General features: G+C 64.7%; 50 protein-coding genes, 1 pseudogene and 1 riboswitch (1 of these 52 only partly in view). Of the genes and pseudogenes, 28 read left to right on the top strand and 23 right to left on the bottom strand.

Annotated features, from left to right (window positions below; all coding sequences use genetic code 11):
• Window positions 1–1264 carry the 5' portion of a peptide MFS transporter gene (locus GCN74_RS20990; RefSeq protein WP_152258471.1) on the bottom strand. The gene continues 242 nt to the left of window position 1, outside the view, so 1264 of the gene's 1506 nt are visible here — the first part of the coding sequence; the start codon lies at window positions 1262–1264; its stop codon lies beyond the left edge, outside the window.
• Window positions 1265–1575: 311 nt separating this feature from the next.
• Between GCN74_RS20990 and ppnN the strand changes: the two genes are divergently transcribed.
• The gene (ppnN, locus tag GCN74_RS20985; protein WP_034782951.1) at window positions 1576–2946 is read left to right on the top strand and encodes a nucleotide 5'-monophosphate nucleosidase PpnN; all 1371 of its coding nucleotides are present in this window, start codon (window positions 1576–1578) and stop codon (window positions 2944–2946) included.
• A gap of 152 nt (window positions 2947–3098) precedes the next feature.
• On the opposite strand, the gene lysS is transcribed toward ppnN, so the two are convergent.
• The 4 genes from lysS to GCN74_RS28875 form a co-directional block, all read right to left on the bottom strand.
• Window positions 3099–4628, bottom strand: coding sequence for a lysine--tRNA ligase (lysS, locus tag GCN74_RS20980; protein ID WP_152258470.1), 1530 nt, complete (start codon window positions 4626–4628; stop codon window positions 3099–3101).
• 18 nt (window positions 4629–4646) lie between these two features.
• Window positions 4647–5348, bottom strand: coding sequence for an HAD family hydrolase (locus GCN74_RS20975; protein ID WP_152258469.1), 702 nt, complete (start codon window positions 5346–5348; stop codon window positions 4647–4649).
• A protein-coding gene (gene prfB / locus GCN74_RS20970; RefSeq protein ID WP_152258468.1) for a peptide chain release factor 2 occupies window positions 5348–6452 on the bottom strand; the annotation gives its coding sequence in 2 pieces (ribosomal slippage) (window positions 5348–6370 and window positions 6372–6452; 1104 coding nt in all). Before prfB ends, GCN74_RS20975 begins: the two co-directional genes overlap by 1 nt.
• Window positions 6369–6677, bottom strand: a complete 309-nt coding sequence (locus tag GCN74_RS28875; RefSeq protein ID WP_193317190.1) for a hypothetical protein — start codon at window positions 6675–6677, stop codon at window positions 6369–6371. Before GCN74_RS28875 ends, prfB begins: the two co-directional genes overlap by 84 nt.
• On the opposite strand from GCN74_RS28875, the gene GCN74_RS20965 reads away from it, so the two are divergent.
• The 3 genes from GCN74_RS20965 (at window position 6676) to GCN74_RS20955 (ending at window position 12575) form a co-directional block, all read left to right on the top strand.
• The gene (locus tag GCN74_RS20965) at window positions 6676–8721 is read left to right on the top strand and encodes a bifunctional 2',3'-cyclic-nucleotide 2'-phosphodiesterase/3'-nucleotidase (protein ID WP_226939144.1); all 2046 of its coding nucleotides are present in this window, start codon (window positions 6676–6678) and stop codon (window positions 8719–8721) included. The two genes, GCN74_RS28875 and GCN74_RS20965, sit on opposite strands and share 2 nt — an antisense overlap.
• Entirely contained in the window at window positions 8721–9215 is a 495-nt protein-coding gene (locus GCN74_RS20960) for a tetratricopeptide repeat protein (RefSeq protein ID WP_152258467.1), read from the top strand. The genes GCN74_RS20965 and GCN74_RS20960 overlap by 1 nt, the downstream gene beginning before the upstream one ends.
• Window positions 9216–9533: 318 nt before the next feature.
• Complete coding sequence (locus GCN74_RS20955; protein WP_193317189.1) at window positions 9534–12575, top strand: heparinase II/III family protein; 3042 nt, start codon at window positions 9534–9536, stop codon at window positions 12573–12575.
• A gap of 20 nt (window positions 12576–12595) precedes the next feature.
• On the opposite strand, the gene GCN74_RS20950 is transcribed toward GCN74_RS20955, so the two are convergent.
• Complete coding sequence (locus GCN74_RS20950; RefSeq protein ID WP_152258465.1) at window positions 12596–13021, bottom strand: hypothetical protein; 426 nt, start codon at window positions 13019–13021, stop codon at window positions 12596–12598.
• A gap of 24 nt (window positions 13022–13045) precedes the next feature.
• Window positions 13046–13966, bottom strand: a complete 921-nt coding sequence (locus GCN74_RS20945; RefSeq protein WP_152258464.1) for a hypothetical protein — start codon at window positions 13964–13966, stop codon at window positions 13046–13048.
• A 365-nt stretch (window positions 13967–14331) separates the two neighbouring features.
• Between GCN74_RS20945 and GCN74_RS20940 the strand changes: the two genes are divergently transcribed.
• From GCN74_RS20940 to GCN74_RS20925, 4 genes are all read left to right on the top strand, one after another.
• Window positions 14332–15489, top strand: coding sequence for an ABC transporter substrate-binding protein (locus GCN74_RS20940; RefSeq protein WP_152258463.1), 1158 nt, complete (start codon window positions 14332–14334; stop codon window positions 15487–15489).
• Window positions 15490–15574: 85 nt separating this feature from the next.
• On the top strand, window positions 15575–16465 hold the full coding sequence (locus GCN74_RS20935; protein ID WP_152258462.1) for a branched-chain amino acid ABC transporter permease: 891 nt from the start codon (window positions 15575–15577) through the stop codon (window positions 16463–16465).
• Window positions 16466–16472: 7 nt separating this feature from the next.
• Window positions 16473–18416 (top strand): ABC transporter permease subunit, encoded by a 1944-nt coding sequence (locus GCN74_RS20930; protein ID WP_152258461.1) that lies wholly within the window; start codon window positions 16473–16475, stop codon window positions 18414–18416.
• Between the two features lie 10 nt (window positions 18417–18426).
• Entirely contained in the window at window positions 18427–19149 is a 723-nt protein-coding gene (locus GCN74_RS20925) for an ABC transporter ATP-binding protein (RefSeq protein ID WP_152258460.1), read from the top strand.
• Between the two features lie 63 nt (window positions 19150–19212).
• Here GCN74_RS20925 and GCN74_RS20920 read toward each other — a convergent pair whose 3' ends face one another.
• From GCN74_RS20920 to GCN74_RS20890, 7 genes are all read right to left on the bottom strand, one after another.
• Window positions 19213–19533, bottom strand: coding sequence for a DUF2288 domain-containing protein (locus GCN74_RS20920; RefSeq protein WP_152258459.1), 321 nt, complete (start codon window positions 19531–19533; stop codon window positions 19213–19215).
• 53 nt (window positions 19534–19586) lie between these two features.
• Window positions 19587–20285 (bottom strand): RES family NAD+ phosphorylase, encoded by a 699-nt coding sequence (locus GCN74_RS20915; protein WP_226939143.1) that lies wholly within the window; start codon window positions 20283–20285, stop codon window positions 19587–19589.
• A 2-nt stretch (window positions 20286–20287) separates the two neighbouring features.
• Window positions 20288–20725, bottom strand: coding sequence for an MbcA/ParS/Xre antitoxin family protein (locus tag GCN74_RS20910; RefSeq protein WP_046682984.1), 438 nt, complete (start codon window positions 20723–20725; stop codon window positions 20288–20290).
• Between the two features lie 142 nt (window positions 20726–20867).
• A complete protein-coding gene (locus GCN74_RS20905; protein WP_152258458.1) occupies window positions 20868–23492 on the bottom strand; it encodes a putative Ig domain-containing protein in 2625 nt (874 codons plus the stop codon).
• 81 nt (window positions 23493–23573) lie between these two features.
• Window positions 23574–23660: riboswitch (cyclic di-GMP riboswitch) on the bottom strand.
• A gap of 274 nt (window positions 23661–23934) precedes the next feature.
• Window positions 23935–24345, bottom strand: coding sequence for a fosfomycin resistance glutathione transferase (gene fos, locus GCN74_RS20900; protein WP_152258457.1), 411 nt, complete (start codon window positions 24343–24345; stop codon window positions 23935–23937).
• A 231-nt stretch (window positions 24346–24576) separates the two neighbouring features.
• Window positions 24577–26277, bottom strand: coding sequence for a single-stranded-DNA-specific exonuclease RecJ (gene recJ / locus GCN74_RS20895; protein ID WP_152258456.1), 1701 nt, complete (start codon window positions 26275–26277; stop codon window positions 24577–24579).
• Window positions 26274–27326 carry a hypothetical protein gene (locus tag GCN74_RS20890; RefSeq protein WP_152258455.1) on the bottom strand — a complete coding sequence of 351 codons (1053 nt, stop codon included), beginning with the start codon at window positions 27324–27326 and terminating at the stop codon, window positions 26274–26276. Before GCN74_RS20890 ends, recJ begins: the two co-directional genes overlap by 4 nt.
• A 182-nt stretch (window positions 27327–27508) precedes the next feature.
• On the opposite strand from GCN74_RS20890, the gene GCN74_RS20885 reads away from it, so the two are divergent.
• From GCN74_RS20885 to GCN74_RS20855, 7 genes are all read left to right on the top strand, one after another.
• Window positions 27509–28786: a lipoprotein-releasing ABC transporter permease subunit gene (locus tag GCN74_RS20885; protein ID WP_152258454.1), complete on the top strand. Its 1278-nt coding sequence runs from the start codon at window positions 27509–27511 to the stop codon at window positions 28784–28786.
• A 130-nt stretch (window positions 28787–28916) separates the two neighbouring features.
• Window positions 28917–30182: a lipoprotein-releasing ABC transporter permease subunit gene (locus GCN74_RS20880; protein WP_152258453.1), complete on the top strand. Its 1266-nt coding sequence runs from the start codon at window positions 28917–28919 to the stop codon at window positions 30180–30182.
• A 16-nt stretch (window positions 30183–30198) separates the two neighbouring features.
• Window positions 30199–30924 carry a lipoprotein-releasing ABC transporter ATP-binding protein LolD gene (gene lolD, locus GCN74_RS20875; RefSeq protein ID WP_152258452.1) on the top strand — a complete coding sequence of 242 codons (726 nt, stop codon included), beginning with the start codon at window positions 30199–30201 and terminating at the stop codon, window positions 30922–30924.
• A 9-nt stretch (window positions 30925–30933) separates the two neighbouring features.
• Window positions 30934–31743 (top strand): TatD family hydrolase, encoded by an 810-nt coding sequence (locus tag GCN74_RS20870; RefSeq protein WP_152258451.1) that lies wholly within the window; start codon window positions 30934–30936, stop codon window positions 31741–31743.
• On the top strand, window positions 31740–32978 hold the full coding sequence (locus tag GCN74_RS20865) for a PQQ-dependent sugar dehydrogenase (RefSeq protein ID WP_152258450.1): 1239 nt from the start codon (window positions 31740–31742) through the stop codon (window positions 32976–32978). The genes GCN74_RS20870 and GCN74_RS20865 overlap by 4 nt, the downstream gene beginning before the upstream one ends.
• An 85-nt stretch (window positions 32979–33063) precedes the next feature.
• Entirely contained in the window at window positions 33064–33453 is a 390-nt protein-coding gene (locus GCN74_RS20860) for a Rap1a/Tai family immunity protein (RefSeq protein ID WP_152258449.1), read from the top strand.
• 1 nt (window position 33454) lies between these two features.
• Complete coding sequence (locus GCN74_RS20855; RefSeq protein WP_226939142.1) at window positions 33455–33928, top strand: T6SS effector amidase Tae4 family protein; 474 nt, start codon at window positions 33455–33457, stop codon at window positions 33926–33928.
• A gap of 19 nt (window positions 33929–33947) precedes the next feature.
• On the opposite strand, the gene GCN74_RS20850 is transcribed toward GCN74_RS20855, so the two are convergent.
• Together GCN74_RS20850 and GCN74_RS20845 are read right to left on the bottom strand one after the other, a co-directional pair.
• Complete coding sequence (locus GCN74_RS20850; protein WP_152258448.1) at window positions 33948–35933, bottom strand: helicase-related protein; 1986 nt, start codon at window positions 35931–35933, stop codon at window positions 33948–33950.
• Window positions 35934–37199: 1266 nt separating this feature from the next.
• Window positions 37200–38033 (bottom strand): class I SAM-dependent methyltransferase, encoded by an 834-nt coding sequence (locus tag GCN74_RS20845; protein ID WP_152258447.1) that lies wholly within the window; start codon window positions 38031–38033, stop codon window positions 37200–37202.
• Between the two features lie 195 nt (window positions 38034–38228).
• Between GCN74_RS20845 and GCN74_RS20840 the strand changes: the two genes are divergently transcribed.
• Window positions 38229–40676: a DNA internalization-related competence protein ComEC/Rec2 gene (locus GCN74_RS20840; protein ID WP_152258446.1), complete on the top strand. Its 2448-nt coding sequence runs from the start codon at window positions 38229–38231 to the stop codon at window positions 40674–40676.
• Between the two features lie 45 nt (window positions 40677–40721).
• On the top strand, window positions 40722–41243 hold the full coding sequence (locus GCN74_RS20835; protein ID WP_152258445.1) for a GNAT family N-acetyltransferase: 522 nt from the start codon (window positions 40722–40724) through the stop codon (window positions 41241–41243).
• 3 nt (window positions 41244–41246) lie between these two features.
• On the opposite strand, the gene GCN74_RS20830 is transcribed toward GCN74_RS20835, so the two are convergent.
• Window positions 41247–42170, bottom strand: a complete 924-nt coding sequence (locus GCN74_RS20830) for a LysR family transcriptional regulator (RefSeq protein ID WP_152258444.1) — start codon at window positions 42168–42170, stop codon at window positions 41247–41249.
• Between the two features lie 150 nt (window positions 42171–42320).
• Here GCN74_RS20830 and GCN74_RS20825 point away from each other — a divergent pair, with 150 nt between their 5' ends.
• The 4 genes from GCN74_RS20825 to dcd all read left to right on the top strand — a co-directional run bounded on the left by GCN74_RS20825 (window position 42321) and on the right by dcd (window position 45361).
• Complete coding sequence (locus GCN74_RS20825; RefSeq protein WP_152258443.1) at window positions 42321–43082, top strand: sulfite exporter TauE/SafE family protein; 762 nt, start codon at window positions 42321–42323, stop codon at window positions 43080–43082.
• 21 nt (window positions 43083–43103) lie between these two features.
• Complete coding sequence (locus tag GCN74_RS20820; protein ID WP_152258442.1) at window positions 43104–43799, top strand: HAD family hydrolase; 696 nt, start codon at window positions 43104–43106, stop codon at window positions 43797–43799.
• Between the two features lie 58 nt (window positions 43800–43857).
• Complete coding sequence (locus GCN74_RS20815; protein ID WP_152258441.1) at window positions 43858–44658, top strand: alpha/beta fold hydrolase; 801 nt, start codon at window positions 43858–43860, stop codon at window positions 44656–44658.
• Between the two features lie 133 nt (window positions 44659–44791).
• On the top strand, window positions 44792–45361 hold the full coding sequence (dcd, locus tag GCN74_RS20810; RefSeq protein WP_152258440.1) for a dCTP deaminase: 570 nt from the start codon (window positions 44792–44794) through the stop codon (window positions 45359–45361).
• 37 nt (window positions 45362–45398) lie between these two features.
• Here dcd and GCN74_RS20805 read toward each other — a convergent pair whose 3' ends face one another.
• The gene (locus GCN74_RS20805) at window positions 45399–46622 is read right to left on the bottom strand and encodes a PrpF domain-containing protein (RefSeq protein ID WP_152258439.1); all 1224 of its coding nucleotides are present in this window, start codon (window positions 46620–46622) and stop codon (window positions 45399–45401) included.
• 167 nt (window positions 46623–46789) lie between these two features.
• Between GCN74_RS20805 and GCN74_RS28870 the strand changes: the two genes are divergently transcribed.
• Entirely contained in the window at window positions 46790–47140 is a 351-nt protein-coding gene (locus GCN74_RS28870) for a FlxA-like family protein (RefSeq protein ID WP_193317188.1), read from the top strand.
• A 40-nt stretch (window positions 47141–47180) separates the two neighbouring features.
• On the opposite strand, the gene GCN74_RS20795 is transcribed toward GCN74_RS28870, so the two are convergent.
• On the bottom strand, window positions 47181–48668 hold the full coding sequence (locus GCN74_RS20795; protein ID WP_152258437.1) for a sensor histidine kinase: 1488 nt from the start codon (window positions 48666–48668) through the stop codon (window positions 47181–47183).
• A 2-nt stretch (window positions 48669–48670) separates the two neighbouring features.
• The gene (locus GCN74_RS20790; RefSeq protein ID WP_152258436.1) at window positions 48671–49360 is read right to left on the bottom strand and encodes a response regulator transcription factor; all 690 of its coding nucleotides are present in this window, start codon (window positions 49358–49360) and stop codon (window positions 48671–48673) included.
• Between the two features lie 193 nt (window positions 49361–49553).
• On the opposite strand from GCN74_RS20790, the gene GCN74_RS20785 reads away from it, so the two are divergent.
• From GCN74_RS20785 to GCN74_RS20770, 4 genes are read left to right on the top strand one after another with little or no spacing between them, the layout of a single operon-like run.
• Window positions 49554–50048 carry a Spy/CpxP family protein refolding chaperone gene (locus GCN74_RS20785; RefSeq protein WP_152258435.1) on the top strand — a complete coding sequence of 165 codons (495 nt, stop codon included), beginning with the start codon at window positions 49554–49556 and terminating at the stop codon, window positions 50046–50048.
• A gap of 18 nt (window positions 50049–50066) precedes the next feature.
• Window positions 50067–50705 (top strand): hypothetical protein, encoded by a 639-nt coding sequence (locus tag GCN74_RS28865; protein ID WP_193317187.1) that lies wholly within the window; start codon window positions 50067–50069, stop codon window positions 50703–50705.
• A gap of 3 nt (window positions 50706–50708) precedes the next feature.
• Window positions 50709–50873: a hypothetical protein gene (locus GCN74_RS28860; protein WP_193317186.1), complete on the top strand. Its 165-nt coding sequence runs from the start codon at window positions 50709–50711 to the stop codon at window positions 50871–50873.
• Complete coding sequence (locus GCN74_RS20770; protein ID WP_152258432.1) at window positions 50831–51697, top strand: intradiol ring-cleavage dioxygenase; 867 nt, start codon at window positions 50831–50833, stop codon at window positions 51695–51697. Before GCN74_RS28860 ends, GCN74_RS20770 begins: the two co-directional genes overlap by 43 nt.
• On the opposite strand, the gene GCN74_RS20765 is transcribed toward GCN74_RS20770, so the two are convergent.
• The 3 genes from GCN74_RS20765 to GCN74_RS20755 all read right to left on the bottom strand — a co-directional run bounded on the left by GCN74_RS20765 (window position 51694) and on the right by GCN74_RS20755 (window position 55353).
• Window positions 51694–53142, bottom strand: a complete 1449-nt coding sequence (locus GCN74_RS20765; RefSeq protein ID WP_152258431.1) for a DUF1501 domain-containing protein — start codon at window positions 53140–53142, stop codon at window positions 51694–51696. The two genes, GCN74_RS20770 and GCN74_RS20765, sit on opposite strands and share 4 nt — an antisense overlap.
• 9 nt (window positions 53143–53151) lie before the next feature.
• Entirely contained in the window at window positions 53152–54942 is a 1791-nt protein-coding gene (locus GCN74_RS20760) for a DUF1800 domain-containing protein (RefSeq protein ID WP_152258430.1), read from the bottom strand.
• A 96-nt stretch (window positions 54943–55038) separates the two neighbouring features.
• A complete protein-coding gene (locus GCN74_RS20755) occupies window positions 55039–55353 on the bottom strand; it encodes a hypothetical protein (RefSeq protein WP_152258429.1) in 315 nt (104 codons plus the stop codon).
• Between the two features lie 11 nt (window positions 55354–55364).
• Between GCN74_RS20755 and GCN74_RS20750 the strand changes: the two genes are divergently transcribed.
• On the top strand, window positions 55365–55931 hold the full coding sequence (locus tag GCN74_RS20750) for a hypothetical protein (protein WP_152258428.1): 567 nt from the start codon (window positions 55365–55367) through the stop codon (window positions 55929–55931).
• Between the two features lie 75 nt (window positions 55932–56006).
• Window positions 56007–56535 (top strand): annotated as a pseudogene (locus tag GCN74_RS20745) (hypothetical protein); the annotation flags it as partial.

Genomic DNA, 56535 nt, shown 5'->3' with positions numbered 1-56535 from the left:
TCGACAGGCCGATAGGCGACAGGCACAGTTCGCCGATCGATTGCAGCATGTACACGGTCGCCAAGGTCCAGAACGGGATCTTGTTGTCGGCGCCAACCAGGCTCGACAGAGCGAAGATCAGCAGGCCGAAGGCCAGCGCATTGCCCAGCAAGCCCAGGCCGAACTTGCGCGGGATCGATGGATTGACGTTGTGGCGCGCCAGGAAGACCCAGACGGCGGCGATGATCGGCGCGAAGACGATGATGGCGACCGAATTGACGGTCTGGAAGTAGGCGGTCGGGAAGATTGCGAAGCCCAGGTCGCGGTTGACGATCTTGTCAGCCAGGAAGGTAAACGAGCTGCCTGCCTGTTCGAAGAACATCCAGAACAGGATGTTGAAGACAAAGATCAGCAGCATGGCGATGACGCGGTCGCGCGCAATTTTACCGTTGCGGATACCTTCGATCATCAGCATCACGGCCAGGCCGACGAACAGCACGGTCAGGACGACTTGCAGTTTTTCAGCGCCGACGGTCAGCAGGAAGTACATCAGCGGGATCACGCACAGGGAGCCGACGGCCACCCAGACGACGCGCATCGGGCTGCCGGAACCGGCTTCCGGTGCGCCGATGCCCTTCAGGGCGCGGCGGCCGATGAAGAACCATACCAGGCTGATCAGCATGCCGAAACCGGAGGCCATGAAGACCATCTTGTAGGAAGGCATGTCGCTGGTGCCGAAGATCGACCCGGCCAGCCACTGGGTAAAGACGGGGGCGACCATGGCGCCCATGTTGATACCCATGTAGAAGATCGTGAAACCGCTGTCGCGGCGCGGATCGGCCGTCGTGTACAGCTTGCCGACCATGGTCGAGATGTTCGGCTTGAACATGCCGTTACCGACGATCATGGTGGCCAGGCCCAGGTTGAAGATGTCCTGGTTCGGTACCGAGATGCAGAACAGGCCGGCAGCCATGAAGATGGCGCCCAGCAGGATCGAGCGCTGGTAACCGATGACCCGGTCGGCGATGTAGCCGCCGAACAGGGCGCCGGCGTACACCAGCGCGAGGAAGGAACCGTAGGTCAGGTTGGCCGCTGCCTGTCCCGAACCGTCGCCGCCGTGGAACTGGGCCACGATGTACAGTACCAGCGCCCAGCGAACTCCGTAGAACGCGAAGCGTTCCCAGAATTCAGTCATGAACAACATCCACAATGGGCTTGGATGGCCCATAATCTGCTTGAACTCGGGAATAACGGCTTCCTTGTTGGGCGTAGTCGCACCGCTCATGCGGTTCCTCCTGAAAAATTATTATAGTCGATCGATAAAACAAACTTATGGAAGCCTGCGGGCGGCGGGGACTCTCATGAAGAACCTCACGCACGGGAATTCCAATAGGCTGGCATTCTAATCTACAAATTGCGCTGAGCGAAGGTTTCCATTCGCATTAGCAAGAATGACTGTTTCATATTGGTCAAACCGGTTTGCAGGCAAGGGCAGCCCAGGCGATTTTGCGGCACCACAGCACAACTAGCCCGACTTGTCGTATATTGCTAGTGCAATACCTTCGAGCATCGATTTTTAAAGGGATTTTTCGCATTATGGAACACGACGTTATCGATACTCTGGTTTCACCGGAAGGCCGCCTGGACGTGCTCTCCAAGACTGAAGTCAATAAACTGCTCGATACCAGCCAGGGCGGCCTGTACAACACTTTCCGCCGCTGCGCGCTGGCGGTGCTCAATTGCGGCAGCACCATCGACGATGGGCGCGCCTTGCTTGAGCGATATCAATCGTTTGAAATTTCCATCATCCAGCGCGAGCGCGGCATCAAGCTCGACATCAAGGGCGCGCCCGCCATCGCCTTTGTCGACGGCAAGATGATCAAGGGTATCCACGAGCATCTGTTTGCCGTGCTGCGCGACATCATCTTCGTCAGCGACGAAGTCACGGGCAACCCGAAATTCGACTTGCAGAGCACGGAAGGCGTGACGGATGCCGTCTTCCACATCCTGCGCAATGCGAACGTGCTGCAGACCCAGCTCAACCCGAACCTGGTCGTGTGCTGGGGCGGCCACTCGATCAACCGCGCCGAATACAATTATTCGAAGGAAGTGGGCTACCAGCTGGGCTTGCGCGGCCTCGACATCTGCACGGGCTGCGGCCCGGGCGCCATGAAGGGCCCCATGAAGGGCGCCACCATCGGCCACGCCAAGCAGCGCCTGCACAATGGCCGCTACCTGGGCATCACGGAGCCGGGCATCATCGCGGCCGAATCGCCGAACCCCATCGTCAATGACCTGGTCATCATGCCGGACATCGAAAAACGCCTGGAAGCGTTCGTGCGCGCGGGCCACGGCATCGTCGTGTTCCCCGGCGGCGCGGGCACGGCCGAAGAGATTCTGTACATCCTCGGTATTTTGTTGCACCCGGACAATGCCGAAATTCCATTTCCATTGATCTTCACGGGCCCGGAAACGTCGCGCGAGTACTTCGTGCAGATCAACCAGTTCATCAGCGACACCCTGGGACCGGAAGCGCAGCAGCGCTACAAGATCATCATCGACGACCCGGAACTGGTGGCGCGCGAGATGCTCGAAGGCATACGCCAGGTGCGCGAATTCCGCAAGGCGCACAGCGACGCGTATTACTTCAATTGGCTGCTGAAGATCGACCACGAGTTCCAGAAGCCGTTCCAGCCCACGCATGAAAACATGCGCAACCTGAGCCTGCACAAGAACCAGCCCACGCACCTGCTGGCGGCCCAGCTGCGCCGCGCGTTTTCCGGCGTGGTGGCGGGCAACGTCAAGGATGACGGCATCCGCTCCATCGAAGAACACGGCAACTTCGAGATCCACGGCGACAAATCCATCGCCGGCCCCATGGATGCGCTGCTGGCCTCGTTCGTGGCGCAGCACCGCATGAAGCTGGCGGGAACGGCGTATGTGCCGTGCTATACGGTTGTGCAGTAAGGTGACTGCCGGGGTCAGACCCGCCGGGGGTATCAGTTCCAATGGAACTGATACCGATCTCGAAGAGACTGACCCCAGGTCTTGCTGTTGGTGTATGAAAAAAGCCGCCTGATCTTGCGATCAGGCGGCTTTTTATTGGCCAGCGTCCGTGATTATTCTTCGCGGCGCAGATGGGGGAACAGCAGGACGTCGCGGATGTTCGGCGAATCCGTGATGATCATCATCAGGCGGTCGATGCCGATGCCGCAGCCGCCGGCGGGCGGCATGCCGTATTCCAGCGCGCGGATGTAGTCGGCGTCGTAGAACATCGCCTCTTCATCGCCGGCGTCCTTGGCGGCTACCTGCGCCAGGAAGCGGGCCGACTGGTCTTCCGCGTCGTTCAACTCGGAGAAGCCGTTGGCGATTTCGCGGCCCACCATGAACAGCTCGAAGCGTTCCGTGATGCCGGCCACCGTGTCGGAAGCGCGCGCCAGCGGCGACACTTCGACCGGGTAGTCGATGATGTAGGTCGGTTCCCACAGCTGCGCTTCTGCCGTCTCTTCGAACAGCGCCAGTTGCAGCGCGCCCAGGCCGGCCGTGGCGAACGGCTTGACGCCGAACTTTTTCAGCTCTTCCTTGATGAATTCCGCGTCGTTCAGCTGCTCCGGCGTGTAGCCGGGCGCGTACTTGTTGATCGCTTCGACGATGGTCAGGCGGTGGAACGGTTTTGCCAGGTCCAGCTCGCGGCCGCCGTAGGTCAGGGTGGCGGTGCCGTGCGCATCGATGGCGGCCTGGCGGATGACGGCTTCCGTGAAGTCCATCAGCCATTTGTAGTCGGTGTAGGCCGCGTAGAATTCCATCATCGTGAATTCGGGGTTGTGACGGATCGACACGCCTTCGTTGCGGAAGTTGCGGTTGATCTCGAACACGCGGTCGAAGCCGCCCACGACCAGGCGCTTCAGGTACAGTTCCGGCGCGATGCGCAGGAACATCTGCATGTCCAGCGCATTGTGGTGGGTGATGAAAGGCTTGGCCGCGGCGCCGCCAGGGATGGTGTGCAGCATCGGCGTTTCCACTTCCATGAACTCGTTCTTTTCCATGAAGCGGCGGATCGACGAGATGGCGGCGGTGCGGGCCTTGAAGGTGCGGCGCGTCTCTTCGTTCATGATCAGGTCGACGTAGCGCTGGCGGTACTTCGTTTCCTGGTCGGCCAGGCCGTGGAATTTGTCCGGCAGCGGGCGCAGCGACTTGGTGATCAGGCGCAGTTCCGTGACCTTGATGGTCAGTTCGTCCGTCTTGGTCTTGAACAGGGTGCCGGCAACGCCCAGGATATCGCCCAGGTCATAGTGGTGCAGGGCGGCCATGGCCGCTTCGCCCGTGAGGTCAAGGGTGGCGTAGATCTGGATGCGGCCGTCGGCTTTCGGGCCGGAAGCGTCCTGCAGGGTGGCGAAAGCGGCTTTCTTGCCCGCTTCGCGCTTGAGCATCATGCGGCCGGCCAGCACCACGTGTACGGGGTTCTCTTCCAGCTCTTCGCGCGTCTTGCCGTCGTACTGCGCGTGCAGATCGGCCGCCTTGTGCTCGGGGCGGAAATCGTTCGGGAAGGCGACGCCTTGTTCGCGCAGTGCGGCCAGCTTGGCGCGGCGCTCGGCGATGATCTTGTTTTCATCGGGTGCGGCGGCTTGTTCTTGGATATCCGTAGTCATGGTGTTCTTCGTTGTAGATTATTGATGATGTGGTGCCAGCGCTGGCGCCACGCTGGCAAACAGTGCGTCGACGTCGAGCGCGGAGAAATCCGGCACGATGGCAATCACGTTGTCGAATGCGGCAAACGCTTCGGCCGGCAGGGTGGTGGTGAGCACCACGGCGCGCATGCCGGCGCGCCGCGCCGCTTCCACGCCCAGGGGCGCGTCTTCAAAGACGATGCAGTGCTGCGGCAGCGCGCCGGCCAGCTGCGCGCCTTTCAGGAACACGTCCGGGTGCGGCTTGCCCCGTTCCACGTCGGCGGCGCCGACGATGGCGTCGAAGCGGTGGCGCAGCTCCAGGCCGTCGAGCGTGAACGCGATGTTTTCGTCCGGCGCGGCGGTGCCCACCACCAGTCCCACGCCGTCCCGGCGCGCGCTGGCGATCAGGGCGTCGAAACCGGCCACCGTGGCCAGGTGCGGGCCATACAGTTCGCGGTAAACGACTTCCTTTTCCGCCAGCAGGCTGGCATGGTCGGCATCCTCGCCCAGGTACTTGGCGATGATTTCGCGGCCTTGCCGTCCCGCCGTGTCGCGGAAAAAGGCGTCCGCATCCAGCACATGGCCGTGGCGTTCAAAGAACGCCAGCCACGATGTCGTGTGGAAGGCCATGTTGTCGACGATCGTGCCATCCATGTCGAACAGGAAGGCCTGCTTTGCGAGTGCCGGAGCGGAGCTGCCCATTACACGCCTTGCTTGAGCGAGGCGGAAATGAAGTCGTCGATGTCGCCATCGAGCACGCCCTTGGTATTGCCCGTCTCGAAGCCCGTGCGCAAGTCCTTGATGCGGGACTGGTCCAGCACGTAGGAGCGGATCTGGTGGCCCCAGCCCACGTCCGTCTTCGAGTCTTCCAGCTTCTGCTGCTCGCTCATGCGCTTGCGCAGCTCATGTTCGTACAGTTTCGCCTTCAGCATTTCCATCGCTTCGGCGCGGTTGCGGTGCTGCGAACGGTCGTTCTGGCACTGCACCACGATGCCGGTCGGCGCATGGGTCATGCGGACGGCGGAGTCGGTTTTGTTGATGTGCTGACCACCGGCGCCCGACGCGCGGTAGGTATCGACGCGGATGTCGGCCGGGTTGACGTCGATCTCGATCGAATCGTCGACTTCCGGGTACACGAACAGCGACGTAAACGAGGTGTGGCGGCCGTTGGCCGAGTCGAACGGCGACTTGCGCACCAGGCGGTGCACGCCCGTTTCCGTGCGCAGGAAGCCGTAGGCGTGATCGCCCTCGACCTTCAAGGTGGCCGTCTTGATGCCAGCAACCTCGCCGTCGGACTGCTCGAGGATTTCAACCTTGAAGCCCTTGCGTTCGCAGTAGCGCAGGTACTGGCGCAGCAGCATCGAAGCCCAGTCCTGGGCTTCCGTGCCGCCGGCGCCGGCCTGGATGTCGATGAAGCAGTTGTTCGGGTCCATCGGATTGTTGAACATCCGGCGGAATTCCATGCTTTCGATGACCTTGCGGATTTCCTGCACGTCCTGCTCGATCGCTTCGAGCGTCTCGTCGTCGCCTTCTTCGCGGGCCATGTCGAACAGGTCGCGGGTGTCGCGCAGGTCGGCATCGGCCTTGGTGAGCGTGAAGACGATGGCTTCCAGCGCCTTTTTCTCCTTGCCGAGGTCCTGGGCGCGCTTGGGATCGTTCCAGACGGTCGGATCTTCTAATTCTTCATTGACTTGCTCGAGTTTCTCCGACTTGATAGTGAAGTCAAAGATACCTCCGAAGTTCGGCTTCGCGGACCGTCAGGTCGTTGAGCAGGGCGGAGATGATATTGATGCGTTCGGCTTCCATAATGTTCTGGTCTTCTATGGTGAAATCAAACCCTGAATTATACGCGAGCGCGGCCCGTTTCCGCTGCCGCCGCGGCGCAATTGCTGCCGCAGGGGGTAATAAAATGGCGATTTTGCTGTATTTGCGACAATATTTTGCCTGCTGCTGCGGGCGTTTTATGGCTTGATGGGGGCTGCCGTGCTGCGTATGATGCTGGCGATATCGTCTTTCCACAGGAATTCTCATGTGCCACCCCCTGCGCCAACTTCCCCGTCTCGCCCTGTTACCGCTGCTGCTGGCCGGCTGCGGCGCCTTGCCGCCCGCCGCCACCGGGCCTGTGCACCCGCTGGCCGCCGCGCCCGCAGGCAGCAGCGCCACCCTGGCCCTGCTGGAGACGACGGACTTGCACGCGAATGTGCTCAGTTATGATTACTACAAGCTGCAGGCGGAACCGTCGATCGGCCTGGAACGCACGGCGGCCCTGATCGCCCAGGCGCGGGCCGAGTTCCCGAACAACCTCCTGCTCGACAACGGCGACACCATCCAGGGCACGGCCCTGGCCGACTACCAGGCATTGGTCAAACCGCTGGCCTGCGACCAGACCCTGGCCATCTACAAGGCCATGAACTTGCTGAAGGTCGATGGCGGCGGCATCGGCAACCATGAATTCAACTACGGCCTGGCGTTTTTGAGCCAGGTGACGGGCAACCGCTTCGACGTCGACAGCGTCGATGCCAGCAAGCCGCGCTGCGCCGGCCCCGCGTTTCCGCAAGTGCTGGCCAACGTCTACAGCGCCAGGAGCGGCAAGCCGCTGTTTGCGCCTTACCACATCATCGACAAGCAGATCACGGCCACCGGCCCCGATGGCCAGGCCGTGACGAGCACCGTGAAGGTGGGCATCATCAGCTTTGCGCCGCCCACCATCATGGCCTGGGACAAGCGCTGGCTGGAAGGCCGGGTCTACACGCAGGGCGTGCGCGAGACGGCGGAAAAATTCATCCCCGAGATGCGCGCCAAGGGCGCCGAACTGGTGGTGGCCATTTCGCACGGCGGCCTCGATGACAGCCCGTATTCGCCCACCATGGAAAACGGCAATTACTACCTGTCGCAAGTGCCGGGCGTGGACGCCATGCTGATCGGCCACTCGCACCAGCTGTTCCCGAACGCCGCCAGCACCGTGCCGCAGTTCAATCTGCCCGGCGTCGACAAGGTCAAGGGGCTGGTCAACGGCGTGCCCACCGTGATGGCCAATTTGTGGGGCAAGCACCTGGGCGTGATCGGTTTGCGCCTGCGCCACGACGGCAGGCAGTGGGTGGTCGACAAGACGCAGACCACGGTGGAAGCGCGCGGCATCCAGAACGCGGACAAGAGTTACGTCCAGCCCGATGCGGCCATCGCCGCTCTGGTGGCCGAGGAGCACGCGGCGACCATCGCCTACGTGCAGACACCGGTGGGCGCCACGGACTTCCGCATGTCGACGTATTTTGCCGACGTGGGCGACGTTAGCGCCATCGAAGTGGTGAACCAGGCGCAAGCGGGCTACCTGGCCGCCTACGTCAAGGCGAACCTGCCGCAGTACGCGCAGCTGCCCGTGCTGTCGATGTCGTCGCCGTTCAAGAGCGGCTCGGCCGGCGTATCCGATTACACGGACGTCAAGGCGGGCAATGTGGCGCTGAACAACGCGGCCGACCTGTATCTGTATCCGAACGCGCTGTACGGCGTGAAGATGAATGGCGCGGAACTGAAGGCCTGGCTGGAGCAGTCGGCGCGGCGCTTCAATACCATCGATGTCAACAAGACCGAGCCGCAGGAACTGGTCAACACGGCCCACCCCAGCTACAACTTCGACGCCATCACCAGCGCCGACGTGCGCTACCAGATCGACGTCACGCAGCCGCCGGGCCAGCGCATCAAGGCACTCAGCTACAAGGGCAAGCCGGTGGGGGCGGACCAGGAATTCCTGATCGCGACGAATAACTACCGCGCCAGCGGCGGCGGCAATTTCCCTGGCCTGGACGGCAGCAAGACGGTGGTGGCCTCGCCCGACAACAACCGCGAACTGCTGATCGCCTACGTCACGCAGGAGAAAAACCTGACGCGCGCGAAAAACGGCTCGGCGCGCAGCTGGACCTTTGCCAGGGCCGCCACGAAGGGCCCCGTGGTCTTCCACTCGGCGCCGAACGTGATCGAGCTGGCGAAGGCGGCCGGCATCGATAACGTCAGGCAGCTGAAGGCTGACGATGGCGCGGGCAAGGGCTTTGCGCTGTACCAGCTCGACCTGTCGATGTGATGCTGGCGGCCTGGCTGCTGGCGGCAGCGCTGGCGACACCCGTGGCGGCTCCGGCGCCGGCAACGGACGTCACGGCCCGGGCCAAGGCGCTGATGCGCGCGGGGACGGCATCCCAGCCGCAGGCGCGCGTCCTGTTCGCGCAGGCGGCGGGGCAGGGCAGCGGTCCCGCCGCCTACTACCTGGGCTTGATGTTCAAGAATGGCATGGGCGGCCCGCAGGACGGCGCCGCGGCGCTGCATTGGCTGGAGCAGGCCGCGCAGCGCGGCGTGGCGCCGGCCATGTTCGTCCTGGCGAACATGCTGCAGGATAGCGATGCGGCCAGGGCGCGCTACTGGCTCGACGGAGCCTGCGACCTCGAGTACCCGGAAGCGCTGCAGCAGAAATCCGTCGCCCTGGGCGAGGGCCGCATGGGTTACGCGCACAGTGAAGAGCAGGCGGCCCTGTATTTGAAAATGGCCACGCACGCGATGGGCCACCGGGCCGCGGAACCGTGAGGGCATGGCCCGGGCATCGAGGGTGGCCTGTTGCAATTTACGTGTAGCGAAGGAATCGTTTATTTTTGATCGGAAATATTAATTCTTCACGATAATTGTTAAGTCTTATATTTTCTTGCACTGGTCGCTCATTTGACGGTCGTTATTGGTTTTTTTGAAAAAATATATGGCAGTATTGCCTGGTGTTTTTTTATTAACTCTATAACTCCGGGAGTACATGTGTACAGTCAAATGCTGAATCAGCAGACCACCTTGGCGAATGCCCGCCGCAGCGGTCTCCCTTTTTTTTCCGGGAAAATGCCACATGCCGTGCTGGGCATGCTATTTCTGCTGGCTTCTTCCGCGATGGCGCAATTGCCCGCGCCTGTCAAACAGGGACATCCACGGCTATTTGCCAATCAGGCCAGTTTCGATGCGCTGAAACCGCAATTGCCGAATCTGCCCGCCGCATTTCCCGCCGCCGGCGGCAGCATCAGCCTGGACTTGCTTGCCAGGCGCAAGGATCCGCTCGATAACGTCAACCAGGCGGTTTTTGGCGAATTCAGTTCGACCCGCAATGCCTTTTTCATCCGCCATGTTGATTCCTACGACGTGCCTGTCGGCGCGGCGGCGGAAAGTATCGGTTTCCAGGTCGGTTTCCAGGTCAATGGCCTGGCCCAGTATCTGTCGGTGGCCCGCGTCGATTTAAAACCCGACGTCTGGTCGACTATCCAATTGTCATGGAATAGCCAGACCCATAAAATCATCCTGAAAGTCAACGGTATTGTCGTGCCAACGGGCTGGAGAACGGTCGACGGCACGGGCGCTACTGCGCCGATCGACTGGAAGGCCGATGGACAAATCACCAGGATTGCCATGCGGCGCAATGAAACCATGCGCAATTTCCGCTTGTTCGATGGCGGCGGGCAGGAATTATGGCAGGCGCCGGCAATGGATGCGCTGCTCAATAATGCATGGTACGACTTCATGGAGCGCGTCAATGGGCGGGTGGCCACGATTCAGGCCTGCCCGCTGATTCCTCCGTCACAGCCCGTACCCGACCTTTGCAACGTGGCCACCGGCAGCCGTGGCACGATTTATGAAAGTGCGCAGATGCTGGCCATGGCATACCGCCTGACGGGCAATGCGAAATATCTGGACGGCGCCCTGAATTACCTGGACAAGCTGCTGGTGACCCCGCCCGTTTCCGGCGGAGAGTGGTCGTCGGGCGGACGGGTGGGCGCCATGGGCATCCTGTACGACTGGCTGTTTGCGGAAATGGGCGCCCGCGCCGTTCCCGACGCCGTGGGCTTCGGCACCTACCGCGACCTGACGGCGCAGAGAATCAAGGAAACCATCGCCGCGGATACGGGCAAGGGCTATGAAAACCTGTATGTCTCGATGTGCGGCTACCAGCCGCTGTATATCACCAGCACCAGCTTTGATTGCAAGAAAAAGCCCGTGTATGAACAGTGGGACCGCAGCGAATCGAAGCCTTCCATTGCCAATTTCTATATCAGCGGCCACCCGTTCAGCGCCGTCAATAATGCCACGGTGGGCTTGCTGGCCATCGTCGACGAGCATCCGGAAGTATTGCCGATGATCGAAACGTCGTATGCGCACTATGAAAAGGGCTTTCTTGCGGCACGCGCCCTGATTTCAGTCGACGGCGGCCACCATATGGGTTTTGCCTATGGCGTATCGAGCATCCCCGAGCGCCTGCTGCTATGGCGCAGCGCGCTGGAAAACACGGGAACGGCGCCCCTGCTGCAGGCCGACTGGCAATCCAGGCTGATTTATCCCTATATCTACGGCTTGCGCCATGACGGCAGCTTTCCCGCCAGCGGCGATAATTTCACGACGCACGTCAGCGGCAGCCTGATCGGACAACTGGCGCTAGGCGCAGTGGCCGATACGGGCGATGGCGTGGCCGGGAAGTTTTATCGCGATCATGTCCTCGCGTCGCGCAGTTCGCACGCCGCCTTGATACTGGAACGGCTGTTGTGGCCCGTCCAGCTGCCCGCGGCTGCGCTGGAATCGCTGGAATTGTCGCGCCATTTCCGGACGTCGGGCCAGGTGCTGATGCGCGATACCTGGGACTATGCGAATGCCACGCTGCTGGAATTCAAATCGACTTCCTTTATCGCGGAAAATCACCAGCACTTCGATCAGAACAGTTTTACGCTCAATTACAAGGCGCCGCTGCTGCTCGACACGGGCTTGTATGAAGAATATGGCAGCAGTCACTGGTGGAATTACTACACGCGCAGCATTGCCCATAACACGCTGTTGGTCTTCGACAGGAATGAGCGTTTTACGCGCGGCGAGAATGAATTCAGCAATGACGGCGGTCAATGGTTCTATGCGCCGAAACAGGGCTATCCGACGATAGAGGAAATCGGCCCGGCGGGAGCGAATGCGCTCGACGGCATTGTCCGCTACGAAAACACGCCGCAATACACCTACACCAGCGGCAACGCAAGCAAGGCCTATGCTGCCAGCAAGCTCGATATGGCAAATGGCTTCGTGCGCAATGTGCTGTTCCTGCGCTCGCCATCGTTCTGGGGCAAGCCCGTCACCGTGGTTTTCGATAGCGTACGCAGCAAGCAGGCCTTGCCGGCCACCTTCCTGCTGCACACGGCAAATGATCCCGTCTCCGCTGCGGCGGGCGTGGCGGCGCTGGGCAACGGCCAGTACCAGCTTGGCTACCAGCCGGGCCAGGAGCGTATCGTCACCGTCCGCAACGGGGGCGGCATGCTGACGGCGCAGACGATCTTGCCGCTCAATGCCAGCGTGCGCAAGGTGGGCGGCGCGCAGGAAGGGGGCAATGGCTGCGCGCAAACGGATCCCGCGACGGGCGCGGCGGCCGGCAACGGCGCCGATTGCCGTTTCACCGTGCGCCGGCGCCAGGCCGATGGCAGCTACCTGTGGCGCAATCAGACGGCGGCGGCCAGCGCGCAGCAATCCTCGTCCGTTGATGTGGGCGCGTGGCGCCTGGAGGTGACGGCGCCCGCCGCGCCGGCCCTGAACGCGCCCGAATACTTCCTGCATGTGCTGGCCGTTGCCGACAATGATGGCGGCGCGGGGCCCGCCGCTGCGCCGAGCGCGGCGCGGCTGCCGGCGGCAGCCAACACGGAAGCCTTGCTGCTGGGCGGGCAATTGCATGCCGTGTTCAACCGCGACACGGCGCCCGCTGCCCGCATGGACTGGGTCTCCAGCCTGGCCAGCGGCGCCGTCATCGCCACGGGGCTGAAACCGGGCGCGCACTATGCCCTGACGGCGGTGCCCGCGGCCAGCGGCTACGCCTGGAGCCTGGTCGAGGCGGCGGCAGGATCAGGCACCCATGCGAGCTCGGACCAGGGTGTGCTGAGCATCGAGTAGGCGGGCGCAGGCCGGCGGACTCAGGCAGTCTGTCCGGCCGCTGCTTCCTTCTTCGGCCTGGCCCGCAGGCTGTCAGCCGCCTCGCCGATGGCGAGCGGGTCGCGCGACAGGATGGCCGCGCCCAGGGCCACCAGCCTGGCCGCCGCGCCGATGGCGGCCTTCACGTCGGCGATGCGCTTGAGCTGTGCCTTGCCCTTGGCGATGGCGCCCTCGATCTCGCCGCGCGCCTGCTGCGCCCCCTCGGCCGCCAGATAAATGCCATACGCGCGGAACAGGGCCACCATCTGGTCCAGGTGGTTTTCATATTGTTCCAGCAAGGTGCGCTCGTCCGGCGTCAGCGCCTCCCGTTCGCGGATGCGCAATTCCAGCACCAGGCTCGATGCCTGCGCCAGGCTGTCGGCGATGGCATAGCTCTGGTCTTTCGTCAATTCGGTCAGTCGGGCCATGGGATTCTCCGGTGGGCCTGCCATTTACCAGCGGGCGGGGGCATAGAAGGCCGCTTGCCGCTGCAGCGTGGCGACGTCGCGTGCAAATTGCGCCAGCTGGCGCTCCAGTTCCGCTTCCTGCAGGTGGTCGAGATTGGCCCGCAGGGCGGCCACGCTCGCTTGCAGCGTATCGACGGCGCTGACATACGCGGCGGCGATCTTTTCCCTTTCCTGCAATTGCCGGCCTTCCAGGTGCAAGCGCGTGCGGACGTAATTGGCGGCCAGCGGTTCGCGCGGCGCGGCCTTGTCGACGGCGCCGCGCAGCAGCTCCAGGTCGCGCAATTCATCCTGCACGCCGGAGCGGTAGCTGCGCTGCGCATACTCCTTGAGCGTGTTGCTGACGATATCGATGGCTTCCTGCTCATCGAGCAATTCGCGCAAGGCCGATGTCTGCCGCCGCTGGGTGGCCAGGCGGCTCAGGTGCGCGCTCAGCTTCATGACCTTGTCCAGCTTGCCAGCATCGAGCAGGGGCGCGTCGGCGCCCGGCAGCGCCAGGCCGCCCAGCGCATCGCCCAGTCCGCCGAGCTCTTCCTTGTAGACGGGCAGCTTGTCGTCGGCCAGCGCCGCCATGGTGTGGGCGTAGCGCAGCAGGACGTCGTTCAGGCCGGCGACGGACACGCTGGCCTGCGCGATCGCGGCACAATCGTCGCGCGCCGCCTGTTCGCTCGCTTGCGCATCGAAACGCTCCGCCAGGATCAAGCGCTTGCGCATGGCCCGCTCCATGCAGCTGTGGACGCTGCCTGCCAGCATGGGCTCGAAGTGCTGCGACATCTTTTGCGTCTGTTCGGCGAAGCTGCGCACGGGCGCCAGGTCGGTGGCGCAGCCGCCCAGCAGCAGGCCCGCCAGCAGGCTGGCGGCAGCGGGGCGCAACACGGTACAAAGGGGATGGTTCGACGGGCGCTGCATATCGCCTCCATGCGGTGGGAGTGGCTGACGGGGCCGGCGCGCACGCGCTGGCATGGCCGACGTTAGCATGCTGGGCAGTGCGAGTATTGCGCCAGATCAGCAGGCCGCACGCTCATCGGGCGCGCCCGCCCCGGCGGCTGGACTGTTGCCGAATGGCGCAGGTGCGCCAATTTGCGCCATATTTTCCTTACAAAAGACTGACAGCGGGCAGGCAATCGCGTCTTTTTGGCATGTTGCGACGCGTCATATGTAGTTGTTGCTGGTGCATGTTTACTCACCTACAATGATTTATCGATGGGGCGGTTATCCAGCGTACGACTATAAAAATAAGTGGCATTAAAAACGTTGTATTACAGGAGATGACAATGAATTTGAAACAGAAATTGCTCGTGGCAAGTTTGGTTTTGGGTTTTTCGCAGGCGGCTGTCGCAGCCGACCCCATCAAGATCGGCGTGTCCGGTCCGTTCACGGGCGGTTCCGCGCCGATGGGCGTGTCGATGCGCGACGGCGTCAAGCTGGCTGTCGCTGAAATCAATGCCAAGGGCGGCGTCATGGGCCGTTCGCTGCTGCTGATCGAGCGCGACGACGAGGCCAAGAATGAACGGGGCGTGCAGATCGCCCAAGAGCTCATCAACAAGGAAAAGGTCGCCGCCACCGTCGGCTACATCAACACGGGCGTGGCCCTGGCTTCGCAACGTTTCTACCAAGAAGCGAAGATTCCCGTCATGAACAATGTGGCGACGGGTTCCATCGTCACCAAGCAATTTGCCGACCAGCCGGAAAACTATATCTTCCGCAACGCCGCCAACGACCAGATCCAGTCGCACATGATCGTCGAGGAAGCCGTCGAGCGCCGCAAGTTCAAGAAAGTGGCGATCCTGGCCGATTCCACCAACTACGGCCAGCTGGGCCGCGAAGACCTGGAAAAAGCGCTGGACAAGAAGGGCATCAAGCCCGTCGTCGTTGAAAAATACAACATCAAGGATGTCGACATGACGGCCCAGCTGCTGAAAGCCAAGCAGGCGGGAGCGGAAGTCGTGCTGACCTACGGCATCGGCCCGGAACTGGCGCAGATCGCCAACGGCATGGAAAAACTGGGCTGGAAAGTGCCGCTGATCGGCAGCTGGACCCTGGCCATGGGCAACTTCATCGATAACGCGGGCAAGAACGGCGACGGCACGCGCATGCCGCAAACCTTCATCCAGGACGCCAGCACGCCGAAGCGCAAGGCCTTCATCGACGCCTATGTGGCTGCCTACAAGCCGTCGGGCGGCCGCATGCCGTCGGCCGTGTCGGCTGCGCAAGGCTACGATTCCATCTACCTGCTGGCCGCGGCCTTCAAGCAGGCGGGCGGCACGGATGGCCCGAAAGTGCGCGCCGCGCTGGAAAACCTGACGGAAAAAGTGGAAGGCGCCGTCACCACCTACAACAAGCCATTCAGCAAGACCAACCATGAGGCGATCACGGCCGACCTGACCGTCTTCGGCGAAGTCAGGGACGGCAAGGTCGTCCTCGCGAAATAAGCCTGGCGGACACCTGCCGCGCCATGGCCAGCCTTGAGGAATCAGGACTGGCCATTTTTTTATCTTCCGTCCTTCGGGGAATACCATGGAAATCTTCCTGCAGCTCGTCTTCAGCGGCATCGCGCTGGGCATGATCTATGCCGTCATCGCGTTCGGCTACCAGCTGACCTTTGCCACGTCCGGCACCCTCAATTTCGGCCAGGGCGAGTCCCTGATGCTGGGCGCGCTGGTGGGCCTGTCGCTGGTGGGCACCATCCACGGCGGCCCCTACATGAGCTATCTGCTGATGATCCCCATCGTCATCGCCTTCGGCGCCCTGCAGGGCGTGTTCGTCGAGTGGATAGGCGTGCGGCCCGCCATCAAGATCAAGTCCGAATTCGGCTGGATCATGTCGACCATCGCGCTGGCCATCATCTTCAAGAACGTGGCGGAAAATATCTGGGGCAAGGATGACCTGACCTTCCCGTCGCCACTGTCGGCCGCGCCATTCAAGGTGCTGGGCGCGAACGTGCAGCCGATGCAGGTGGCCGTCATCGTGGGCGCGCTGGCCATCATGCTGGCCGTGGAAGTGTTCAACCGCAAATCGATCTACGGCAAGGCCGTGGTGGCCACGGCCAACGACCGCGACGCGGCCGGTTTGATGGGCATCAACACGGGCATGGTCATCACCTTTTCGTATGCGCTGTCGTCGGCCACGGCCGCCTTTGCGGGCGTGCTGGTGGCGCCTTTGACACTGACGGGCGCCACCATGGGCGCCTCGCTGGGCCTCAAGGCCTTTGCCGTGGCCATCATCGGCGGCCTGACCTCGGGCGTGGGCGCCATCGTCGGCGGCCTGATACTGGGCATCGCCGAGACGACCACCGGCTACTACATCTCCACGGGCTACAAGGAAGTGCCGGGCCTGCTGCTGTTGCTGCTGGTGCTGGCCATCAAGCCGTCCGGCCTGTTCGGCAAAGCCGCGATCAAGAAAGTCTGAGGATCACATGAACAAGAAAATCACCATGCTGGCGCTGAGCGCGGCGGGCCTGGCCGCGCTCGTGCTGTTCCCCATCGTCATCCCCAACCCATACTACATCCACCTGGCCGAGACCATCCTGATCTACGCCATCCTGCTGTTCGGCCTCGATATCGTCGTCGGCTACACGGGGCAGGTATCGCTGGGCCACGCGGGCCTGTTCGGCATCGGCTCGTACGCCACGGGCGTGCTGGTGTTCAAGCTGGGCTTGCCGTTCTGGCTGGCCATCCCCGCCAGTATCGCGGGCGCGGCCGTGTTCGGCGCCATCCTGGCCTTGCCGGCCCTGCGCGTGACGGGACCCTACCTGGCCATGGTGACCCTGGCCTTCGGCACCATCGTGCAAATCCTGATCAATGAAATGAGCTTCCTGACGGAAGGGCCGATGGGCATCAAGATCCACAAGCCCGTCCTGTTCGGCCACAAGCTCTCCGAGGTCGAGTATTACTACATGGTCGCCGCGCTGCTGGTCATTTCGCTCGTCGTCGTGCACCGCATCCTGAAGTCGAACCTGGGACGGGCCTTCGAAGCCTTGCGCGACAGTCCCATCGCCTCCGACTGCATGGGTGTCTCCGTGTACCGCTACAAGGTCTACGCCTTCGTCATCAGCGCCGGCTTCGCGGGCCTGGCGGGCAGCCTGTATGCGTATTCGGAAGAATATATTTCGCCCAATACCTACAACTTCGAGCTGACGATCCTGTTCCTGCTGGCCGTCATCATGGGCGGACGCAAGACGCGCTCGGGCGCGCTGATCGGCGCCCTGATCGTCGTCATGCTCCCCAGCCTGCTGTCGGACATCGAGTTGTTCCGCAAGATCGCCGTCGCCGCCGCCGTGCTGGGCGTGATCGGTTCCATCTTCATGCTGGCCAGGAAGCGCGCCACTCTGCGCGGCGTGCTCGTGCCCCTGGTGGCCACCATCGGCCTGGCCGCGTTTTCCTACCGGCTGGAGAACATGGTCGACTGGCGGCTGACCATCTTCGGCCTGATGACCCTGTTCGTCGTGTACTACCTGCAGGACGGCATCGTGGGCTTTTTGATGAGCTTTATCGGCAAGGGCAGGGGCCATGTGCAGGCCGTCGCCTCGCACGGCGTGGCGCCGTTCGACCACGCCCAGGGCGGGCAGCTGGGCGCGACGCTGCTGCGCGTGGACCAGGCACTGATGCAGTTCGGCGGCCTGAAAGCGCTGAACCAGGTGGACCTGAACGTCGCGCAGGGCTCCGTGCACGGCTTGATCGGGCCGAACGGCTCGGGCAAGAGCACGATGATGAACGTGCTGACGGGGATCTACAAGCCGACGGCGGGCAAGGTGGAATTTGCCGACGCCGTGATCTCCGGCCGCACGCCGTCCGAGATCGCGCTGGGCGGCGTGGCGCGCACCTTCCAGAACGTGCAGCTGTTCGGCGAGATGACGGCCACGGAAAACGTGCTGGTGGGCCTGCACAACACGTTCAAGTCGAACGTGCTGGACGTGATGCTGCATACGCCCCGCTACAAGCGGGAAGAAGCGGCGGCGCGCGAGCGGGCCGCCAGCATCCTCGAATTCGTGGGCCTGGCCGACCTGGCCAACGAAGAGGCGCGCAATCTGCCGTATGGCAAGCAGCGCTTGCTGGAAATCGGCCGCGCGCTGGGCCTGAACCCGCGCCTGCTGCTGCTCGACGAGCCGGCGGCGGGCCTGACGGCGCCCGACATCAAGGAGCTGATGGCCATCATCCGCAAGATCCGCGAGCACGGCATCACCATCATCCTGATCGAGCATCACATGGACGTGGTGATGGCCCTGTCGGACGTGGTGACGGTGCTGGACTTCGGCCAGAAGATCGCCGAAGGCGCACCCGCGCTTGTCCAGAGCGATCCGAAAGTGATCGAAGCCTACCTGGGCGGCAGCGCCGACACCCTGAGCCCTGCGGCGCACTGAGAGGAAGACCATGCTGACCATTAACAATCTGCACGCCGCCTACGGCAAAGTCGAAGTCCTGCACGGCATTTCGCTCGACGTCCCGAAGGGCAAGCTGGTGACCCTGATCGGCTCGAACGGGGCCGGCAAGACCACCACCATGCGGGCCATTTCCGGCATGCTCAAACCCAGGTCGGGCAGCGTCACCCTGGGCGGCCAGGACGTCACGGGCCTCGATTCGCACAAGATCGCGCGCGCCGGCCTGGCCCATTCGCCGGAAGGGCGGCGCGTGTTCGCCTCGATGTCGGTGACGGACAACCTGCTGCTGGGCGCTTTCCCCCGCTTCACGCGGTCGCGCCCGAAAGGCGACATCAAGGGCGACCTGGACAGGGCCCTGGAGCTGTTCCCCCGCCTGAAGGAACGGCGCGACCAGCTGGCCGGCACCCTGTCGGGCGGCGAACAGCAGATGCTGGCCATGGCCCGCGCCGTGATGCTGAACCCGGAAGTGATCCTGCTGGACGAACCGTCGATGGGCCTGGCGCCCATCCTGGTGGAAGAAGTCTTCCGCATCATCACGCGCCTGAAAGCGGAAGGCGTGACCATGCTGCTGGTGGAGCAATTCGCCGCCGCCGCCCTGAACGTGGCCGATTACGGCTACGTGCTGGAAAACGGCAGCATTTCCGTGCATGGCCCGGCGGAGAGCTTGAAGACGGATCCGAAGGTGATCGCGGCTTACCTGGGCGGCGGCCACTGACGCGGCCTGGCGCATTGTCAACTTGTTACGCTGCGCCTGCTGCCCGGGCCCAGCGTGCTGGCATCAGTGTTTGGTGGGCTTTTCCTGCTGCACCAGAATGAACGGGCTGACGACGACGGCCCACAGGGACGCGTCGGCCGCCTGCCAGTCCAGCGCCTGCTGGTCCGACACCTTGGCCACCTTGCCATCGGCCATCCATCGGCTGATCGTCGCCTTGTCGTCGTGCGAGATGCGCACGGCCACTTCGACCAGGTCCAGCTCATTGGCGACCCAGACGACATTGCCCTGGGCGAAATGTTTTTCCAGTTCGCTCCAGGCCAGGCGGGCCGTTTCGCTGTTTACTTTGAGGCGCAGTTCGGTGTCTTTTTCAGGATTGGTTTGCATGCGAAATATCAATGTTCGGTGAGTCGGCTGCCCTTGCGCGCGGCGGGTTTGCCTTACAGGGCTTCCACGCGCGGCGTCGGCGTACCCTGCCATGTTAACCGATAGGCGGCGCCTTTGCGAACATTGCCCACGAGGGCAGGGCGGAAGCAGGCCAGGTTGGTGCCGCCTGCCTGCCGCACGCTGGGGAAGATCACGCCCATGGAGCCCGCTTCGAGCAGCACGGCGGCCAGGTCTTGCGAGGCGATGTAGCTGGCCGGGTCCAGGCAGGCGGCATAGCGCTGCTGGCCGCGCAGGTCGTGGAAGCTGGCGGAAAAATCGGCCAGCAGCGACTGGTAGTTGACGCTGTCGTCGAAATAGTCGATTTCCTGGTATTCCACGGTCTTGTGGAAGATGATTTCGGCCAGCGCCGTTTTCATGTCGAAGGCGCAATACCAGGCACCCCGTTCCCCATCGTTGAAACGCGCCCCTTCCGGGCGGGCATACGTGTAGGCGGCATTGATGATGCGGAAGTGCGGCACGCCAAAAACCAGCTCGTCCACGCCAATTCCTGGCGCGCCGCCGTACTCCGCCACCAGGCGCGCGTTGGTCGCGTTATCGAGCTCGAACAGCTCGCGCAGGTGCTCGTCGTCTTCGGCCAAGGGCGCCAGCACGGAGTCTTCCATGTCGGCGAAGCGCGAGGGAATCAGGCGGCAGGTGTCGATCTGGCGCAAGGCGGCCAGCGGCGGCAGGTGCTCAGTGGAAGCGGCGGCCAAGATCACAGCCCTCCGCGGCGCGCATCGAGCAGCTTGCGCACCGTCTGCATGGCCAGCAAGCCGCCGGCCAGCATCTGCGACAGGGGCGTGCGCCCGCCGAAGATGGGATTCTTGTTGGGCAAACTTACCCATTCGTCGGCCAGCTTGTCGCCGTACAGGATGTGCAAGGCCTTGTAGATGCCCAGCAAATAGGAAATGCGCGTGATGCGGTCCACTTCCAGCACGCGGTCCGGGTGCTTCTTCCACTCGTAGTAGGCGCTGCTGGACAGGCCGCCCAGCAATTCGCGCGCATCGTCGTCGCGCAGTTTCCAGGCGGCGGCCAGCTTGAAAAACCCTTTCAGGGCCGCCTGCGACAAGCGCTCGCGCTCGGCTTTGGCGTTCAGGTCGACGAGCACGGCCGGTTCGAAGCGGCTTTTCGGGTAGGCGTAGGCGAGATTCATGGCGTGTCCTTGTGTAAAACTCTGTTTATGGACTAGTTATACTCCTTTTCCGGATTTTCCGCAACGGCCGCACGCAGGAAAAAACGGGGCGCAGCAGGACATCTGTCCCGCTGCGCCCCGTCGGCCCGCTGGCCGCGCCGGCTTATCGTGCCGTGACGGTAATGGGCACGCTGAGCTGCGCCGTCAAGCCGTTATTGTCCAGCGCCACCACCTTCAGCGCATAGCTGCCGGCCACCGGCTGCGGCCAGTTGGCCGTGATGGTCATGCCGCTCATGGAGAACTGCATGCCCAGCGGCGCGCCGATGATCGAGATCCACAGCGCGTTTGCGCCGGGCGCCGTGAGCACGATGCTGCCGCTCATGGCCTTGCCCGCCACGCCCGTCATGGCGGCGGCGCTGATCGTGGGACCGGCGGCGGCGATTTTCACCGTGGCCACGGCCTGGCCCGTCAAGCCCGTCTTGCTATCCCTGGCGATGACGGTCACGCTGTAGCTGCCCAGCACGGGGCTGGCCCAGCTGACGACGCCGGCGGCATTGACGCTCATGCCCGATGGCGCGCCCGCCAGGCTGTAGGTGACGGGGTTGGGCGCCACCGTGGTGGCGGTAAATGACAGGGCCACGCCCGGCTTGCCGCTGACGCCGGCCACCGTGACCACGGGCGGCAGCGGGGCGGCGATGGCCACCGTATAGACGCCTTTGCCGCTCAGGCCCGTCTTGCTGTCCGTGGCCGTCACGGTGACGGCATAGGTACCGGCCACGGGGGCTGCCCAGCTGACCAGGCCGGCGCTGCTGATGGCCATGCCTGCCGGCGCGTCGCCCAGCGCGTAGCTGACGGGATTGGCGGCGCTGACGCTGACATTGAACGCCAGCGCCGTGCCGGCCTTGCCCGTGATGGCGCCGGCCGCAACGACGGGCGGCGCGACGGGGGCGATGGCGATGGTGTACACGCCCTGGCCGCTCAAGCCGCTGACGCTATCCTTGGCCAGCATGGTCACGGCATACGTGCCGGCCACGGGGGCGGCCCAGCTGACCACGCCCGTGGCGGCGATGCCCATGCCGGCCGGCGCGCCCAGCATGCTGTAGCTGAGCGGATTGGCGGCGCTGGCCGAGACGGTAAACGACAGCGGCTTGCCGGCCGCGCCGCTGATGCTGGCCGGCGCCACCACGGGCGCGGCGGGGGCGATCTGCGTGCCCGACAGGCTGGCCAGCAGGCTTTTCACGTTGGGCGTGCCCAGGCCGCCCAGCGGGTCGTAGCCGACCTTGGCCGTGCACACGCTGCACGTGCCGTTGCTGCCCCGCGTGATATCGGCAAAGCTGCTGGCAAAGGTGCCGGGCACGGTGGCGATCTGGCCGTACAGTATGTTGTGCGGCAAGCCCAGCGCCGTCTTGGCCTGCAGCGCGCGGCTGGCGTTGGCGATGGCGACCAGGCCCGCCCATTGTGGCGTGGACAGGCTGGTGCCGCCGATGCTGAGCCAGCTGGCGGTGCTGCTGCCCTGCGCCATGACGGCCGTGTACTGGCCCGTGGCAGGGTCGGCATTGAAGGCCACGTCGGCCACGTTGCGCCGCAGCAGGTTGGTCAGGCCCGGTACGTTGACCGTCTGGTAGGAGGGCAGTGCCGTGTAGGCGCTGATGCCGCCGCCCGTGCCGGACCAGGCCGCTTCGCTGCGCACGCCGCTGCCGCTGTAGCTGAGCGTGGTACCGCCCACGGCCAGCACGTTGGGCGAGACGGATGGCCAGGACACGCCGCTGCCCGAGTCGCCCGTGGCGGCCAGGTAGCTCATGTTCTTGCCCGTGAAGGCGCTGTCGACGGAGGCCGTCCAGTTGCCTTCGGCGGCGCCAAAGCTCATCGACACGACGCCAGGTCCCATCAGGTTGGCCAGGCGCACGGCGCCCAGCAGGCTGTTGATGGACGCGTCGGGCGCCTCGATCAGCACGATGCGCGCCAGCGGCGCCGTGGCATGCGCCCACTGCACGTCGAGGGCGATTTCCATGGCCCAGCCCGAGTTATAGGCGGGCGCCGTGGCCGTCATGGCGTTCGACGGCGTGCTGTACACGATGGACAGTTCGCAGCCGCTGGCCGGGGCGGGCGGCAAGGGCAGGGCGGCGTTGGTGGCGATGGCCTTGGTGGTGCAGCCGGGCAAGCCGAATTTCTGGTTGAAGATGGCCAGTTCCGCCGCCGCGTTCGGGTTGTGCATGGCGTCGACGATGTAGATCGTCTGTCCCGCGCCCAGCAGGGCTGCCTGGGCCGGCGTCAGCGCCGTGCCCGCCGCAGGCAAGGCGGGCAGGTCGTAGGCGGCGCGGATTTGCGCGGGAGAGTAGGTGGCCACCACGCTGCTGCCGGCCATGGGCGCGGCGGTGTCGGCCGTGCCGCCCGTTTGCAGGGGAGCGATGTCCTGCGCCATTTGTTCCGCGGCGGCGATCTTTTGCGGCGTCAGGCGGCGCGTGCGCATTTCCGTCATGGCGCCGGGCACGTTCTGCAAGTGCGGACGCCAGTGGGCCGAGCTGCTGCTGTTGCTGCTGTCGCGCCCGTCAGGCGCATCGAGCAGGGCGGGGGCGGCATGGAACATCGGCTGCGCCACCAGCGTGCCGACGGCGGCGGGAATGACGGGCACCTCGACGCTGAATTGCGTGGCCGCCGTGGCGATGGCGGCGGGCGGCGCCGACGCCGGATTCTCCTGGCCGGGGCCGCAAGCGCCCAGCAGGATGGCGGCAGCGGCGCCCAGCAGCAGGCGCCCGTGACGGGAATGCAGGGGGATACTTTTTTTCATGACGAAACTCTCCGAGTTGGGCGAGGGCCACATCTCGACAATGCAGGGGCTGGTGCCGCGCGCTGGCGGTCCCGGCCTTGCATTGGCAGCCCCGCTGCCGTGGCGCTTGCGCGCGGTAGGCCGGTGGCTTTGCGTCCCCGCCTTTCGACGGGTTTGCCCTCAGAACTGATCATGCATCGCAACGTATTTCCTGATGCGTTATCAATTCTAGCGAATTCGCCAAATAAGTGTTAACTATTTTCAATCAACATTTTCATTTATGCATGAATTTGTCGAATATTCCGCCATTATTTAGTGCAATCTTGTCAGCCTGATTAAGCCTTAAAAACAAGATTGTCAGGGCTATATCGCGGCGTAACGGCGTTTTTCCACTGTAACGGCGAGTGTATTTTCCCGTTTTTAATGAATATAACGAATTTGATGAATTTTTATCTGTAAAGCATCAATCCTCGAACACCATGCCCGGATATGGCGCTGCGCGGCAGGCCGCCAGCCGCTGCGCCAGGCTGCCCGCATGGGCTTCCAGTTGATGGCCGTCCGGGTCGAGAAAATACAGGGAATCGCCGGCGCTGCGGTTCTGCTGCCATTCGGGCACGCCCGCGGCGCGCAGGCGGGCGGCAAAGGCGGGGAAGTCCTGCTGCGAGATGGAAAATGCATAGTGGGTGTAGGCGCCGCCCGCGCCGCTGGCCGCCCCCGCATCCAGTGACAGGCACAGCCAGAGTTCACCGGCCGACAGGTACGCGCCCCTGTCCCAGCGCGCATGCAGGCGCAGGCCCAGGGTATCGCGGTAAAAGGCAACGCTGCGCGCCAGCTCGCGCACGGACAGGGTGAGGTGGTTCAGGCCGGTCAACATGGTGCTGGATACCTCTCAGGTGGGGGAGGCCGGTTCCAGCCTCCGCAGCGATTTGTGGCGACAGTGTTCCAGGCAGGCACGAGACACAGCAATAAGACCACAAACCTCACGGCGCCTGACCAAACCGTAGCGAGCGGCAGTGATTTGCGGCCGAGAAGCGCAACCGTGCCAGGGCACGGTGAGCATCGCCGGCCGCAAAGCGCGACGTGCAGCAGGTTTGGGCTGGCGCCATCAGACAGGCTCGGCGTGCTCCACCATCAGCTGCACCTTGGTCGTGCCATTGTATTCATTCGCGTCGAGGCGGAAGGCGACGCGCGTGCGTTCGCCCAGGGCGTCCGTGTGGCCGAACCAGATGGCGTCGAAGCGCACGCCGTTCTTTTCCAGCAGCAGCTTCAAATGGCGCTCTTTTAATATGCGCTGGCTGACGACGCGGAATTCGTCGCAGAAGACGGGCGGGGCGAAGCCCTGGCCCCACACCTGGCCATCCATCAGCTCGATGAAGGCCGTCGTGTAATACGCGTCTTCCAGCGGGCCGTCCGTCTCCACCACCCGTTCCAGCTGCTGGGCGCTGAGCCAGGCCTGGCCCACGGCTTCGAAGGCCCGGGAAAAGGCGTCGAAGGCGTCGGCGCGGATGGTCAGGCCGGCCGCCATGGCGTGGCCGCCGAACTTGTCGATCAGGCTGGGCGCCCGTTTCGACACGAGGTCGAGCGCGTCGCGCAGGTGGAAGCCGGGGATCGAACGTCCGGAACCCTTGATCCAGCCGTCCGCGCCCGGCGCAAACGTGATGGTGGGGCGGTAGAATTTTTCCTTCAGGCGCGAAGCGACGATGCCGATCACGCCCTGGTGCCACGATTCGTCGAACACGCTGATGGTGCTGCTGTTGGCCGGTTCGAAATCGTCGAGGTGCAGCAGGGCCGTGTCCTGCATTTCCGCCTCGATCTCGCGCCGCTTCAGGTTGATGTCGTTCAATTGCTGGGCCAGTGTCCAGGCGCGGCCTTCGTCGTCCGTGATCAGGCATTCGATACCCAGGGACATGTCCTGCAGGCGGCCCGCCGCATTCAGGCGCGGGCCCAGGGCAAAGCCCAGGTCGAACGGCGTGGCGCTGCGCGCTTCGCGGCCCGCCACGCGGAACAGGGCGGCCACGCCCGCGTGCATATTGCCCTTGCGCATGCGTTTCAAGCCTTGAGCGACGAGGATGCGGTTGTTCGTATCGAGGCGCACCACGTCGGCCACCGTGCCCAGCGCCACCAGGTCCAGCAGGTTGTCCAGCTTGGGCTGGGTTTGCGCATCGAAGATGCCGCGCCGGCGCAATTCCGCGCGCAGGGCCAGCAGCACGTAGAACACCACGCCCACGCCCGCCAGGTGCTTCGACGGGAAACCGCAGGCGGGCTGGTTCGGGTTGACGATGACGGCCGCGTCGGGCAGGGTGTCGGCCGGCAAATGGTGGTCCGTGACGACCACCTGGATGCCGCGCCGGTTCGCCTCGGCCACGCCGTCGATGCTGGCGATGCCGTTGTCGACGGTGATGATGATGTCGGGCGACTTTTCGCGCGCCGTCAGTGCGACGATTTCCGGCGTCAGGCCGTAGCCGTACTCGAAACGGTTGGGCACGATGAAATCGACGTCGGCGCCCATGGCGCGCAAGCCGCGCAGGGCGACGGCGCAGGCGGTGGCGCCGTCGCAATCGTAGTCGGCCACGATGACCATGCGCTTCTTGGCGGCAATGGCGTCGGCCAGGAAGACGCCGGCCGCGCCGATGTGCAGCAAGCCGGACGGCGGTATCAAGTCCTTCGGCTCGATCGACAGTTCTTTCGCGTCGGACAGGCCGCGCGACGCGTACAAGCGGGCCAGCACGGGGTGGATGCCGCCCTGGCGCAGCAGTTCGGATTCGCGGTAAGGGCAGGGACGGGTGGCGATGCGGGTACGGGTCATGATGCTTTCAACTTGTTCAGGGTAATCGCGCGCCAGAATTTGCGCTGCGCGTTCTTGCTGGTGGTGCAAGCTAGCCAGGCGTCGCGGTGGCTCAGCACCAGGCGCAGCTGGCCCAGGCGGCCATCTTTCAGGGCCGCCAGCAGGGGCGCGAACCAGCCGGCTTCCAGTGCTTGCAACTGCTGCAGCCACATGCCCCATTCCTGGCCCTGTGCCGCTTCGATCAGGCCGCCCAGCACGACGATTGCGTCCTGCTTGTCGGCCAGCACGCTGTTTGGACTGGCATGGCGCTGCGCCGGTTCCGCCAGCGCGGCCAGCCAGCCCGGCGCATCGCCGGTATGCAGGCGGGCGGCGCAGGCGGGCGCTTGCGCCGTAGCTTGGCTGGCGCCCCAGAGCCAGAAGGAATTGATGGCTTTCAAGCCCCGCGCTTCGCGCGCTGCATTGACGGGATGTTCATGCCACAGCATCTGCACTTCGTTTTGCAGGCGGCGCGCGGCGCGCGCATGCTCGCCTTCCGGCATCCACACGGACAGGTCCTGCGTGGTGGCGCCGTCCGGCGAGGCGCACTGCAAATCGCTCCAGCCATCGGCGCGCATGAACCAGGTGCCCGCGTCGCCATACGCCAGCGGCTGGCCGATTTCGTCGAAATACGGGGCGGCAATGTCGAACAGGGCGCGCCCGTCGGCCTCGCTCAGATTGAGCTGGCGCAAGTCTTCCAGGCTGATATGGCTGCGGGCGATGGTCAGGTGGGCTGGGTGCAGCAGGAAATAACGGCCGCCCGGCTCTGGCGCCAGGCCGTAGCCGCGCATGGCCTGGGCGGCGAACGCCGCCTGCGCCGCCTCGCCGTTGGGCGCCGACGCCAGGCCCAGCGCGTGCGCCAGCCACGCTTCGTGCGGCAGCAGGCGGTTGGCGTTGTCAAAAGTTTCTAAATTGCAAGTGGATGAGCGCGACAGCAGTGCCGCCAGGGCTGGCGCCTGCAAGACCTTGAGCAGGTCGGCAGCCATTTCGGCATTGGGCAAGGCGCAGGGCAGGACGAGGGTAAGTTGATTCATCCCGAGATTGTAGGCGATTGTGGCGGCGGGGCGTAGTCCCCGTCGTTTTCTGCCCGGCCGCCGCCCGCATGCCGGGAGTCCGGAGGCGCAGCGAAAATGGCGTCACGGTGATGTGTTTCACGCATGAGTGCCATTTGTGTGGCACACTGCGCGCTCGCATATCATCGTTGTCGCGGGAGCGCATGAGCATCATCAAACAATTTCCTTTCGAGTGGCAAGTCGGCGTGCGCTATACGCGTGCCGGGAAGCGCAGTGGCCGCAACAGCTTCATCTCCTTCATTTCCCTCATTTCCGTGGCCGGCATCGGCCTGGGCGTGGCCGCCCTGATCGTCGTCCTCTCCGTCATGAACGGCTTCCAGAAGGAAGTCACCGACCGGTTGATGTCGGTGCTGGCCCACGTCGAAGTGTTCGATACCAGCGGTTCCATGCCCAACTGGCAGGCGCAGGAACGGGCCGCCTACGCCAATCCGCAAGTGAAGGCCGTGTCGCCGTTCGTGGAAACCCAGGGCATGCTGCTCAACGACGAAACCATGCGCCCGTCCGTCGTGCGCGGCGTGCTGCCGCAGCAGGAAGCCACCGTCTCCAGCGTGGCCAGCCAGATGAAGCAGGGCAGTTTCAAGGACCTCACGCCCGGTTCGTACAACATCGTGCTGGGCATCGACCTGGCCAAGGCGCTCGACGTGAAAGTGGGGAAGAACGTGACCCTGATGCTGGAACGCGAGCCGAAGGCGGGCGATCCGGCCAATGGCATCGTCATGCCGCGCATGCGCGCGCTCAAGGTGGCGGGCATCTTCGAGGCCGGCCACAATGAACTCGACGGCAGCCTGGCCTTCGTGAACATGCAGGACGCGGAGCAGCTGCTGCAGCTCGACGGCCCGTCCGGCCTGCGCCTGCGCCTGCATGACATGAACCAGGCGCCGCAGGTGGCGCGCGAACTGAAGGCGTCGATGCCGGGCCAGCTGTGGATGCGCGACTGGTCGCGCGCCAGTGCCAGCTGGTATGCGCTGGTGCAAAGCCAGAAGAACATGATGTTCATCATCCTCAGCATGATCATCGCCGTGGCAGCGTTCAACCTCGTCTCGACCCTGGTGATGTCGGTCACCGACAAGCAGGCCGACATTGCGATCCTGCGCACCCTGGGCGCCTCGCCGTTTTCCATCATGAAGATCTTCATGATCCAGGGCGCGCTCGTGGGCCTGCTGGGGAGCGCCCTGGGCGTGGTCGGCGGCGTGCTGCTGGCGCTGAACGTGGGCGTCATCGTGCCTTTCATCGAAGGCATCTTCGGCCTGCACTTCATCTCCAAGGAAATCTACCAGATCAGCGCCGTGCCGTCCGACGTGCATTGGCTGGACGTGGCGCAGATCGGCCTGATCGCCTTTGGCCTGGCGCTGGTGGCGACCATCTACCCGAGCTGGCGCGCCGCGCGCGTGAAGCCGGCCGAGGCGCTGCGCTACGAATAGTTGGCTTGTGTACCGGGGGCGGACCCGTCGGGTCTGACCCCAGCCTTTTGCTGCGGTATGAGTCATTGGCTGATTAACAAACTGCTGGGGTCAGACCCATCGGGTCTGACCCCTGAGAATTAATGAATTAATGAGCATGTTAAAAAATATTCCCTACGAATGGCTGGTCGGCCTGCGCTACACGCGGGCCGGCAAGCGCAGTGGCCGCAACAGTTTTATCTCCTTCATTTCCCTCATTTCCATGGCCGGCATCGGCCTGGGCGTGGCGGCGCTGATCGTCGTGCTGTCCGTGATGAACGGCTTCCAGAAGGAAGTGACGGACCGCATGCTGTCCGTGCTGGCGCACGTGGAAGTGTTCGACAACAGCGGCAGCATGCCGGACTGGCGCGCGGAAGCGGCGCAGGCGTTCAAGAATCCTGCCGTGAAAGGCGCCGCCCCGTTCGTGGAAACGCAGGGCATGCTGCTGCGCGACGACGCGCTGCGCCCCGCCATCGTGCGCGGCGTGCTGCCCGAGGAAGAGCCGAACGTCTCCGACGTGGCCGGCCAGACGCGCATGGGCAGCTTCAAGGCCCTGCAGCCGGGCACCTTCAATATCGTGCTGGGCATCGAGCTGGCGCGCGCGCTGCGCGTCAACCTCGGCGAAAAAGTCACGCTGATGCTGGCGCAGGGCCAGGTCACGCCGGCCGGCGTGCTGCCGCGCATGCGCAGCTTCACCGTCAGCGGCATCTTCCAGGCGGGCCACAATGAATTCGACGCGGGCCTGGCCTTCATCAATATCGAAGACGGCCAGCGTTTGCTGCGCCTCGACGGCCCGTCCGGCCTGCGCCTGCGCCTGGCCGACATGAACCAGGCGCCGCAAGTGGCGGCGGAGCTGAAAAAGACCATGCCGGGCGACCTGTGGCTGCGCGACTGGTCCAAGCTGAACGCCAACTGGTTCGCCGCCGTGCAGACGGAAAAGCGCATGATGTTCATCATCCTGACCCTGATCATCGCCGTGGCCGCCTTCAACCTCGTTTCCACCCTGGTGATGACGGTGACGGACAAGCAGGCCGATATCGCGATTTTGCGCACCCTGGGCGCATCGCCCCGTTCCATCATGAAGATCTTCATGATCCAGGGCGCGCTGGTGGGCATCCTGGGCACCATCCTGGGCGTGGGCGGCGGCGTGCTGGTGGCCATGAACATCGACGTCATCGTGCCCTTCATCGAGCACCTGCTGGGCGTGCAGTTCCTCTCCAAGGACATCTATTTCATCAGCACCGTGCCGTCCGACCTGCGCTGGCCCGACGTCACCAAGATCGGCGTGCTGGCCGTGATCCTCGCCTTCCTGGCGACCCTGTACCCAAGCTGGTGGGCTGCCCGCGTGAAGCCTGCGGAAGCCCTGCGCTATGAATAAACCACTGACTATGACCATGACCGATCTGAACAAACCTGCCGTCAACGGCGCTTCCGCCGATTCCGCCGTGCTTTCCTGCCGCGGCCTGGGCAAGACCTTCACGCAGGGCAGCTACAAGGTGCAGGTGCTGGCCGGCATCGACATCGACATCCACCGCGGCGAGCGGGTGGCCATCGTGGGTGCCTCCGGCTCCGGCAAGTCGACCCTGCTGCACCTGCTGGGCGGCCTCGATACGCCCACCAGCGGCAAGGTCACCCTGCTGGGCAAGGATTTCGCCACCCTCAGCGAAAAGGCGCGCGGCGACCTGCGCAACGCCTCGCTGGGCTTCGTCTACCAGTTCCACCACCTGCTGCCCGAGTTTTCCGCGCTGGACAATGTCGCCATGCCCCTGATGATACGGCGCATGAAGCGCGCGCCCGCCACCGAGCTGGCGCAGCAGATCCTCACGCGCGTGAACCTGGCCAAGCGCGTCACGCACACGCCGGGCGAATTGTCGGGCGGCGAGCGCCAGCGCGTGGCGCTGGCCCGCGCCCTCGTCACGCAGCCGGCCTGCGTGCTGGCCGATGAACCGACGGGCAACCTCGATCACGCCACGGCCGAACAGATTTTCGACCTGATGCTGGAATTGTCGCGCACCCTGGGCACGGCCTTCGTCATCGTCACGCACGATATCGAACTGGCCAGGCGCTGCGACCGCGTGCTGCGCCTGACGGATGAAGGGCTGCAGCCGTACCAATACTAAGGAGCCGCCATGCAGTGGATCGACACGCATTGCCACCTGGACGCGCATGAATTCGGCAGCGAATCGCTGCAGGTGGCGGCGCGCGCGCAGCAGCAGGGCGTGGCGATGATCGTCATTCCCGCCGTCGAACGGGCCAATTTCGCCATCGTGCGCGAGCTGGCGGCAGCGGCGCCGAACGCCTGCTACGCGCTGGGCATCCACCCGATCTACGTGCCGCACGCCACCAACGACGATTTGAGCGTCCTGCGCGCCGCCGTGGAACTGGCCATGAACGACCCGCGCTTTGTCGCCATCGGCGAGGTCGGCCTCGATTTCTTCATTCCCATGCTGTGCGAGCCGGCCATGCGCGCCAAGCAGGAGCATTTTTTGCGCGAGCAGCTGCGAATCGCCCGCGACTTCGACCTGCCCGTGCTGGCCCACGTGCGCCGCTCGCAGGACATCGTCCTCAAGCACGCGCGCCAGATCCGCCCGAATGGCGGCATTGCGCATGCGTTCAACGGCAGCTTCCAGCAGGCGCAGGGCTATATCGACCTCGGTTTCAAGCTCGGTTTCGGCGGCGCCATGACGTTTACGCGCGCCTTGCAGATACGCCGCATGGCCACCGACCTGCCTCTGGAGGCCATCGTGCTGGAGACGGATGCGCCCGACATCTCCCCCAGCTGGATACACCCGGGCCGCAACAGCCCCGAAGAATTGCCGCGCATCGGCGCCGTGCTTGCCGAGCTGCGCGGCCTCGACATCGCGCAGGTGGCCGCTGTTACCAGCGCCAATGCGCGCGCCGTGATGCCCCGACTACCCTTGATGGAGAGACCAGAATGAACAAGAAGATCATCGCCGGCGCCCTGGCGGCCTGTTTGGGCGGCGCGTTTGCGCCGGCCCTGGCGGCGCCGGGCGCCCAGTGCGACGGCATGCCGCGCCTCGACGTCGCCACACCGGCCGGCTTTTGCGTGGCCGTGCTGGCCGATGGCCTGAAATTCCCCCGCGGCGTGCTGCCGCTGACGAATGGCGACATCGTCGTCACGGACATGACGGGATGGGCGCCGAAGCAGGGCAAGCTGTGGCTGCTGCAGCCCAAGGCGGCCGGTGGCGGCTACGAGCGCAAGCTGCTGCTCGACAAGCTCGACCGCCCGAACGGCATCGTGCAGGGACCGGACGGCATGGTCTACGTGGGCGAGGTGGGGCGCATCTTCCGTTTCGACTTGCGCGACCCGGCCCGCGCCATCACCGACGTGATCGGCGGCACGGCGAAGACGCCGCGCCTGCCTGGCCTCGGCTTGCACCTGCTGACGAACATGCGCTTCAGCCCCAAGGGCGACCTGTACGTGAACGTGGGTTCCAGCACCGACCATTGCGAGAACGATGGCAAGGCGCCCGATCCGACCAAGGCTTGCGCTTCGGCGGAAGGCCCGGAAGCGCTGGGCGCCATCCGCGAATACACGATGGCCTGGCCGGCCGGCACGGTGACGAGCTGGCGCACGCATGCGCGCGGCTTGCGCAATTCGATGGCGCTGGCCTTCCACCCGGCCACGGGCGAACTGTGGCAGGCGGAAAACGCGCGCGACGCCATCCAGGCGGCCATGCCGCAGCTGAAAAGCGACGAAAACCTGCCGCATGAAGAGCTGAACCTGATCAAGGCCGACCGCCACTACGGCTGGCCGTACTGCTACGACGACAACGTCGCCAGCCCCGAATATCCGAAGACGGCGTGCTCGGCCCAATATGCGGCGCCCCAGCGCCTGCTGCCGGGCCACGCCGCGCCGCTGGGCATGACGTTTTATACGGCCAGCCGCTTCCCGGAACTGTACAAGAACAGCCTGATCATCGGCTACCACGGCTACCGCAGCAACGGCCACCGCCTGGTGGCCCTGCTGCCCGACAAGGCCGGCGCGCCGCTGGGCAAGTCCGTCGAGCTGATCGGCAACTGGGAGCGCAAGGGCAAGCAGGGCCGGGGTGCGCCCGTGGACGTGAAGCAGGGCCAGGATGGCGATATCTACATGGCCGACGACCATAATGGCCTGGTGCTGAAGCTGCATTATGCGGGGACCAAGCCGTAGTGCAGATTGCTTGACCTCGCTCAGTGCGAGGTCGCCCCATCGCCCTACAATCGGCCAGATATCCCACCACTGACCAGGGCTGGCCATGCGCCATGTCGTACCCCTTGCCGCGCTGTGCGCGAGCGCGCTTTTCGCGCCCGCGTCAGCCGCCGGCTACCCGCCGGCGCCACGCCTGAGCGCCGACCAGCTGATCGCGTATTACCAGGAGAGGCGGCCGGCGGGGGAGGCGCCAGATCCCGCTTTCCTGCTCGATCAGCGTTATGCGAAAGGCTATCTGGCCGGCGTGGCCGATGCGGCGCAGGGCCGGCAATGGTGCGACACGGGCCGCTTGAAAACGGTGGAAATCGATGCGCTGCTTGTCGCGGGGCTGGAACGGCTGCCGGCCCGCGTCCGCCAGGGCGATGCGGCGGCCCTGATCGTGGCCATCCTGGCGCGGCGTTTTCCCTGTTCCACTCCACCATCAACGGGAGGCTGACGTGAAACCTGCATTCATCAAGCTGCGTGAAAATTATCCGAGCGTGGCGGCCGTCGACCAGGCCACCCTGTTCGGCGAAATCGGCTGGGAAGACCTGGTCGGCAAGGACAGCTTTGCCAATACCTGCGCCATCCGCGTCAGCCTGGCGCTGATCAAGGCGGGCATCGGGCTGAAAGGCCGCATGGCCATCCGCAAGGGGCCGTTCAAGGGCGCGCTGATCGAACCGGGACAGGCCAAGCTGGCGCACATGCTGGCCAGTCCCTCGATGCTGGGCGCACCCGAAAAATTCAGCCGCGATGCGGCCATCGCCGGCATCGGCCAGCGCAAGGGCCTGGTCGCCTTTTTCCGCATTCCCGGCTACCTGGGCGGCGCGGGCGGGCATATCGACATCCTGCTGCCATCGATCGGCGTGAAAGTCTGCGGCAGCGAGTGCTACTGGACCTGCGCCGAAGTGTGGTTCTGGGAATTGCGCTAGCGCTTGTTTGAGCCAAGGTCTATTTGAATTTCTTCGAGCGTCCGCGCGACGCCGCATTGTGCGCGCGCAGGATGGAATCGACGCGTTCCGAAGCGTCGCGCGACAGGTTTTGCGCCACGGCGATATCGGGGAAGAATTCGGGCAGGCGGTAGCTGAGCCATGCATACGCGGAGTAGTAGCGGCACGTGTCTTCCACCTGCTGCAGATTCTGCGTGCCGCCGCCATACGCGTGCTGGCGCAAGGTGGACGTCTTGCCCTGCGACAGATTCTTCGCCCAGTGTTCCCACGCCGTTTGCAAGGACGGCACCTTGCTGGAAATCGGCACCAGCGACAGGGTGAACTTGTCGGCCACGGACAGGGGCAGGGTGTCGAGCCAGACGGCCCGCTCCTTCTGGTCTTCCGTGATGCGGGGGAAGAAAAAGCCGTCCGGCACGTCGATATTGTGGATGAAGCGGCGCAGCAGTTTCGACAGCGACAGCTCGCCCGTCACCGACGAAATGCGGTGCAGATGTTCGAGCGAGGGCGCCACGGCAAAGCCGCTGGTGTTCAGCGCATGCAGTTTTTCCTTCAGCAGCGCGCGCATCACTTCATGCGTCTCGTTGTCGTAGCCGGCCACGAGGCCCTCTTCATGCACGCCGTAGCGGCCCGCGCGCCCGGCGATCTGGCGCGCCAGCGCGGCCGAAATCTCTTCCTCTTCGCGGCCGTTGTATTTGACGCAGGTGGTCATGACGATGCGCGCGATCGGCATGTTCAGGCCCATCGCCAGCGCGTCCGTGCCGACGACGATATCGGCCGTGCCGTCGCGGAAGCGCTGCGCCTGCGCGCGCCGCACTTCGGGCGACAGGTTGCCGTAGACGGTGGCCACGGACAGGCCCGTTTCCGTGATCATGTCGCGCCACATCAGCACTTCGCGGCGCGAAAAGGCGATGACGGCGTCGCCGCGGCGCAGGTTGCGCACCTTGCGCACGGCCGTCGCTTCCATCGACAGGGGTGCCATGCGTTTGAGTACGTGCACTTCCAGCGGGCAGTCCAGGCGCTCGGCCAGCGCCTCGATGGCGCGCCGCGCTTCCGGCGCCCCCACCAGGTACACGGTATGGGCGGGCGCGCCGCAGACGGCCGCCGTCCATGCGGCGCCCCGGTCCGGGTCGGCCAGCATCTGGATTTCATCGATGACGGCCACTTCGACGACGGTTTTCGTGTCCAGCATTTCCACCGTGCTGGCGACGTGCGTGGCGCCGTCGACCACGCGGCGTTCTTCGCCCGTGATCAGGCTCACGGCCAGCGGCTTGCCGTGCGGCGCGGCTTCCTGCAGGCGTTCGTAGTTTTCCAGGGCCAGCAGGCGCAACGGCGCCAGGTAAATCCCGCTTTTCGCTTTCACCAGCGCTTCCATGGCGCGATGCGTCTTGCCGGAATTCGTGGGGCCCAGCAGGGCGACGAAGCGGCGCGGCAGGCGGCGTGCCATCTCGAACGAGGCCGGATATTCGGCCAGGTTGATGCTCTGGCGCGTGCGCGCCGCGTGCTGCTCTTCCTGCTGGCGCTCGATGGCGTGATTGAAGCGCTGGCGGATGCGGTCGAACACCATGCCGGCCGGCTCCGACGTCTGCATGTCGGCCAGGGTGTGCAGGAAGACCATCGGGTCCGTGTCCACGTCTTCGCTCAGGCCCGCGATATCGGCGACGAAATCCATCACGTGCTGGCGCAGCTCCTCGAAGACGGCCGCGCCGGCCCGTTCGCGCACCAGGGCCAGCTTGGTTTCGCGCTCCATCTTGCGCCACTTGGCCGGCCGCGCCAGCACGCCCTGTGCCGGCACCAGCGCATACGGCACCATCAGGTGGCCCGCCTTGACCACGCCGGAAAAGCGCACGAAGACGCGGCCTTCCATCTTGACCAGGCGGATATGCTCGGCCAGTTCCCCCAGTTCCGCGACCAGGGTGGCGTCGTTATTGTCTTCGGTGCTGTCGGAAATGTCGGTGGAAGTGTCGGGAGGAAGTGCGGAGGAAGTCATGTCGTGCCTGGGTGTAGAAGTAAGCGAGGCCGATTATACCGTGCGCCGGGGAAAGATTTTTCCCGGGCGCGGTGCGGATGTTGCGGAGGGTGTTGATCTTTAAAGCGATGATTCCCTGGGCTGGATGAGCGACTGCCAAGAATTGAGAGCGACGCTTCCATTCTGGCGAATCACCTTGCTAGAGAGCGGAATGGGAATGCGATATCTGGTGCTTTTCGCTTATCGGATTTTTCCCTGTTATATTTTTATTGGAGTGGGAATTTTTGCATGCATTTTTATTGAGTTAATTTCATTTGTTAAATTTAATTGTGAAACTTTAATTGTGAAACTTTAATTGCCGCAGCATCGATAATAACAAAGAGTAAGTTTCTATTGATATCGACGGTGATGATATTTGAATCATGGCAGATTGTTTTTCTGGATGCGAGGTCGCACCTGTTTTCTTGCGCGTATCCGGCAATGGGTCATTATCACCACGCTCCCACGGCGCCGGCAGCATCCGACACGAACAAATGCGCCTTCCTGCGCTGTCGATTTGAAATTAAGCACGGTGGGATCGTTTCCGTATTGTGCCTGTATTTTTCATTGCACGAGAAATTATCCGCCGGTGCGGAATGAATTGAATTATCTTGACAATTAATAATGGTGAGCTGATCATGGCCTCAGATTTTGCGATAGGATTTTTGGCATTTTTTAAAAATAGCTAAAATTGACGGCGATGTGCGGCATTATTCTGGCTGCCGGCCTGGCGATCGCCTGGAGCTCGCCGCGTTTATATGAACGGCTTTGATTTGAAGGCGCTCCAGTATCCGCTGGTGGCCGCAGGACTTTTCACTTCGCGCTGATACATGACCAGCGTGCGATGACACCTGACATACCTGTGTATGTGGCCCTGCGCCGATGGATGGCGCGCGCAGGGATTCATCAGCCATCCGACTTTAGGAGAGCACTATGAATAAAAAGCTTGCTGCATTTCTTTTCGCGACAGGTCTCGGTTTAGCTGTGACGGCGACGCCAGCCTTCGCAAGCTGCTATCACTACTGCGCTGTCGAATGGAAGGCTTGCATTGCTACCAGTACCACCCAAGCCGAGTGCGGTGCCGAGAGGATCGCCTGTCAGCAAGCTTGCGGTTGCCAGGAGGAGTGCTGCGAGCCAGGCTCGTGCCCGCCCAAGGACTAAGCGTTTTGCACGCGCTTGCGCGCCAGCGGCAGCCACTATCGTAGCCTGTTGCCGCTGACGCCAGCAAACCGTGGCATCGATGGCAGTTCAGGCTGCCTGTGCGCGCACGGCGCGCAGCCCCCAGCCGGTGGCGATCAATCCGTCACCGGCTGGCAGCGACGCTACGGCATCCAGGAACGCGCCGCGCAGGCGCTGCCTGGCGTCATCGTCCAGGCGGTCGATATCGTAGGTGTCGCGCAGGGCTGCCCACAGGTCGCCCGGCGTGGTGGTCCACGGTACGTCGATGTCGTCGAATTCAACTTCCTTGAAACCGGCATCGAGCAGCTCGCGCCAGCCGGCTTCCGACCCCGTGCGCCGGTCGCCGAAGCGTAGCGGCGGCAGCGCGTCGCTGGCGATGGCCTTGAACACGCGCATGAAAACATCGTTGACTTCGCCCAGCAAGAAAGTCCGGCCGACGATGGCCGCGAACTGGCCGCCGGGGCGCAGTACGCGGCGCATTTCCCGCACGACTTGTTCGATGTCGTCCATCAGCATCAGCGCCATATGCGAGACGAGATAATCGACGCTGGCCGATGGCAGGTCCAGCGCCTGGCCACGGCCCTGCAGCAGCTGCACGGAGGCGGGCAGGGCGGCACGCGCGGCGGCCAGTTCGGCCTCGCTCATGTCGACGCCGAGCAACTGCAGCTGCGCCTGTTGCCGCGCCGCCAGCAAACCCAGCAGGTGGCCATCGCCGCAGGCCAGGTCGAGCACGGTCAACGGCGTATCCACGGCCGGTACCAGGCTGGTCAGTAGGTCGTAGGACGAGGCGTAAGTGCCGCTGGCGGAGCGCGCGGGCAGATGGGCAAACGCAGCGCTGGTCACGCCGACTTGCCTTTGATGAAAGTCCTGCAAATAGGTTTCGGCCGCTGTCAGCTCGGTCATGCAAGGTCCGCAAAGTCGTGCGCCCGGGCGCCGGATGGCCATCTTAGCATGGGGAAAGTTCCGCCAGCGGCCATGGCACATTGCGCGCGTGCACTGCCTTACTTATGCACCATTGTTACGCACCATTGCGCCAGATCAGACGGCACATGGCGCGAAAGGGGCACAGTATCCGAGCCCCATTCGCGTCGAGCTCCCATGCGCACCCTGATACTCGGCTTTGCCGCTGGCGCCGCCTGGCTGCAGACGCGGGCCACTTTGCCGCCGCACGCGGGCGCCGCGCTGGCGGCCATCGCTGGCGTATCGCTGCTGACGGCACTGCTGCTGCGCCGCCATGCGCCCTGGTGTTTTGGCTGGCATTCCGGCTGGCGTTCCATTGCTGCGTTTGCCGCTGGCGTGGGTCTGGGATTTTATTGGGCCGCCTGGCTGGCCCAGGCAGCCCTGGCGCCGCAGCTGGCGCTGGCCGACGAGGGACAGGACGTCACCGTCACCGGCACGGTGGCCAGCCTGCCGTACCGCTTCGATCAGGGCGTGCGCTTCAATTTTGCCGTGGAGCAGGCCATTGGCGCGAAGCTGCCGCCCCTGATTGCCCTGTCCTGGTATGCGGGTTTTCGCGATGAGGTGACGAACGAGGTGGGCGATGTGCAGCCGGGCGAGCGCTGGCGCCTTACGGTGCGGCTGCAGCGCCCGCACGGCAACGCGAATCCCATGGGCTTCGACTACGAGGCATGGCTGCTGGAGCAGGGCGTGCGCGCCACGGGCTATGTGCGGCCGCAGCCGCGCGCGGACACGCCGAACGTGCGCCTGGCGGCCTTCGTGCCTGCCTTCGGCAATGTGGTGGAGGCCAGCCGCGCGGCCCTGCGTACACGTATCTTGCGCAGCCTGGACGGAAAACAGTACGCGGGCGTGATCGTGGCGCTGGTGGTGGGCGACCAGCGCGCCATTCCCCAGTCGGATTGGCAGGTGTTCAACCGCACCGGCGTCAGCCACTTGATTTCGATTTCCGGCCTGCACATCACGATGATCGCGGGCCTGTTCGCCCTGGGCGCCGGTGCGCTGTGGCGGCGCTCGTTTTTTACGGAGCGGCAACTGCCCTTGCTGCTGCCTGCGCAAAAGGTGGCGGCGCTGGCCGGCGCGCTGGCAGCATTTTTGTATGTGCTGCTGGCCGGCTTCGGCGTGCCGGCGCAGCGCACCTTGTACATGTTGCTGGTGGTGGCGCTGGCCTTGTGGCTGGGACGCATCACCAGCATAGGCCACGTGCTGTGCCTGGCGCTGGGCGTGGTGGTGCTGCTCGACCCGTGGGCCGTGCTGTGGCCCGGCTTCTGGCTGTCGTTCGGCGCCGTCGCCACCATGCTGTACGCGACGGCGGGGCGCACCACGGCGCCGTTGCCGGAGAGCGCCAGCCGGTGGCGGCGCCTGCGCGCCACCGTGGCGCTCGGCGCGCACACGCAGTATGTGGTGACGGTGGGGCTGGTACCGTTGACGATGCTGCTGTTCTCGCAAGTCTCGCTGGTGTCTCCCGTTGCCAATGCGCTGGCCATTCCCGTCATCAGCCTGGTCGTCACGCCATTGTCGCTGGCGGGCAGCCTGCTGCCCGCGCCCCTGTGCGACTGGCTGTTGCTGCTGGCACACGCCATCGTGCAGATGCTGGCGCAGGTGCTGGACTGGCTGGGCGCGCGCCGCTTTGCCGTGTGGACGGCGCCCGCGCCGCCAATGTGGAGTTTTTGCTGGGCATTGTTCGGCACGGCATGGCTGCTGGCGCCACGGGGATGGCCCCATCGCTGGGCGGGCATGCTGGGCTGGCTGCCGCTGCTGACGGCCTTGCCGTCCAGCCCGCCGCCGGGCCAGCTGTGGGTGACGGCCTTTGACGTGGGGCAGGGCATGGCCGTGCTGATAGAAACACACAAGCACCGCCTGCTGTACGACACGGGCCCCGCCTACAGCCTCGATTCCGATGGCGCCAGCAGAGTCATCGTACCCTACCTGCGCGCGCGCGGCATTGCCAGGCTCGACGGCGTGATCATTTCCCACAGCGACCTCGATCACGTGGGCGGCGCCGTATCCTTGCTGGAAAATATCAGCGTAGGCTGGCTGGCCTCGTCCTTGTTCGACGGCCACCCGGCCGTCGAGGCCCGGCGGCAAGCCCGCCTGCCATATCTGCACTGCATGGCGGGCCAAAGCTGGACCTGGGAAGGCGTGCGCTTTGCCATGCTGCACCCATTGCCCGCCAGCCACACAGACATTTCCCTGAAACCGAACGCCCGCAGTTGCACCGTGAAAATCACGGCAGGCAAGCACGCCATCTTGCTGGCCGGCGATATCGAAGCGGCGCAGGAAGCGCAATTGCTGGCGCGCTCGGCTGACGGCGAACTGGCGGCCGACGTGCTGCTGGCGCCGCACCACGGCAGCGGCACCTCGTCCACGCCGGCGTTTTTGAGCGCCGTCCATCCGGCCCTGACGATTTTCCAGGTGGGACACCGCAACCGCTATAAACATCCGAAGGCGCAGGTGTATGCGCGCTATGGCGACATGGGCATAGCCCGGCTGCGCACGGATGTGACGGGGGCGGTGGTGCTGGCGTTCGGCGACAATATTGATGTGGCGCAGTACCGGGCCAGCCGGCCGCGCTACTGGCATGGACGCTAGCGCTTTCATGCTACGCTCCCCTGGCCATCGTCCAAGGAGTTCCGATTGCGCCATTCCCGCCACGCTTATCTTCTCGGCACGGCCCAGGCCGCCGACATTGCCCCCATCACGGCTTTGCTGCAAGCCAACTCCCCCTCACAGGGCGGCAGCCTGACGGGCGAGTTTTCGCGCGACAAGGTGACGAGTATGGCGGATGGCGCATCGCCCGTCATCGTGGCGCGGCGCGTGGCGGCCGGGCCTGTCGTTGGCGTGCTGTTCAGTGCGGCGACGGCCACCGCGCAAGCGCCTGTGGTGCTGGCCATGCTGGCGGCGTATGCGGGAGGACAGCGCGCCTACGTTTACGGCCCCGTCTGCATTGCGGACTCGGAGCGGGGACAGGGCTTGCTGGCGCTGCTGTACGCGGCCATGCGTGCACAGCATGGGGGTGCGGAGGCGGTGCTGTTCATCCGGCGCGACAATATCGGCTCGCTGCGCGCGCATGCACGGCTGGGCATGCGCGAGGTGGCCGGCTTTGTCTTCGACGGCGCCGACTTCGCCGTGTACAGCGATGCCATCGTCGCGCAATAGGCGCTATATTCCCCGTTCATCCGGTATTTCCATTCCTTTTTGCCGCACATATTCGAGAAACAGCCGCGCCCCCTTGGCCATGCGCGAGCTGCCGTAGACGGCATGGATGCTGGGATCGAGCTCTTTCGACGACGTCAGCCGGTACGCCGTACAGACCCTGCGCAGGGTGCCGGCGGCCACGGCGGGCTCGGCCAGCCAGCTGGCCAGGCGCACGATGCCGGCGCCTTCCAGTGCCGCCTGGAAGGTGGCGATGCCCGAGGTGAAGCGGAAACGCGGTTGCACCTGGTAGCGCACGTTGCGCTCGCCGGAGACGAAATGCCAGTCGCGCAGGATGCGGGGGGCCGAGTGCATGATGATGTCGTGGCCGGCCAGCTCTTCCGGTTCTTCGGGCGCGCCCATGCGGGCGATATAGCCGGGCGAAGCGTACATGTAGCGGCGGTAATTCCACAGGGGATATCCGATCAGTTCGCTGGACTGGGGAAAGGCGCCGCGGATGGCGAAATCCAGCTTTTCCTGGATGGGGTCGATGGATTTGTCCGAGAAGTGGATGTCCACCGACACGTTCGGGTAATCGCGCGAAAATTGCGCCACCACCTTGGGCAGGAAGCCCAGCGACAGGATTTCCGGCGCCGACAGGCGCACCCAGCCTTGCGGCGAGTTGCTCAGCTCGGCCAACTGATCTTCCGCCTCGGCCTGCGTTTCCAGCAAGTGCTTGGCCGACGCGTAATACGTTTCGCCGGCCGTCGTCAGGGTGAACTGTTTTTGCGTGCGCAGGATCAGCTCGGCGCCGATGGCGTCTTCGAGGAACTGGATGGCGCGCGTGACGGCCGACGGCGAGCGTCCCAGCATGCGCGCCGCATGGATGAAGCTGCGTTTTTCCACCACGGTGCAGAAGGCGCGGATTTCCCACATCAATTTCATCGACATTGCGCGCTCCCGGCAAAAGAGGCCAGTAGACCGCACGGGGCGCATTCCGTCAAGCGTTACGCCTGATTGCGTTTTCCGAAATTTGAAGTTGCATCCGGAAAAATCCATGGCGCCTATACTGCCGCTGTCGCCCATTCCTTGCTGCCTATCATGCTGACCATCTCGCTGCTGTGTTTATTCGCCTTCTTTGCCGGCCTCATCGATGCAGCCGTGGGCGGGGGCGGGCTGATACAGTTGCCGGCCCTGTTCAACCTGATGCCGAACATGGCGTCGACTTCCTTGCTGGGCACCAATAAATTCGCCTCCGCCTGCGGCACCACGTTTGCCGCCCGCTCTTTCGTGGGCAAGGTGCACATCCCCTGGCTGCTGGTGCTGCCGGCCGTGGCCAGCGCCTTCGTGATGTCGTTCATCGGCGCGGCCGCCGTGTCCTACGTGCCGCAGCAGGTGGTGCGCCCCATGGTGCTCGTGCTGATCATCATCATGGCCATCTACACCTTCATCAAGAAGGACTTCGGCAGCATGCGCGAGTCGCGGCCCATCGGCCCCCGCGAACGCATCCTCGCCATCGCCATCGGCGGCGCCATCGGCTTTTATGACGGCCTGTTCGGACCGGGCACGGGCAGTTTCCTGATTTTCCTGTTCATCCGCGTGTTCGGCTTCGATTTCATCCTCGCTTCGGCCTGCTCGAAGCTGGTGAATATCGCCACCAACATCGCCGCGCTGGCCTTTTTCATTCCCGCCGGCCACGTGGTCTATGCCGTGGCCGCACCCATGGCCGTGTGCAACATCCTGGGCGCCCTGACGGGCACCTGGATCGCCGTGCGCCGCGGCGCCGCCTTCGTGCGCATTTTGTTCCTCGTGCTGCTGGTGCTGTTGATCGTGAAATTGTCCTACGACATCTTCTTCAAGTAAGTTTTTGAACGACAACAAGCCATGAAAACCATCCAGGGCGTGCTGTGGGACAACGATGGCGTGCTGGTCAACACCGAGCAGCTGTTTTACGAAAGCAACCGCGACTTGCTCTTGCCCTACGGCATAGACCTGACGCCGAAGCAGTTCTTTGACTGGTTTCTGGACAATAACTATGGCGCCTGGCATGTCTTGCTGGGGCAGGGCCACGCGATCGAACTGGTCGACCGCCTGCGCGCCGAGCGTAGCGAGCGGTTTGCGCAGCGCCTGCGCCAGGCGCGCCAGCTGGCCATGCCCGGCATTGGCCACGTGCTGGCGGCGCTGCGGCCGCACGTGGCCATGGGCGTCGTCACCAGCGCGTATGCGCAGCATTTCCGGATCAGCCATGCGTCCACGGGCTTGCTGAACCACTTCGATTTCGTGCTGACGCGTGAAATGTATGGCGAAAGCAAGCCGGCGCCCGACGGTTACCAGCTGGGCTTGCAGCGCCTGGGCCTGGCCGCCGCCCATTGCGTGGCCGTGGAAGACTCGCCGCGCGGCTTGCGCGCCGCCAATGCGGCGGGGCTGGAATGCATCATTGTGCGCAATCCCATGAACCGGCACCATGCGTTTGACGAGGCTTTTTGCGTGGTGGATTCAAACGCCGAGCTGGGCGAGGTACTGGCCTCGTTCGTGCCCGGCATGGCGCCCGTGGGCGGGCAATTAGAGGCCTTCCTCTGATACGTCTTGCCGGCATGCCATTACAATTGCCTATCGCATTCACCGGCACCGTCCCACGATGACACTCCCGCAACTGCACTTTGCCCACGCTAACAGTTATCCTGCCGGCACCTACCGCAAGCTGTTCGGTTTGCTGGGCCAGCACTACGACGTGCAGGCGCTCGACATGCATGCGCACGACCCTGAATACCCCGTCAGCACGGGCTGGCCAGAGCTGGTGCGCGAGTATATCGACGAGCTGGAGCGCCGTTATACGGCGCCCGTGATCCTCGTCGGCCATTCGCTGGGCGGCATGCTCAGCGTGATGGTGGCCAAGCAGCGGCCCGACCTGGTGCGCTGCGTGGTCTTGCTCGATTCGCCCGTGGTGGCGGGCTGGCGCGCCATGCTGGTGCGCCTGGCGCGCAACACGGCGCTGGGCGAGCGTTACTCTCCCGCCCGTTTTTCCGCCCGGCGGCGCAAGCTGTGGCCCGATGCGCAAGCCGCGTATGAACACTTTGCCGCCAAGGACATGTTCGCCATCTGGGCGCCGCAAGTGTTGCGCGACTACATAGACAGCGGCCTGGCGCCGCATCCGGAAGGGGTGCAGCTGCGCTTTACGCGCGAAGTGGAAACGGACGTCTACCGCAGCCTGCCGCACCATATCGGCGACCTCGTCAAGGATGGCCTTCCCGTGCCCATCGGCTTTATCGGCGGCACGGAATCGGTGGAATGCCGCCAGGCGGGCTTGACGGCCACGCGCAAGCTGGTCGGCAAGTTTTTCCGCCAGGTGCCGGGCGGCCATTTGTTTCCAATGGAAAATCCGGAACTGACGGCGCAAGTGGTGCGCGAGATGATCGCCTCGCTGTTGGCTAAACACTAGCCGACTGGCAAGGATTTTCAGCGGGCAAGGGCCAAAAGTGGCGGTTTTTCGCGTAAAATCCTGCCATTCGGGCCGTGCCTGCACCAGGCGCGCGGCCCCCGCCATTCCGATATTCTAGAAAGATACCCCTGCGATGACGATTAAAAGCGATAAATGGATACGCCGCATGGCGGAAACAACGGGCATGATCGAGCCGTTCGAACCGGGCCAGATCAAGGAACGCGACGGCAACCGCATCGTGTCCTACGGTACGTCCAGCTATGGCTATGACATCCGCTGCGCCGACGAGTTCAAATTGTTTACCAATATCAACACCACCATCGTCGATCCCAAGGATTTTGACGCGAACAACTTCGTCGACGTGTCCGGCAAGGGCTATTGCATCATCCCGCCGAACTCGTTCGCGCTGGCCCGTACCGTGGAATATTTCCGCATTCCCCGCAATGTGCTGACCATTTGCCTGGGCAAGAGCACCTATGCGCGCTGCGGCATCATCGTCAACGTCACCCCGTTCGAACCGGAATGGGAAGGCTATGTGACCCTGGAGTTTTCGAACACGACGCCGTTGCCGGCGAAAATCTACGCCAACGAAGGCGTGGCGCAAGTGCTGTTCTTCGAATCCGATGAAGTGTGCGAAACGTCGTACAAGGACCGCGGCGGCAAGTACCAGGGCCAAGTAGGCGTGACCCTGCCGAAGACCTGACGGATTGAAGGGTGGGGCGCCAGCCCCCAGCCTCACCTCACAGTTGTTTCAGCAGCCACGCTTTCAGCGCGGCTGACGGCTGGTACAGGGGAACATGGCCGCGCAGCAAGATTTGCGTGCTGCGCCGGTAGGCCGCGCCGTGGATGGCGATGGCGTTTCCTGCCTGGCGCGCCACGATGGTGGTGTCCAGGATGCCGGCCGGGTTTGCGATGCCGATCTCGATCTCCGCATCCGCCTGCCCGACGGGCGGCACGCCGCGCGCCAGCGCATGCGCCACCGTGCCCGGTATCAGGCAGGCCGCCGCCAGGCAGCAGCCGCCCGAGACGGCCAGCGAAGCATGGCCCGCCTGGGGCGTAAAGTACCGTACCGCAATATTTCCCTCTCCCGTAGCCGCGCCCACGATGCAGAACTTGGGGATGGTTTCGTTGCGTTCCAGTTCTTCCAATGTCATCGGTTCGCCATCGCGCCGCCGCAAGCCCATCAACAGTCCCGCCCCGCTCCACACCTGGCGGATGGCTTGCATGAAAGCGGGGTCCGCCTCCAGTTCCTGTACCGCTTCCCGCGCCGTCTTGCCGAACTGGCTGGCCAGTGCGATGACCATGGGCACGGCCACGTCCACGCACGAGACGTCATAGCCGTGCACCTGGTCTTGCGCCTTGCCTGTCGGTAGTAATTTTCCCGTCTTGGCGCCTGCGGGCTGCTGCATGAACAGGTCCACGCGGGGGAAGCTGCCGGGCACGCCGGGAATGCTGCTCGCCGTAAAACTGCCGTCCAGTTCGCGCACCATGCGCGAGGTGGTGATGACGCCCGTGTTGGTGTTGCGGATATCGATGTCGTGCGCGCCGATGGCCAGCGCCTCGATCACGCCGCTGTCCAGGCCCCACAGTTGCAGGGCGGACGACATATTGCCGCAGTTCACGTTCCAATCGATATTCCCGTGCTCGCCGGCCAGCTGGGCCAGGGTGCTGACCAGGCGCGGCTGGCCCGCGTGCCGTTCCACCTCGGCCAGGAAGACCTTGTTGCTGGTCGGCGCGCCCCGTCCCAGGCCCGTGATCTGCCGGTTGCCCGCCTGGCGGCCGGACTGGGGCACGCCCATCAGGTGGCGCAGCAATTCCTCGCGCAGGGCCAGGTCGGCCGGCACGGACGATGCATGCAGGACCAGGCCCGTCGACGTGCCGCCGCGCATGTGGTGGACGGGAAACTCGATCACGCCGCAGCGCTGGCGGGGCACGAGGTCGGGCAGGGCGGGCAGCAGGGGCATGGCGATCTGATCAAGGCGTGGCTGGGGAAGCGCCAGTGTGCCAGTTTTTTGTGCCCAGGAGCAAGAGTACGTACCGGCAGCGCTCTTTACCTGTCTTTACACGCGCGCCACTACATCCACGCTCAGGCCTGCCGTTAACCTTGGTATCGAAACATTCAGGAGGCAGCATGGTAGCGGCAATCGGTTCAGGCAGCGCGGTCGGCACGGCCAGCGCGGCGGGAAGCGCCAGTTCGGGCAGCAGTGCGCAGATCGCGGCGCTGCAAAAGCAGATCACGGCGGCGCAAAAGCAGTTGACGGAATCGCAGAAGGGCGAGCAGACGGAGGCGTCGCAAAAGCTGCAGCAGCAGCTGGCGCAGCAGATCCAGGCCTTGCAGGCGCAAATCGCTCAGTTGCAAGCGGCGGCCGCGCAACAGGCGGCGCAGCAAGAGACGCCTGCGGCCAGCAGCGCCGATACGGCGACGAACCCGGCCAAATCAAGCTCGTCCACCCTGGGCAGCATCATCGACACGCAGGCCTAACGAGGTCCCGGACCCCGCCCGCCGCCAGGCTGACGATAGCTCAGCCTGGCGTCTTGACGGGCAACAGCATTTCCACGCACAGCCCGCCACCGCTGCGCAAGCTGGCGCCGATGCGCCCGCCATGGGCGCTGATCACGTGCTGGGCGATGGCCAGGCCCAGGCCATGGCCGTCCGTGCTGTGCTGGGTATTGCTGGCGCGGAAGAACGGCTGGAAGATGCGGGCCAGGTCGGCGCTGGCCACGCCGGGCCCCCGGTCCAGCACGGCGATGCGCAGCAGATCCTGCTTGCCGTCATGCAGGCGCGACAGATTCACTTCCACCGTGCCGCCATCGGGGCTATGCTTGACGGCATTGCGCACCACGTTTTCCACGGCGCGCGCCAGCAGTTCCGGCCTGCCCGTGACGGCAGCGTCGGCGATGGCCGCGTCGCCCGCCAGGGCGATGTCCACCTGGCGCGCCTTCGCTTCGTAGCGGGCGTCTTCCATAATGTCGTGCAGCAGGTCGGCGATGCCGACGTCTTCGCTGAGGGGGGAGCCGGCGCCCGCTTCCAGCCGCGACAGGGTCAGCAGCTCGCCGATCAGCTTGTCCATGCGTTCGCCTTCGCGCTCGATGCGCTGCATCGAGGCATCCATCTTGTCCGGCTGCTGGTGCGCCAGGCCGATGGCTGCCTGCAAGCGCGCCAGCGGCGAGCGCAGCTCGTGCGACACATCGTGCAGCAAGCGCGTCTGGCTATCCATGAGGTTGCGCAAACGGCTGGTCATGCGGTCGAAATCGCGTCCCAGGTCCGTCAATTCATCGCCGCGCTTGCCGCTGGCGTGAAAGCGGGGCGCCAGGTCGCCGTGCGAAGCGGCTTCGAACGCTTGCCGCAAGTCGCGGATGGGGCGCGCAAAATACCAGGCCAGCAGGAAGGAGAACAGCAGGCTGGCGGCGATGGCGGCGGCCAGAGGAATGAAGGTGCGGTAGGGGCTGTCCATGCGGGGACCGGGCGGCGGCCCGCGCTGGAAATCGGGGCGGGGCGGCGGCATGCCGGACGCATCGGCACGGGGCCCGCTCATGGCGCGGGGGCCGCTCAGGGTGACGGCATTGAGCGTATCGCGCGCGGCGCCTGCCTCGGCAGTGCGAAAGCGGACGGACGAGGGCAGGAACAGCAGATAACGCGCGCCGTCGCTGCCGCTGACCTCGCGCACCACGGCGTGGGGCAAGCCTTGCGCCAGCAGTGCGCGCGCCTTGGCCAGTATCGCCGGATGGACCGTGCGGCCCATCAGTTCTTGCCCTTGGGCATCGACGGCAAACACGCGCATGCGCTCCATCTTGCCGAGGAATTGCTGCAAGGCCTTGCTGCCGCCCGCTTCCAGGGTGGCGCTGGCCGCTTCGATGGCCATCTGGGCAGGCGGGCTGGTGTCGATGTCAAGGGCACGCTCCTGCTGCGCGGCGCGGTTTTTCAGCCAGAAGGTGCCGCCGATGCCGATGGTGGCCGTCACTTGCGCGAGCATGATGCACAGAAAAAACTTCCAGAACAGACGGCCCACGCTTACTCCTTGATCAACTGATAGCCGAGACGGTAGACGGTCTGCAGGCAGGAACGGCCGTCGGCCAGGCTGCCCAGCTTGCGGCGCAGGCTGCTCAGGTGCACGTCGATATTGCGGTCGAAGCGTGCCATGGGCCGGCCCAGGCCCAGTTCGGACAATTGATTCTTGCTCACGGGCTTGCCCGCGTGGCGCACCAGCACTTCCAGCAGGTTGAATTCCGTGCTCGTCAGTTCCAGGTGGGCGCCGGCCCAGGAAGCGCGGCGTTGCTCTGGCCACATCGTCAACTGGCCCACGGCCAGCGGCGCCGGGCCCGCGCCGTCGGGCGGCGCCGCTTGCGCGCGGCGCAGGATGGCGCGGATGCGGGCCGTCAGCTCGCGCGGCGTGCAGGGCTTGGTGACGTAATCGTCGGCGCCCAGCTCCAGGCCCACGATGCGGTCCGTGTCGTCGCCGCGCGCCGTCAGCATCAGGATGGGCAGGTTGCTGCCGGCGCGGATGCGGCGCAGGGTTTCCAGGCCATTCATGCGCGGCATCATGACGTCGAGGACGGCGATGGCGTACAGGCCCGTCAGCGCTTCGGCCGCGCCGCTTTCGCCGTCATGCACGGCGCGCGCGTCGAAACCTTCCTGCGTCAGGTATTCCTGGAACATGCCGACCAGCTCCACGTCGTCATCGATTAACAAAACCTTGCTCATGCCTGTGCTTTTTTCGGGTGAATATCGCCCGATGATAGCAGTCAAAGGGGGCTGTTCAGGGCGGTTTTACCCGCTTTTACATACGTCTGCTTACATTCCAGCCCCTTCCTTTACACGCTTTTACGCGGTCCTAACGTTGCTTTACACGCCAGACGCCGACAATCAGGGCTGATCGCCACGAAAGGAAAGCCCGATGAAATACCTGAGTATCGCAGTATCGCTGTTGCTGCTGTCCGCCTGCAGCATGCCGCTGGTCGCACTGGCCCAGCAGACCCCGGCGCCGGACGGCCCGCCGCCACGCGCCATGGACGGCCCGCCGCCCGCCTTCGGCCACGGCCCGGGCGGACCCGGCGCGCAAGGCTTGCCGCCCTTCCTGCGCGGCATCGAGCTGAGCGAGGCGCAGCAGGACAAGGTCTTCGCCGCCACCTATGCCCAGGCGCCCTTGCTGCGGGAACAGGAAAAGATCGCCTACAAGGCCCATGCGCAGCTGCGCGAACTGGCCGCGTCCGGCGCCTACGACGATGCGAAGGCCAGCGCCTTGGCAAGCACGGCGGCGCAAGCCATGGCGGCGATCAGCTTGCAGCAGGCGCGGCTGGAGCAGCAATTGCTGGCCGTGCTGACGCCGGAACAGCGCAAGCAGGCGCAGCAGCGGCGCGACAGCCGTCCCGGCCCGCGCCATCCCCAATAAGCGACAAGGAGAGCGAGCATGAGCATCAGTGCCTTGAGTTCGAACAGCGCCGCCAGCCAGCTGAGCGCGTTCAGCCGCCTAGGCGGCAGCAGCGTCGGCAGCACCGGCAGCACCGGCAGCACCAGCAATACCGGCGGCACGCGGCCGCAAAAGCCCGACGATGGCGCGTTTCTCGACGCCATTTCCAGCGCCTTGTCGTCGATCGGCGTATCGGTCGACGCCAGCGACAGCGCCACGGACAGCGCCGGCGGCACGGGTAGCAGCGGCGACGTGGGCCAGGCGCTGGGCGCCTTCCTGCACCAGCTGATGGGCAGCCTGCATGCGCAAGGCGGTGGCAGTAAGGGCGGACAGGAGGAGGGCGGCGCGCCCCCGTCGGGACCGCCGCCCGGCGGTGGCGCGCGCGGAGGCGGTCCCGGCAATATCGAGTCCGACCTGCAAAGCCTGCTGCAAAAACTTTCGTCGTCCAGCAGCGATGGCAGCGACAGCACGGACAGCAGCGTGACGGACTTGCAATCCAGTTTTGCCAGCCTGCTCGGCGCGCTGGGCGGCGACGAGGGCCGCACGGGCACGGGCAGCAGTAGCAAACTGAGCGGTTTCCTGCAGGCGCTGTCGGGCAGCCTGTCCGCCAGCGGCAACCTGGTCAATACAACGGCCTGAACCATGGAACGCAAGCTCGCCCTTGCCGCCAGGAAGGCGCTCGCGCAGCGGGCCACGCAGGCGCTGTTCCTGTGCGCCAGCCTGAGCCCCGCATTGGCGGGCTTGCCCCACTTGATGGAGTATTTATGGAATTACATGATCACGGTCTGGCATCCGACCTCGAAATGATGGGACGGCAGGCGGCCGAGCGGCGGCAGGTGCTGCGCTGGCTGCTGGCGGGCGCCGCCGCCGTGCCCCTGGTCAGCTGCGGCGGCGGCACGGACGCCGGCGCCACGGCGACAGGCAGCACCGCCGGCACGGACAGCTCCGGCGCCTCGGGCGCCGTCACGCAGCCGGTAGCGGGCGCCTGCACGGTGATTCCCGAGGAAACAGGGGGACCGTATCCGGCCGATGGCACGAATACGAATGGCGGCAGCATCATCAACGTGCTGAACCAGTCGGGCGTGGTGCGCAGCGATATCCGCGCCAGTTTCAATGGCGCCACGGGCGTGGCGGCAGGCGTGCCGCTGACGATCAAGTTGCAGTTGCTCAACGCCAGCGGCAGTTGCGCCGGCCTGGCCGGCTATGCCGTCTACCTGTGGCATTGCGACCGCGAAGGCCTGTATTCGCTGTATTCGAGCGGCGTGACGGCGCAGAATTACCTGCGCGGGGTGCAGGAAACGGACAGCGCCGGCAACCTGGCGTTTACGACCATCTTTCCCGGCTGCTATGCGGGGCGCATGCCGCACGTGCATTTCGAGGTCTATCCCAGCCTGGCCAAGGCGGCCAGCGCCGCGAACCGCATCAAGACCTCGCAGTTCACGTTCCCGATGGCAACGTTAAACGAGGCCTACACGGCCAGCGGCTACACGGCCAGCGTGCGCAACCTGGCACAGATCAGCTACGCCACCGACAATGTGTTCAGCGACGGCACCAGCCTGCAGATGGCCACGGTGACGGGCAACGCCACGGATGGCTACGTCGTCACCCTGGTGGTCGCCGTGAATGGTTAAGTTACCGTCATAAAACCCAGGTCGCGCTGGCTGAAGTTGCCGATGTTCGGGAACACGTCGGCCAGCTGGCTGTCGGCCATGCCGAACCACTTGGCCAGGGTGGCGCCATACTGGTCGACGGACGTGGTCGGCAGCAGGGCGCCGGAACCCACGTCCAGCGCATGGCCCAGGCCCGTGACGGGGAAGGCGCCGTAGATGTCGCGGCCCTTCACGGCGCCGCCCACGACAAAGTGGTGGGCGCCCCAGCCGTGATCCGTGCCGTCGCCATTGCTGCTGAAGGTGCGGCCGAAGTCCGACGCCGTAAACGTCGTCACCTGGGGCCGCACGTCGGCGCCCTGCAGGGCGGCCAGGGTGGCGTCGAAATACGCGAGCGCGTGCGCCAGGCGCGCCATCAGGTCGCCATGCAGCTCCTTCTGGCGGTCATGCGTGTCGAAACTGCCCAAGGTCACATAAAACACTTGCCGTTTCGCCCCCAGGGCGCCCCGTCCGCCGATGATGCGCGCCACGGTCTGCAACTGCACGGCCAGCTGGTTGACGCTGGATGCGCCCGTGTTCGGGTTGACGTAGGGCGGCGGATTGGGCACGCCGCCCGCGCCGGCCGCCAGCATGGCGCCGCTCAGCACGCTCTGGCTGGAAATGGCGCGCTGCACCGTCGCCACGTGTTCCTGTTCCATCATGTCGTCGCCCGCCGTGCTGATGATGTCGCGCAAGGCCGTCTCGCCCTGGGTGGTGCCGAACAGATAGCCGTTGCCGCCGATATTGCGGATCGGCACGGCGCCCGCCTGTCCCACCTGGAACTGGCGCACCTGGCGCCCGCTGAGGAACAGGGCGTTGGATGCGGCCGAGATGGCCGTGAACGTGGCATTGGCGTTGCCCGTGCCCAGCAGGTCGCCCAGGCGGCCGCCCCAGCCCACGCTGGCGCCTTCCGGCAAGCCCGATTGCCAGGTCGATTGCTGGTCGTTATGCGAAAACAGTTTCGGCGGCAGTGCCACATTGCCTGCCTTGTATTGCGCCAGGGTCACGGGCTGGATCAGGGTGCCCACATTGGCGACGATGGCGGCACGGCCGCCGTCGAACAGGTCTTTCACGGGGGCGAGCGAGGGATGCAGGGCGAAGCTGCGGCCAGCCTGCGGCGTGGCGGGCACGATGGGCAGCACGCCGCCCGTTTCGCCCACGCCGGGCAGGTGGATCGAGTCGTTGCCGCCCGTGTTGCGCAAGCGCAGGTATTCGCTCCAGGACGGCGTGTCGGTGGCCAGCACCGTGTTGAAGGTATCGTTGCCGCCGGCCATGAACAGGCACACGAGGGCCTTGTAATCGCCGGCGGACTGGGCCGCGGCCTGGCCCATGGCGGCCAGGTTGAGGGCGAATGGCGCGGCCGTGCTGCCGGCCAGGCCCAGCATGGAACCGAGGAAGCGGCGGCGTGAGAAATGGGAGGTGATGGTCATGCTGCTTCCTTATTTTTGAACCAGGTATTCAGGCGAGGCCATGGCCAGGAAAATGGCCAGTTGCACGCGGTAGGTCTTGGCCGTCGTCACTTGCGCGGCATTGCTGCCGCTGGCGGCGGGAATCGCGATGCTCGTGACGGCCGAGAGGATTTTCGTGCGCAGCCTGGACGACATGTTGCCGGACATCAACAGCAAGTTGACCCGCTCCAGCAAGGCGTCCGGCTGGTCGGCCAGGGCCAGTTCGGCCGAGTAGTCGGCCCGCACGGCCAGGCTTTCGCCCACGCCGCCGCGGATGGCGTCCTGCATGAAGTTCAGGTAGCCGGTCACGGACGGCTCCGACGTGATCTGCATTTCCGGCGCCACCAGGCCCGCCGTTGCCAGCGCCGAGTTGGGCGGCACGTACGAGGGGCGGAAGTAGTTGAAGACGGACGGCGCGTTCATGGGATTCTGGCCCAGTCCCGCCAGCGGATCGCTGAGGTAATAGATGCGGTACTGCAAGGCCGCATCCTTGGCGTTGAAGGCGCGCATCCAGTTGCCCAGACGCACAAGCGGCTCGCGCAGCTTGCCCGTGCGCAGGGTGCTGCCGGCGGGCGCCAGCGCTTCGGGGTCCAGCAGCACGGCGCGGATCACGGCCTGCATGTCGCCGCGCACGCCCGAGCCATTGTTGGCAAAGGCAGCCGCGACCCGGCCCACATAGGCGGGGCTGGGATTGCTGGTGACGAGCCGCTGGATCAGCTGGCGGCCAAAGAAGGGGCCCACATTCGGGTGGTTGAACAGGGTGTCGAGGGCCAGCGCCATGTCCGCCTCGCCGCCGCCGGCAGCGGCCGCGCTTACGCCGAGAAAGCGCTTTTCGCTGGTGGAGTGGAACGCCGCATAGTTCTGCATCGGTTTCCAGTCGCGGTCCGGATCGGCCACGCTGCCATAAAAACGGTTCGCGGCCTGGTCCGGACCCGCCCAGCTCCAGCCCGTAAACACTTTCGCCAGGCCGCTCACGTCGTCGCGCGTATAGGTGTCGATGGGTTTGCCGCCGGACAATTTCAATGAGCCATCCGCGTTCAGCTGGTACAGGCCGATGGTAAATAACTGCATCACTTCGCGCGCGAAATTTTCATCGGGCGTGCGCGTGGCCGATTCCTTCTGGTTGCGCAGGTGGGACAGGTACAAGCCCATCATCGGATGGGTGGCCACGCCTTGCAGCAGGGTGCGGAAGTTGCCGAACGCGTACTGGCCCAGCATGTCGTAATAACTGGCCACGCCCCGCGTCTGCGGCCACACGGCCTCGTTTTGCGTGGAGACGACGAAAATTTCCGACAGGGCAAAGGCCACGCGCTGGCGCAACTGGTCATCGCCGCGCACGGCCTGCTGCCAGAACGATTCATAAAAGTCGTTAGGCACGGCCTTGGTGGCCGCCGTACCGGCGGCCGAATACTTGGCGTCGATGTATTTGCGGTGCAAGGTTTGCGGCATGGAAAACTGCGTGCGGAACCAGGCATCGCTGTCGCTGGCCGCCAGCGCGTCGATGGCCGCCATGTCCGGGCCAAACGTGGCGCGCCCCAGGAAGCGCGATGCTTCCGCGCGGCTGAAGGTGGCCGCCTGATTGGCCGGCGGCGTGGTCAGCGGGGGCGGCGGTATGGTATCGCCGGGCGAGGTGCCGGGGGCGGTGGTCGTTGGCGGCACCACCGATACGTCGGGGTTCTGCGTGGCGCCGGTCTTGCTGTCGCCGCCACCGCCACCGCCGCAGGCGGCAAGCAGGCTGAATAAGGTGATGGCCAGCAAACGGCGCAAAGTCGGATCAGTCATTTAGTTTCTTTCAGGCAATCAAATTCTGGCCCGTTAATTGTAGGGCTTGCCTACCAAAATTCTGTTTGCAATTAACTATTTACGTGTTGGCCACGTTTATTTTTGACTGACGTTGAGGCGGTGTTTGCGCTGTTTTCGCCGGCATAGAGCGAACTTTGTTTTTTGAAAATGAAAAATATTTTTTGCCGGTTCCAGGCACTGTGGCGGATAGGCGACGTAATCATTCCTGCCGATTAAGCTTGTTTGAAAGCTCATCTTGACAACGAAACTCGCTTCGCTGGAAACGATGGTTTTTACGTCATCGGCGAAACGCCATTCGCCATTTGCCCCGCCGTCCCCCGCCGCCCCTTCCCGCAATCGCTGGCATGGCCCTTGCGTCAGGCAGGCATGGACCACTCGCCCGTCTTTCACCGGAGCCCGCCATGACCAGCCGCCTGCTCGCCTATCGTCCCGAAATGGAACTGCCTGAAGTGCGGGGCATGCTGGCGCTGCAGCAGGAGGATGCGCTGGCGCTGGCCGCGCACCTGCTGGAACTGCAGGCGCCTTCCCAGTTCGACGCCTACCTGGCGCGCCAGCTGGACGCCACGGCGGCGGGCCGGCAAGTGCGCGGCACGCCGCTGGAAGGGCCGCTGCGCCAGCTGCTGGGCAAGGTGGTGGCGCCCCTGCTGCCCCTGCATGGGGGCGCGCCGCAGGTGCTCAAGCGGCGCGCTGCGCGCATCTTCGGCATGGAGCTGGAAGGCTTGAGTCCGGAAGACAAGGAATTCGAACTGGCGCGCCAGGTCGTGCATCTGATCGATGCCGTCAACACGGCGCTGGCGCAGGACGGCGCCGCGGGCGCGCGCGCACCCGGGGCACGCGTGCAGGCGGCCCTGCTGCAAGTGGCACGCAGCAGGGCGCCAGGCTTGCTCAGACAGGCGGCGCACACGCCAGGGCGGGACGCTGGCCGCTGGCGCCGCGAGGGCGGGCACATCGTCGTGCTCGATTGTTAGCCGGACGGCCGGCTGGTCCGGCGCTGTGGCGTCAACAGAGGTGTCAACCGAGGTGTTAACTTTGAGGAGTTCATCATGCATGACATAGATCGTACGACCCTGGAATACGGGCAGGAGATGTCCGGCTTTGAGGCGGAACAGTTCGAGTTTGGCCAGGGCGAGTGGAGCGGCGAGGGCGGGGCGAACGCCATGTTTTCCGAGGCCGAGGAGATGGAGCTGGCCAATGAGCTGCTGTCGGTCAGCAATGAAGCGGAGCTGGAACAGTTTCTCGGCAATTTCCTGCGCAAGGCCGCATCGGTGGCGGGCGGCATCATCAAGTCGCCCGTGGGCCAGGCGATCGGCGGCGTGCTCAAGGGCGTGGCGAAGAAGGCCATCCCGCTGGCGGGCGGCGCCATCGGCGGCTATTTCGGCGGCCCGCTGGGGGCCAAGATCGGCAGCGGCCTGGCCTCGGCAGCGGGCAGCGCGCTGGGGCTGGAAGCGGAAGCGTCGTCGAACGAGGACCGCGAATTCGAGGGCGCCAGGCAGTTCGTGCGCCTGGCAGCCGACACCGTCAACCGCGCCGCCCAGGCGCGCGGCGCGGGCGACCCCCGTGCCATCGCCCAGG

It is taken from the genome of Janthinobacterium sp. FT14W (assembly GCF_009208755.1).
Classification (GTDB): Bacteria; Pseudomonadota; Gammaproteobacteria; order Burkholderiales; family Burkholderiaceae_D; genus Janthinobacterium; species Janthinobacterium violaceinigrum.
This window is presented reverse-complemented; position numbering and strand designations above follow the sequence as displayed.

Bases quoted from the DNA above. Each gene is read 5' to 3' on its own strand.
- GCN74_RS20935 (WP_152258462.1), top strand. From the start codon at position 15,575: ATGGAAATCTTCCTGCAGCTCGTCTTCAGCGGCATCGCGCTGGGCATG.
- GCN74_RS20955 (WP_193317189.1), top strand. From the start codon at position 9,534: ATGCTATTTCTGCTGGCTTCTTCCGCGATGGCGCAATTGCCCGCGCCT.
- GCN74_RS20845 (WP_152258447.1), bottom strand. From the start codon at position 38,033: ATGACCGAGCTGACAGCGGCCGAAACCTATTTGCAGGACTTTCATCAA.
- GCN74_RS20850 (WP_152258448.1), bottom strand. From the start codon at position 35,933: ATGACTTCCTCCGCACTTCCTCCCGACACTTCCACCGACATTTCCGAC.
- GCN74_RS20950 (WP_152258465.1), bottom strand. From the start codon at position 13,021: ATGGCCCGACTGACCGAATTGACGAAAGACCAGAGCTATGCCATCGCC.
- GCN74_RS20825 (WP_152258443.1), top strand. From the start codon at position 42,321: ATGCTGACCATCTCGCTGCTGTGTTTATTCGCCTTCTTTGCCGGCCTC.
- GCN74_RS20925 (WP_152258460.1), top strand. From the start codon at position 18,427: ATGCTGACCATTAACAATCTGCACGCCGCCTACGGCAAAGTCGAAGTC.
- GCN74_RS20830 (WP_152258444.1), bottom strand. From the start codon at position 42,170: ATGTCGATGAAATTGATGTGGGAAATCCGCGCCTTCTGCACCGTGGTG.
- GCN74_RS20905 (WP_152258458.1), bottom strand. From the start codon at position 23,492: ATGAAAAAAAGTATCCCCCTGCATTCCCGTCACGGGCGCCTGCTGCTG.
- GCN74_RS20940 (WP_152258463.1), top strand. From the start codon at position 14,332: ATGAATTTGAAACAGAAATTGCTCGTGGCAAGTTTGGTTTTGGGTTTT.
- GCN74_RS20750 (WP_152258428.1), top strand. From the start codon at position 55,365: ATGACCAGCCGCCTGCTCGCCTATCGTCCCGAAATGGAACTGCCTGAA.
- GCN74_RS20975 (WP_152258469.1), bottom strand. From the start codon at position 5,348: ATGGGCAGCTCCGCTCCGGCACTCGCAAAGCAGGCCTTCCTGTTCGAC.
- GCN74_RS20930 (WP_152258461.1), top strand. From the start codon at position 16,473: ATGAACAAGAAAATCACCATGCTGGCGCTGAGCGCGGCGGGCCTGGCC.
- GCN74_RS20965 (WP_226939144.1), top strand. From the start codon at position 6,676: ATGTGCCACCCCCTGCGCCAACTTCCCCGTCTCGCCCTGTTACCGCTG.
- GCN74_RS20815 (WP_152258441.1), top strand. From the start codon at position 43,858: ATGACACTCCCGCAACTGCACTTTGCCCACGCTAACAGTTATCCTGCC.
- GCN74_RS20785 (WP_152258435.1), top strand. From the start codon at position 49,554: ATGAAATACCTGAGTATCGCAGTATCGCTGTTGCTGCTGTCCGCCTGC.
- fos (WP_152258457.1), bottom strand. From the start codon at position 24,345: ATGTTGACCGGCCTGAACCACCTCACCCTGTCCGTGCGCGAGCTGGCG.
- GCN74_RS20870 (WP_152258451.1), top strand. From the start codon at position 30,934: ATGCAGTGGATCGACACGCATTGCCACCTGGACGCGCATGAATTCGGC.
- GCN74_RS20920 (WP_152258459.1), bottom strand. From the start codon at position 19,533: ATGCAAACCAATCCTGAAAAAGACACCGAACTGCGCCTCAAAGTAAAC.
- GCN74_RS20840 (WP_152258446.1), top strand. From the start codon at position 38,229: ATGCGCACCCTGATACTCGGCTTTGCCGCTGGCGCCGCCTGGCTGCAG.
- ppnN (WP_034782951.1), top strand. From the start codon at position 1,576: ATGGAACACGACGTTATCGATACTCTGGTTTCACCGGAAGGCCGCCTG.
- lysS (WP_152258470.1), bottom strand. From the start codon at position 4,628: ATGACTACGGATATCCAAGAACAAGCCGCCGCACCCGATGAAAACAAG.
- GCN74_RS20890 (WP_152258455.1), bottom strand. From the start codon at position 27,326: ATGAATCAACTTACCCTCGTCCTGCCCTGCGCCTTGCCCAATGCCGAA.
- GCN74_RS20880 (WP_152258453.1), top strand. From the start codon at position 28,917: ATGAGCATGTTAAAAAATATTCCCTACGAATGGCTGGTCGGCCTGCGC.
- GCN74_RS20885 (WP_152258454.1), top strand. From the start codon at position 27,509: ATGAGCATCATCAAACAATTTCCTTTCGAGTGGCAAGTCGGCGTGCGC.
- GCN74_RS20960 (WP_152258467.1), top strand. From the start codon at position 8,721: ATGCTGGCGGCCTGGCTGCTGGCGGCAGCGCTGGCGACACCCGTGGCG.
- dcd (WP_152258440.1), top strand. From the start codon at position 44,792: ATGACGATTAAAAGCGATAAATGGATACGCCGCATGGCGGAAACAACG.
- GCN74_RS20945 (WP_152258464.1), bottom strand. From the start codon at position 13,966: ATGCAGCGCCCGTCGAACCATCCCCTTTGTACCGTGTTGCGCCCCGCT.
- GCN74_RS20860 (WP_152258449.1), top strand. From the start codon at position 33,064: ATGCGCCATGTCGTACCCCTTGCCGCGCTGTGCGCGAGCGCGCTTTTC.
- GCN74_RS20865 (WP_152258450.1), top strand. From the start codon at position 31,740: ATGAACAAGAAGATCATCGCCGGCGCCCTGGCGGCCTGTTTGGGCGGC.
- GCN74_RS20820 (WP_152258442.1), top strand. From the start codon at position 43,104: ATGAAAACCATCCAGGGCGTGCTGTGGGACAACGATGGCGTGCTGGTC.
- GCN74_RS28870 (WP_193317188.1), top strand. From the start codon at position 46,790: ATGGTAGCGGCAATCGGTTCAGGCAGCGCGGTCGGCACGGCCAGCGCG.
- GCN74_RS20910 (WP_046682984.1), bottom strand. From the start codon at position 20,725: ATGAATCTCGCCTACGCCTACCCGAAAAGCCGCTTCGAACCGGCCGTG.
- GCN74_RS28875 (WP_193317190.1), bottom strand. From the start codon at position 6,677: ATGAGAATTCCTGTGGAAAGACGATATCGCCAGCATCATACGCAGCAC.
- GCN74_RS20770 (WP_152258432.1), top strand. From the start codon at position 50,831: ATGGAATTACATGATCACGGTCTGGCATCCGACCTCGAAATGATGGGA.
- GCN74_RS20765 (WP_152258431.1), bottom strand. From the start codon at position 53,142: ATGACCATCACCTCCCATTTCTCACGCCGCCGCTTCCTCGGTTCCATG.
- GCN74_RS20805 (WP_152258439.1), bottom strand. From the start codon at position 46,622: ATGCCCCTGCTGCCCGCCCTGCCCGACCTCGTGCCCCGCCAGCGCTGC.
- GCN74_RS20760 (WP_152258430.1), bottom strand. From the start codon at position 54,942: ATGACTGATCCGACTTTGCGCCGTTTGCTGGCCATCACCTTATTCAGC.
- lolD (WP_152258452.1), top strand. From the start codon at position 30,199: ATGACCGATCTGAACAAACCTGCCGTCAACGGCGCTTCCGCCGATTCC.
- GCN74_RS28860 (WP_193317186.1), top strand. From the start codon at position 50,709: ATGGAACGCAAGCTCGCCCTTGCCGCCAGGAAGGCGCTCGCGCAGCGG.
- recJ (WP_152258456.1), bottom strand. From the start codon at position 26,277: ATGACCCGTACCCGCATCGCCACCCGTCCCTGCCCTTACCGCGAATCC.
- GCN74_RS20790 (WP_152258436.1), bottom strand. From the start codon at position 49,360: ATGAGCAAGGTTTTGTTAATCGATGACGACGTGGAGCTGGTCGGCATG.
- GCN74_RS28865 (WP_193317187.1), top strand. From the start codon at position 50,067: ATGAGCATCAGTGCCTTGAGTTCGAACAGCGCCGCCAGCCAGCTGAGC.